The 55,190-nt window shown below is 71.3% G+C and carries 53 protein-coding genes and 2 pseudogenes (1 of these 55 running past the window's edge); 33 read left to right on the top strand and 22 right to left on the bottom strand.

The genetic code is table 11. The annotated features are described in order from the left end of the window. Both ACFU6I_RS18260 and ACFU6I_RS18255 read right to left on the bottom strand, forming a co-directional pair. Window positions 1-207 carry the 5' portion of a response regulator gene (locus ACFU6I_RS18260; protein WP_384367433.1) on the bottom strand. The gene continues 465 nt to the left of window position 1, outside the view, so only the first 207 of its 672 coding nucleotides appear in the window; it begins with the start codon at window positions 205-207; its stop codon lies beyond the left edge, outside the window. Then, the gene (locus tag ACFU6I_RS18255) at window positions 204-1,397 is read right to left on the bottom strand and encodes a sensor histidine kinase (RefSeq protein WP_384367430.1); all 1,194 of its coding nucleotides are present in this window, start codon (window positions 1,395-1,397) and stop codon (window positions 204-206) included. Before ACFU6I_RS18255 ends, ACFU6I_RS18260 begins: the two co-directional genes overlap by 4 nt. Before the next feature lie 133 nt (window positions 1,398-1,530). On the opposite strand from ACFU6I_RS18255, the gene ACFU6I_RS18250 reads away from it, so the two are divergent. Both ACFU6I_RS18250 and ACFU6I_RS18245 read left to right on the top strand, forming a co-directional pair. After that, the gene (locus ACFU6I_RS18250) at window positions 1,531-2,442 is read left to right on the top strand and encodes an ATP-binding cassette domain-containing protein (protein ID WP_384367427.1); all 912 of its coding nucleotides are present in this window, start codon (window positions 1,531-1,533) and stop codon (window positions 2,440-2,442) included. Next, a complete protein-coding gene (locus ACFU6I_RS18245) occupies window positions 2,439-3,320 on the top strand; it encodes an ABC transporter permease (protein WP_384367424.1) in 882 nt (293 codons plus the stop codon). The genes ACFU6I_RS18250 and ACFU6I_RS18245 overlap by 4 nt, the downstream gene beginning before the upstream one ends. Window positions 3,321-3,645: 325 nt before the next feature. Here the strand turns inward: ACFU6I_RS18245 and ACFU6I_RS18240 are convergent, their stop codons facing one another. Together ACFU6I_RS18240 and ACFU6I_RS18235 are read right to left on the bottom strand one after the other, a co-directional pair. Continuing rightward, window positions 3,646-4,083 carry an SPW repeat protein gene (locus tag ACFU6I_RS18240; protein WP_384367421.1) on the bottom strand — a complete coding sequence of 146 codons (438 nt, stop codon included), beginning with the start codon at window positions 4,081-4,083 and terminating at the stop codon, window positions 3,646-3,648. A 241-nt stretch (window positions 4,084-4,324) separates the two neighbouring features. Then, entirely contained in the window at window positions 4,325-5,860 is a 1,536-nt protein-coding gene (locus ACFU6I_RS18235) for a molybdopterin-dependent oxidoreductase (RefSeq protein WP_384367470.1), read from the bottom strand. A 324-nt stretch (window positions 5,861-6,184) separates the two neighbouring features. On the opposite strand from ACFU6I_RS18235, the pseudogene ACFU6I_RS18230 reads away from it, so the two are divergent. Continuing rightward, window positions 6,185-6,559: pseudogene (locus ACFU6I_RS18230) on the top strand (FAD-dependent oxidoreductase); the annotation flags it as partial. Between the two features lie 33 nt (window positions 6,560-6,592). Here ACFU6I_RS18230 and ACFU6I_RS18225 read toward each other — a convergent pair. From ACFU6I_RS18225 to ACFU6I_RS18215, 3 genes are read right to left on the bottom strand one after another with little or no spacing between them, the layout of a single operon-like run. Further along, window positions 6,593-7,957, bottom strand: a complete 1,365-nt coding sequence (locus ACFU6I_RS18225) for a cryptochrome/photolyase family protein (protein WP_384367417.1) — start codon at window positions 7,955-7,957, stop codon at window positions 6,593-6,595. A 13-nt stretch (window positions 7,958-7,970) separates the two neighbouring features. Beyond that, window positions 7,971-8,597: an anti-sigma factor domain-containing protein gene (locus ACFU6I_RS18220; protein ID WP_384367414.1), complete on the bottom strand. Its 627-nt coding sequence runs from the start codon at window positions 8,595-8,597 to the stop codon at window positions 7,971-7,973. Window positions 8,598-8,608: 11 nt separating this feature from the next. Further along, complete coding sequence (locus ACFU6I_RS18215) at window positions 8,609-9,193, bottom strand: sigma-70 family RNA polymerase sigma factor (protein ID WP_384367409.1); 585 nt, start codon at window positions 9,191-9,193, stop codon at window positions 8,609-8,611. A 206-nt stretch (window positions 9,194-9,399) separates the two neighbouring features. On the opposite strand from ACFU6I_RS18215, the gene ACFU6I_RS18210 reads away from it, so the two are divergent. The 3 genes from ACFU6I_RS18210 (at window position 9,400) to ACFU6I_RS18200 (ending at window position 12,054) form a co-directional block, all read left to right on the top strand. Then, window positions 9,400-10,062: a PadR family transcriptional regulator gene (locus tag ACFU6I_RS18210; RefSeq protein WP_384367406.1), complete on the top strand. Its 663-nt coding sequence runs from the start codon at window positions 9,400-9,402 to the stop codon at window positions 10,060-10,062. A 202-nt stretch (window positions 10,063-10,264) separates the two neighbouring features. Then, window positions 10,265-11,278, top strand: coding sequence for an ATP-binding cassette domain-containing protein (locus ACFU6I_RS18205; protein ID WP_384367403.1), 1,014 nt, complete (start codon window positions 10,265-10,267; stop codon window positions 11,276-11,278). Next, entirely contained in the window at window positions 11,275-12,054 is a 780-nt protein-coding gene (locus ACFU6I_RS18200) for an ABC transporter permease (protein ID WP_384367400.1), read from the top strand. Before ACFU6I_RS18205 ends, ACFU6I_RS18200 begins: the two co-directional genes overlap by 4 nt. A 20-nt stretch (window positions 12,055-12,074) precedes the next feature. Here ACFU6I_RS18200 and ACFU6I_RS18195 read toward each other — a convergent pair whose 3' ends face one another. After that, entirely contained in the window at window positions 12,075-12,545 is a 471-nt protein-coding gene (locus tag ACFU6I_RS18195) for an ABA4-like family protein (protein ID WP_376344622.1), read from the bottom strand. Next, window positions 12,542-13,453, bottom strand: coding sequence for a hypothetical protein (locus tag ACFU6I_RS18190; RefSeq protein WP_384367397.1), 912 nt, complete (start codon window positions 13,451-13,453; stop codon window positions 12,542-12,544). Before ACFU6I_RS18190 ends, ACFU6I_RS18195 begins: the two co-directional genes overlap by 4 nt. A 166-nt stretch (window positions 13,454-13,619) precedes the next feature. On the opposite strand from ACFU6I_RS18190, the gene ACFU6I_RS18185 reads away from it, so the two are divergent. Next, window positions 13,620-14,273: a MerR family transcriptional regulator gene (locus ACFU6I_RS18185; protein ID WP_384367394.1), complete on the top strand. Its 654-nt coding sequence runs from the start codon at window positions 13,620-13,622 to the stop codon at window positions 14,271-14,273. Window positions 14,274-14,449: 176 nt separating this feature from the next. Here ACFU6I_RS18185 and ACFU6I_RS18180 read toward each other — a convergent pair whose 3' ends face one another. Next, on the bottom strand, window positions 14,450-15,292 hold the full coding sequence (locus ACFU6I_RS18180) for a siderophore-interacting protein (RefSeq protein ID WP_384367391.1): 843 nt from the start codon (window positions 15,290-15,292) through the stop codon (window positions 14,450-14,452). A 109-nt stretch (window positions 15,293-15,401) separates the two neighbouring features. Further along, on the bottom strand, window positions 15,402-16,310 hold the full coding sequence (locus ACFU6I_RS18175; protein ID WP_384367467.1) for a 5'-3' exonuclease H3TH domain-containing protein: 909 nt from the start codon (window positions 16,308-16,310) through the stop codon (window positions 15,402-15,404). Between the two features lie 287 nt (window positions 16,311-16,597). On the opposite strand from ACFU6I_RS18175, the gene ACFU6I_RS18170 reads away from it, so the two are divergent. From ACFU6I_RS18170 to ACFU6I_RS18155, 4 genes are all read left to right on the top strand, one after another. Beyond that, window positions 16,598-17,665, top strand: a complete 1,068-nt coding sequence (locus tag ACFU6I_RS18170; protein ID WP_384367388.1) for a glycine betaine/L-proline ABC transporter ATP-binding protein — start codon at window positions 16,598-16,600, stop codon at window positions 17,663-17,665. Continuing rightward, window positions 17,658-20,285, top strand: a complete 2,628-nt coding sequence (locus ACFU6I_RS18165) for an ABC transporter permease/substrate binding protein (RefSeq protein ID WP_384367385.1) — start codon at window positions 17,658-17,660, stop codon at window positions 20,283-20,285. The genes ACFU6I_RS18170 and ACFU6I_RS18165 overlap by 8 nt, the downstream gene beginning before the upstream one ends. Before the next feature lie 149 nt (window positions 20,286-20,434). Further along, the gene (locus tag ACFU6I_RS18160; protein ID WP_384367382.1) at window positions 20,435-20,980 is read left to right on the top strand and encodes a helix-turn-helix domain-containing protein; all 546 of its coding nucleotides are present in this window, start codon (window positions 20,435-20,437) and stop codon (window positions 20,978-20,980) included. 7 nt (window positions 20,981-20,987) lie between these two features. Next, window positions 20,988-21,707 carry a helical backbone metal receptor gene (locus tag ACFU6I_RS18155; RefSeq protein WP_384367379.1) on the top strand — a complete coding sequence of 240 codons (720 nt, stop codon included), beginning with the start codon at window positions 20,988-20,990 and terminating at the stop codon, window positions 21,705-21,707. Here the strand turns inward: ACFU6I_RS18155 and ACFU6I_RS18150 are convergent. Next, window positions 21,646-22,800 (bottom strand): TDT family transporter, encoded by a 1,155-nt coding sequence (locus ACFU6I_RS18150; RefSeq protein ID WP_384367376.1) that lies wholly within the window; start codon window positions 22,798-22,800, stop codon window positions 21,646-21,648. The genes ACFU6I_RS18155 and ACFU6I_RS18150 overlap by 62 nt on opposite strands. Window positions 22,801-22,870: 70 nt before the next feature. Here ACFU6I_RS18150 and ACFU6I_RS18145 point away from each other — a divergent pair, with 70 nt between their 5' ends. Then, window positions 22,871-23,800: a LysR family transcriptional regulator gene (locus ACFU6I_RS18145; RefSeq protein WP_384367373.1), complete on the top strand. Its 930-nt coding sequence runs from the start codon at window positions 22,871-22,873 to the stop codon at window positions 23,798-23,800. Between the two features lie 290 nt (window positions 23,801-24,090). Here ACFU6I_RS18145 and ACFU6I_RS18140 read toward each other — a convergent pair whose 3' ends face one another. Then, window positions 24,091-24,786 carry a gamma-glutamyl-gamma-aminobutyrate hydrolase family protein gene (locus tag ACFU6I_RS18140; protein ID WP_384367370.1) on the bottom strand — a complete coding sequence of 232 codons (696 nt, stop codon included), beginning with the start codon at window positions 24,784-24,786 and terminating at the stop codon, window positions 24,091-24,093. A 92-nt stretch (window positions 24,787-24,878) separates the two neighbouring features. Continuing rightward, a complete protein-coding gene (locus ACFU6I_RS18135; protein ID WP_384367367.1) occupies window positions 24,879-25,619 on the bottom strand; it encodes a FadR/GntR family transcriptional regulator in 741 nt (246 codons plus the stop codon). A gap of 75 nt (window positions 25,620-25,694) precedes the next feature. Between ACFU6I_RS18135 and ACFU6I_RS18130 the strand changes: the two genes are divergently transcribed. From ACFU6I_RS18130 to ACFU6I_RS18115, 4 genes are all read left to right on the top strand, one after another. Then, window positions 25,695-27,056, top strand: coding sequence for a glutamine synthetase family protein (locus ACFU6I_RS18130; protein WP_384367364.1), 1,362 nt, complete (start codon window positions 25,695-25,697; stop codon window positions 27,054-27,056). Between the two features lie 8 nt (window positions 27,057-27,064). Then, window positions 27,065-28,456, top strand: coding sequence for an aldehyde dehydrogenase family protein (locus tag ACFU6I_RS18125; RefSeq protein WP_384367361.1), 1,392 nt, complete (start codon window positions 27,065-27,067; stop codon window positions 28,454-28,456). 6 nt (window positions 28,457-28,462) lie between these two features. Further along, window positions 28,463-29,251: a 3-oxoacyl-ACP reductase gene (locus ACFU6I_RS18120; protein ID WP_384367358.1), complete on the top strand. Its 789-nt coding sequence runs from the start codon at window positions 28,463-28,465 to the stop codon at window positions 29,249-29,251. Between the two features lie 104 nt (window positions 29,252-29,355). Further along, on the top strand, window positions 29,356-30,273 hold the full coding sequence (locus ACFU6I_RS18115) for a DUF2510 domain-containing protein (protein WP_384367355.1): 918 nt from the start codon (window positions 29,356-29,358) through the stop codon (window positions 30,271-30,273). A 22-nt stretch (window positions 30,274-30,295) separates the two neighbouring features. On the opposite strand, the gene ACFU6I_RS18110 is transcribed toward ACFU6I_RS18115, so the two are convergent. Next, window positions 30,296-31,498 carry an amino acid deaminase/aldolase gene (locus ACFU6I_RS18110; RefSeq protein WP_384367352.1) on the bottom strand — a complete coding sequence of 401 codons (1,203 nt, stop codon included), beginning with the start codon at window positions 31,496-31,498 and terminating at the stop codon, window positions 30,296-30,298. 554 nt (window positions 31,499-32,052) lie between these two features. Here ACFU6I_RS18110 and ACFU6I_RS18105 point away from each other — a divergent pair. Both ACFU6I_RS18105 and mycP read left to right on the top strand, forming a co-directional pair. Then, window positions 32,053-32,949 carry a hypothetical protein gene (locus tag ACFU6I_RS18105; protein WP_384367349.1) on the top strand — a complete coding sequence of 299 codons (897 nt, stop codon included), beginning with the start codon at window positions 32,053-32,055 and terminating at the stop codon, window positions 32,947-32,949. Next, window positions 32,946-34,154, top strand: a complete 1,209-nt coding sequence (gene mycP, locus ACFU6I_RS18100; RefSeq protein ID WP_384367346.1) for a type VII secretion-associated serine protease mycosin — start codon at window positions 32,946-32,948, stop codon at window positions 34,152-34,154. The genes ACFU6I_RS18105 and mycP overlap by 4 nt, the downstream gene beginning before the upstream one ends. 18 nt (window positions 34,155-34,172) lie before the next feature. Here mycP and ACFU6I_RS18095 read toward each other — a convergent pair whose 3' ends face one another. Then, entirely contained in the window at window positions 34,173-35,060 is an 888-nt protein-coding gene (locus ACFU6I_RS18095; RefSeq protein WP_384367343.1) for a serine hydrolase, read from the bottom strand. 86 nt (window positions 35,061-35,146) lie between these two features. Here ACFU6I_RS18095 and ACFU6I_RS18090 point away from each other — a divergent pair, with 86 nt between their 5' ends. Beyond that, entirely contained in the window at window positions 35,147-35,923 is a 777-nt protein-coding gene (locus ACFU6I_RS18090) for an SseB family protein (protein ID WP_384367340.1), read from the top strand. A 186-nt stretch (window positions 35,924-36,109) separates the two neighbouring features. Here ACFU6I_RS18090 and ACFU6I_RS18085 read toward each other — a convergent pair whose 3' ends face one another. Next, window positions 36,110-36,472 carry a DUF1844 domain-containing protein gene (locus tag ACFU6I_RS18085; RefSeq protein WP_384367337.1) on the bottom strand — a complete coding sequence of 121 codons (363 nt, stop codon included), beginning with the start codon at window positions 36,470-36,472 and terminating at the stop codon, window positions 36,110-36,112. 341 nt (window positions 36,473-36,813) lie between these two features. Between ACFU6I_RS18085 and infC the strand changes: the two genes are divergently transcribed. The 9 genes from infC to ACFU6I_RS18040 all read left to right on the top strand — a co-directional run bounded on the left by infC (window position 36,814) and on the right by ACFU6I_RS18040 (window position 46,817). Next, window positions 36,814-37,527 (top strand): translation initiation factor IF-3, encoded by a 714-nt coding sequence (infC, locus tag ACFU6I_RS18080; RefSeq protein ID WP_345513087.1) that lies wholly within the window; start codon window positions 36,814-36,816, stop codon window positions 37,525-37,527. Between the two features lie 120 nt (window positions 37,528-37,647). Then, on the top strand, window positions 37,648-37,842 hold the full coding sequence (rpmI, locus tag ACFU6I_RS18075; RefSeq protein WP_030918579.1) for a 50S ribosomal protein L35: 195 nt from the start codon (window positions 37,648-37,650) through the stop codon (window positions 37,840-37,842). Window positions 37,843-37,948: 106 nt separating this feature from the next. After that, complete coding sequence (gene rplT, locus ACFU6I_RS18070) at window positions 37,949-38,332, top strand: 50S ribosomal protein L20 (protein ID WP_003970214.1); 384 nt, start codon at window positions 37,949-37,951, stop codon at window positions 38,330-38,332. A 116-nt stretch (window positions 38,333-38,448) separates the two neighbouring features. Next, window positions 38,449-39,291, top strand: coding sequence for an RNA methyltransferase (locus ACFU6I_RS18065; RefSeq protein WP_345513090.1), 843 nt, complete (start codon window positions 38,449-38,451; stop codon window positions 39,289-39,291). 132 nt (window positions 39,292-39,423) lie between these two features. Continuing rightward, window positions 39,424-40,599: an ATP-binding protein gene (locus ACFU6I_RS18060; RefSeq protein ID WP_384367334.1), complete on the top strand. Its 1,176-nt coding sequence runs from the start codon at window positions 39,424-39,426 to the stop codon at window positions 40,597-40,599. A gap of 169 nt (window positions 40,600-40,768) precedes the next feature. Next, entirely contained in the window at window positions 40,769-41,908 is a 1,140-nt protein-coding gene (gene pheS / locus ACFU6I_RS18055) for a phenylalanine--tRNA ligase subunit alpha (protein WP_345513093.1), read from the top strand. Beyond that, the gene (gene pheT, locus ACFU6I_RS18050; RefSeq protein ID WP_384367331.1) at window positions 41,908-44,418 is read left to right on the top strand and encodes a phenylalanine--tRNA ligase subunit beta; all 2,511 of its coding nucleotides are present in this window, start codon (window positions 41,908-41,910) and stop codon (window positions 44,416-44,418) included. Before pheS ends, pheT begins: the two co-directional genes overlap by 1 nt. Before the next feature lie 437 nt (window positions 44,419-44,855). Next, on the top strand, window positions 44,856-46,199 hold the full coding sequence (locus ACFU6I_RS18045) for a transcriptional regulator (protein ID WP_384367327.1): 1,344 nt from the start codon (window positions 44,856-44,858) through the stop codon (window positions 46,197-46,199). Between the two features lie 87 nt (window positions 46,200-46,286). Beyond that, entirely contained in the window at window positions 46,287-46,817 is a 531-nt protein-coding gene (locus ACFU6I_RS18040) for an NUDIX domain-containing protein (RefSeq protein ID WP_345513097.1), read from the top strand. 75 nt (window positions 46,818-46,892) lie between these two features. On the opposite strand, the gene ACFU6I_RS18035 is transcribed toward ACFU6I_RS18040, so the two are convergent. Next, complete coding sequence (locus ACFU6I_RS18035; RefSeq protein ID WP_384367324.1) at window positions 46,893-47,753, bottom strand: 3-hydroxybutyryl-CoA dehydrogenase; 861 nt, start codon at window positions 47,751-47,753, stop codon at window positions 46,893-46,895. Between the two features lie 190 nt (window positions 47,754-47,943). On the opposite strand from ACFU6I_RS18035, the gene ACFU6I_RS18030 reads away from it, so the two are divergent. Beyond that, on the top strand, window positions 47,944-49,242 hold the full coding sequence (locus tag ACFU6I_RS18030; RefSeq protein ID WP_384367321.1) for a glycoside hydrolase family 10 protein: 1,299 nt from the start codon (window positions 47,944-47,946) through the stop codon (window positions 49,240-49,242). A gap of 73 nt (window positions 49,243-49,315) precedes the next feature. Here ACFU6I_RS18030 and ACFU6I_RS18025 read toward each other — a convergent pair whose 3' ends face one another. Together ACFU6I_RS18025 and ACFU6I_RS18020 are read right to left on the bottom strand one after the other, a co-directional pair. Further along, a complete protein-coding gene (locus ACFU6I_RS18025) occupies window positions 49,316-49,528 on the bottom strand; it encodes a DUF1918 domain-containing protein (RefSeq protein ID WP_345513099.1) in 213 nt (70 codons plus the stop codon). A 42-nt stretch (window positions 49,529-49,570) separates the two neighbouring features. After that, a complete protein-coding gene (locus ACFU6I_RS18020) occupies window positions 49,571-50,635 on the bottom strand; it encodes a DMT family transporter (protein WP_384367318.1) in 1,065 nt (354 codons plus the stop codon). On the opposite strand from ACFU6I_RS18020, the gene ACFU6I_RS18015 reads away from it, so the two are divergent. The 4 genes and pseudogenes from ACFU6I_RS18015 to ACFU6I_RS18000 all read left to right on the top strand — a co-directional run. Beyond that, complete coding sequence (locus ACFU6I_RS18015) at window positions 50,634-52,115, top strand: PLP-dependent aminotransferase family protein (RefSeq protein ID WP_384367315.1); 1,482 nt, start codon at window positions 50,634-50,636, stop codon at window positions 52,113-52,115. The genes ACFU6I_RS18020 and ACFU6I_RS18015 overlap by 2 nt on opposite strands. Continuing rightward, the gene (locus tag ACFU6I_RS18010) at window positions 52,108-52,554 is read left to right on the top strand and encodes a GNAT family N-acetyltransferase (protein WP_384367312.1); all 447 of its coding nucleotides are present in this window, start codon (window positions 52,108-52,110) and stop codon (window positions 52,552-52,554) included. Before ACFU6I_RS18015 ends, ACFU6I_RS18010 begins: the two co-directional genes overlap by 8 nt. Before the next feature lie 47 nt (window positions 52,555-52,601). Then, complete coding sequence (locus tag ACFU6I_RS18005) at window positions 52,602-53,177, top strand: histidine phosphatase family protein (RefSeq protein WP_384367309.1); 576 nt, start codon at window positions 52,602-52,604, stop codon at window positions 53,175-53,177. Between the two features lie 20 nt (window positions 53,178-53,197). Continuing rightward, window positions 53,198-53,392: pseudogene (locus ACFU6I_RS18000) on the top strand (EstA family serine hydrolase); the annotation flags it as partial. Window positions 53,393-53,516: 124 nt separating this feature from the next. Here ACFU6I_RS18000 and ACFU6I_RS17995 read toward each other — a convergent pair. Continuing rightward, complete coding sequence (locus ACFU6I_RS17995; protein ID WP_384367306.1) at window positions 53,517-53,708, bottom strand: DUF1059 domain-containing protein; 192 nt, start codon at window positions 53,706-53,708, stop codon at window positions 53,517-53,519. A 120-nt stretch (window positions 53,709-53,828) separates the two neighbouring features. Beyond that, entirely contained in the window at window positions 53,829-54,569 is a 741-nt protein-coding gene (locus ACFU6I_RS17990) for a Clp protease N-terminal domain-containing protein (protein ID WP_384367303.1), read from the bottom strand. Between the last annotated feature and the right edge of the window lie 621 nt (window positions 54,570-55,190).

Genomic DNA, 55,190 nt, shown 5'->3' with positions numbered 1-55,190 from the left:
CGCCTCGATGCCGTCCATGCCGGGCATGCGGATGTCCATCACGACCACATCGGGCCGGACGTCCTGGACCAGCTGGACCGCTTCGGCGCCCGTGCCGGCTTCTCCCAGGACCTCGAGATCCATGCTGTCCGCGATGAGCACACGCAGCCCGGCGCGCACCAGCGGCTGGTCATCGACGAGCACGACACGGACGCGGTCAGGAGTCATCGCATCCCCGCCGGCACCGGCAGCCGAGCCGCCACGCGGAAGCCGCCCTCGGGACGGGGTCCGGCGGTGAACTGGCCGCGCAGCAGGAAGGTCCGCTCGCGCATGCCGGTGATGCCGTAGCCGATGCCCGCAGGTGTGGGCCCCTGACCGTCGTCGGTGATCTCGATGGACAGTTCGTCCTCCTGATAGTCGATGACCACCCGGCACTCGTGCGTGTCCGCGTGGCGAACCACGTTGGTAAGGCCCTCCTGGATGATGCGGAAGGCGGACAGTTCGATGTCCATGGGGAGCGGGCGCCGTTCTCCTCGCCACTCCACGTCGACCCTCACACCGCCGTTCCGTGTGGTCGCGACCAGCCAGTCGACGTCCGTCATGCCCGACGCGGGGGCCAACGGCGCCTCTTCCGGCTCGGCCTTGCGCAGGGACCCCAGCATGCGCCGCAGCCCGGCCAGGGTGTCCCTGCTGGTGGTCTCGATGGTGGCCAGCGCGTTGCGGGCCTCGGCCGACTGGGTGTCGATGACCCGGCGGCCCGTGCCGGCCTGGATGGCGATGATGCCGAGGCTGTGCGCGACCATGTCGTGCAACTCGCGGGCAATCCGCAGCCGCTCGGCTGTGACTGCTTGCTCCGCGGCCTGGACCCGCACCGTTTCGGCGTGCTCGCGGCGCTCTTGGACGAGATAGCCGGTCAGCCAGGCAAGGGCGAGCATCAGAACGAGGAACACGATGGTCGGGACGAAGACGTCCCGCCCGGTCCGGTAGTAGCCGACGGCGGCGATCTGCTCGGCGAGCGTCAGCGCTGCAGCGGCGAGCGCGGTCCGGCGGGTCCGGGTGGCAGCGATCCAGGCGACGGCGAGATCGGTCAGCAGAGCCTGCAGACAGCCGATCTGCCATGCCTGCCCCGGCGCCATGAAGGGGAAGGCCGAGGCCAATGTCGACGCCGCTGTCGACGTCGCGGCGAACGAACCGGCGAGTATCGGCATCAGGGCCGGCAACGGTCGACGCCGCAGCAGGGGAATCGTCAGAACCGAGAGTACGGCCGGCAGGAGGAGCCGCACACCGGTGGGTTCGCGTTCGTTGAGCACCGCGACGTACAGCAGGATCGGGTAGGCGAGGGCCCCGCACCAGGCCAGGGCCTGCGCCACGGACGGCCGCAAGCGCCGGGGGAGGGTGGCGCGGGCTGAGACGCTCATGCCGCGATCATAGGTACGGGCCGGTGCCGGGGCATCGGCCTCGGGGCGTACGCCCCGGGGCTACAAGCGGATCCTGAGAGTGTGGCCCGCGGGCCGATGCCGTGCGGGCGCGGCCCACGGCACCGTGGGCCGGGTGATCGAAGCCAACGAACTGACGAAGCGATACGGCGCCACCACCGCCGTCGACCGCCTGACCTTCATCGCCCGCCCCGGCCACGTCACCGGGTTCCTCGGCCCCAACGGCGCCGGCAAGTCCACCACGCTGGGGATGATTCTCGGCCTGAACGACCCCAGCAGCGGCACCGTCACCGTCGACGGGCAGCCGTTCCGGGGACGCCCACGAGGGCTGCGGCACGTCGGGGCCCTGCTTGACGCCCATGACGTGCACGGCGGACGCAGCGCACGGTCGCATCTGTCGGCACTGGCGCACAGCAACGGGCTGCCGCGGCGCCGGGTGGACGAAGTCCTGGAGGAGGTGGGACTGACCGCCGCTGCCCGGCGCCGAATCGGAGGGTTCTCGCTGGGGATGAAGCAACGACTGGGCATCGCCGCCGCGTTGCTCGGTGACCCGCCCGTCCTGCTGTTCGACGAGCCGCTCAATGGACTGGACACGGAGGGCGTGCTGTGGGTGCGCGGCCTGTTCCGTCGGCTGGCCGCCGAGGGCCGTACGGTGCTGGTCTCCAGCCATCTGATGCGCGAGATGGAGCACACCGCCCAGCAGCTGATCGTCATCGGCCGGGGCGAGCTGATCGCCGCGCAGAGCCTGGCGGAGTTCGCTGCCCGTGGCACCCGGCTGTCCGTGACCGTCCGGACGCCCGAGGTCGCCAGGCTGACGTCCGTCCTCGCCAAGGAGGGAGCGGCCGTCCGCGCCGAGGCCGACGGCTCGTGCACGGTGACCGGCATGGGTGCGGATCGCATCGGCGAGCTCGCCTTCCACAGCCGCGTCCTGCTGCACGAACTCGCCCCCCGCTCCGCCTCCCTGGAGGAGGCGTTCATGGGACTCACCGCCGACCGTGTCGAATACAGCGCAGGAGATGCACGATGACCGCACAGACAATCGCCGGGCCCGAAGCGTGCGCGACCGCCCTCGACCCACCCACCCGGTTCCACCACCTCCTCATCGCCGAGTGGATCAAACTGTGGTCGCTGCGTTCCACCTACTGGGTCCTCGGAATCGGCCCCCTGGCCGTCATCGGGATCAACGTGAACTCCGCTCTGTCGAATGCCGACCGGCTGGCGCATCAGCCCGAACTGCCGCCTGCCCCACCGCCGGGGCGTCCCGAGCTGCCGCAGATGCTGTTCGATCCCCTGGCGTCCGCCTTCGTCGACCCGGCCTGGCAACTCCTCATGGTCATCGCCGGCAGTGTCGGCGCCATCGCTGTCTTCGGCGAGTACACCAGCGGACTGATCCGCACCACCTTCGCGGCCGTTCCCGCACGCCGCGCGGTGATGACAGCCAAGGTGGCCGTCATGGCGGCTGTCATGCTCGTCCTCGGCACGGTCACCGCCGGCGCCTCGTTCGGCGTCACCCAGGCGATCCTGCAAGATCACCACGGCATGTCCATCGGCGACCCCGGCGCACTGCGGGCCGTCGCCGCATCCGCGCTGCTCGCGCCCCTGTGCGCCCTCGTCGGCATGGCGCTCGGGGCGCTCATCCGCCACGCCGCGGGCACCGTCGTCGCTGTCGTCGGCGTGCTCCTGCTGCTGCCCGCGCTGTTCATGGGCGAGACCTATCGGTGGGTCAAGGAGATCGGCAACGCGATGCCGCTCACCGCATGGCGAGCTCTGGTCCAGAACCCCGGACGGGACTACAGCGTGGACAAGTACCCGGTATCGGTCACCGAGGGGTGGATCGTGTTCGGGGCATGGTCGCTCGTCGCGGTGGCCGTCGCGGTGGCCGTCGTGCACCACCGCGATGTGTGAGCGGACCAGGCGGGTCCGCGCACGGTTGCCGGTGGACCTGGCACTCGCGGACCTTCCCCGGACGTGCCTCGGCCGGTCCGCCGCGTGCGGACCGGCCGAAAGCTCACGCTCCTTCGTCGCTCAGTGACCGCTGGTGCCGGGAGGGGCACCGGTGCCCGTCCCGGCAATGTTTGCCCCGTCGCACCGCCCAGCACGCCCTCAAGGGCCAGGGGCCTTCCGCGTTGGCCGGAAGCCCTGGCAGCTCTGCTACGAGGACGTCCGGCCGCCTTGCGATCGCACGCACCGGACGGCGCTCCTCACGGGGCGAACATTGCCGGTCACGGCACTAGGTCCGATTGCTCTTCGCCGCCGCTCCGGCACAGACCAGCCCCAGCAGGAGGGTCAGACCGCCGATGATGACGTTGTTGAGGATGACGCCCATGTCGGGGCTGCTGCCGACGACCCACGGCGAGACGATCATCCAGATGCCCATGGCGCAGATGGCCCAGCTCAGGCCATACATCCGTTCCGGCATCGCCGTGAACCCGAGTCCCAGCACCGCGATCGCGATTCCCATGATCAGGTTGTGCTGCACGAGGGTGGGCTGGCTTGCGGTGAAGTGAAGTACCCAGGGCGAGACGGCGCAGTAGAGGCCGACGAGGAACACCGGTCCGTCGACGAGCGCCACATCGCGACCACCGAGCATGCGGGCATAGCGCTCCCGCATTTCGGACACATCCGGGTGGCTGGTGATGTCGGCGCGGGTGTGTGAGACGTTGGACATGAGAGTCGTCTCCTTCGATCCTGCAGGCCCGACCGTGGTGTGAGGGGGTTTGCTGTAGGCGCCTGCCCCACCATTCTGCGCTTATCTCAGCCTTATGTGTACATTTCGGGCCACGTGAATCCTATGATTTCCGGGCGTCCAGGCGCCGGGCCAGGGCCGCTAGCTCGGGTGTGCGCAGGACCCGGTCCCCGTACCCCGGCGAAGGAGCGCGGCATGGCGGCGCGTGCGGGGAGAGGACGGGTCAGGGGACGTCGACCACCACCGAGTGCCAGCCCGTCGCACCGTCCGGGACGGTGCCGACGCGTTCGCCGGTCTGGGTGGCGCCCGTCCCGTCGGTCGCACGGACCTCCAGCGTGTGATTGCCGGAGGTGGCCGCCCACTCCCACACCCACTGGCGCCAGGTGTCCCGGCTGTCCGCCGCCGCGAGCCGGGCCCGATGCCACGGGCCGCCGTCCACCCGGACCTCCACCCGTGAGATCCCCCGGTGCTGGGCCCAGGCCACCCCGGCGACGGGCACGATGCCGGGCTTCGGTGAGGCGAACGGACGCGGTGTGTCGATCCGGGACTCCGTCTTGACCGGTGCCTGCTGGGACCAGCTGCGCCTGACCCAGTACGCGTCGTACGAGGCGAACGTCGTCAGCTCGATGTCCTTGAGCCACTTGCAGGCCGAGACGTACCCGTAGAGTCCCGGCACCACCATGCGGACCGGGAAGCCGTGCGCGAACGGCAACGGTTCGCCGTTCATACCGAGGGCGAGGATCGCGTCGCGCCCGTCCATGACCGTCTCGACCGGCGTGCCGATCGTCATGCCGTCGACGGAACGCGCCACGATCTGGTCGGCGGGCCCGCCCTGGGACGGCGGCTCCACCCCGGCCTCGCGCAAGAGATCGGCCAGCCGCACACCGATCCACCGGGCGTTGCCGACGTACGGGCCGCCGACCTCGTTGGAGACACAGGCCAGGGTGATGTCCCGCTCGATGAGCTTCCGCCCCAGGAGATCCTGGAAGCTGACCGTGAGCGGGCGGGCGACGCCCTTGCCGTGGATGCGCAGCCGCCACGAATCGGCGTCGATGCGGGGCACGACCAGGGCGGTGTCCACCCGGTAGAAGCTCTTGTTCGGGGTGATGAACGAGCTCAGGCCCCGGATCCGCAGATCCGCCCCGGGCGGTACGGCGGGCGCCGGCGACTCGGGGACCGGGAGGACCAGGTCGTGCCGTGAGGCGGTGGCCCCGGCCTGCACGTAGGACGTCAGCCGCCGTCCCAGGAACCCCGCACCGGCCGAGGCCGCCGCCGCAGCGGTCGCCGCGATCACGAAACCGCGCCGGTCGAAGGCGCCGTCCCCCTGCCCGTCCCTCTCGCCGGTCGCGGGAGAGGGACGGAGCACCGGGCCGAGCCGTCCGACCAGGAGATACAGCACCTCTGCGGCCAGTGCGGCACCCACCACCGAGGGCAGGGCATCGGCGGGGCTGCCCCCCGGCCGTCCCACCGCCGCAACTGCCCCGACCACGCCGAAGACCAGAACGGCCGCCGAGCCGAGCAGCCGGTGCCGCAGCGCCAGCAGCCCGACCGCCACGGCGAAGACCGTCAGCAGCGCCAGGATGCCCAGTTCGAGCAGCAGCTTGTCGGCCGTGCCGAAGTGCCGTACGGCGAAGTCCTTCATGACCGGGGGAGTGCGGTCGATCACCGCCCCACCCACGGCCGCGACCGGACCCGCCTCCGGACGTACGACAGCCGAGACCAGTTCGGCCACGGCCAGGGCGCAGAACCCGGCGATCAGGCCGCTGAGCCCGGCAAGGCCGGCACGTGCCCAGCGGGACCGCCGGGACCCGGCGGCCCCGTGCTCCTGCGCGTTGTTCTGTTCCTCGTTCACATCCGGTGTTCGTCGCCGGACGCCCGGCGGATTGGTCCGTCACCCGATCGGATGAGAGGCGGTCATCGACCGATCCGTCTCGGCCCGGCCGCGAATCACCTTCGAGGGGCCCTGTGAGAGGGCCCGTTCGGCGCACACCGGGCCTGCACGGCGCGGGCCGGAACCGAGGGACCGGAGGAACCTGCATGGCGCGGATTCGGCGGCGGACGGCCGCGGTTGGTGGGCAGCGGCATGGCGGGGCCGACCGCCGTGCATGTGCTCGGCCAGCCGCACGAAGCGACGCTGTACGAGTCGGACGAACGGACCGGAGGTCATGCGCACACCCATGGCCTCGCCGCCTCCGACGGAAGGATGCACCACGTCGACCCGGGATTCATCGGGCACGACCGGCGTACGTACCCGTACCTTCTGCGGCTCTTCGTCGCACTCGGGGTGGCCATCCTGGAGTCCGCGACGAGCATGTCCATACGGTGCGAGGGGTGCGCAATCGAGTACGCGGGCGGCCGCGGGCCCGCCGGACTCCTCGCCCGGCCGCGCACCGCGCTGCGCGCCTCCCGCCTCCGGATGCCGGTCGAAGAGCCGCGCTTCCACCGGGCGACGGCAGCCGGTAGCCGAGGGGCGGCAGCCGGTGGTCGGCTGTCAGCCGAGGCCGCGCGCCCGTTCGAAGCGGGCGCGGGCCTCGGCCAGATCCACCACCGGCTCCGGATAGGCGAGCCGGGCCCGGTCCGGGCCGGTGAGCTTCCACGGCTCGTGCACCGCAGCGCCGTCCAGGCCCGCCAGTTCCGGCACCCACCGTCGTACGTACGCGCCCCGTGGATCGAACCGCTTGCCCTGGATCAGCGGATTGAGTACACGGTTGGGGCGGGTGTCCGTGCCGGTGCCCGCCACCCACTGCCAGTTGAGCTGATTGTTCGCCAGGTCCCCGTCGACCAGGAGATCCAGGAAGTGCCGCGCGCCGACGCGCCAGTCCACGTACAGCGTCTTGGTGAGGAAACTCGCGACGAGCATCCGGCCCCGGTTGTGCATCCAGCCCTCGTGCGCCAGCTGTCGCATCGCCGCGTCGACCAGCGGATAGCCGGTGAGCCCGGCACGCCACGCCTCGATCTCGTCGGGGTCGGACCGCCATCGGTCGCCGCGCGGACGGTAGTCGGCCCATGCGGCGTCCGGCCGGGCGGCGAGAACCTGGTGGTGGAAGTCCCGCCAGGCCAGCTGCCGTACGAACGCGTCGGCGCCCGGTCCGCCCTTCTCCCGTGCGCGGTGCACCAGTTCGGCCGCGGAGAGGCAGCCGAAGTGCAGGAACGGCGACAGCCTGGATGTCGCGTCCCCGGCGAGGTCGTCGTGGCCGGTCCCGTAGTCGGCCATCGGGCCGTGCAGCCAGGAGGTCAGCAGCCTGCGCCCTGCCGTCTCGCCGCCCTCGGCAAGCCCCGGGGAGACGCCCGTCACCTCCGCTCGGGTCGGCAGCGGTGCGGACGTCGCGGTGTCCGGCACCCGTACCGTCCGCGGCCCGGTCAGTGTGCCCCGTACGCCCGCCGTCTCCCAACGGCGGAAGTAGGGGGTGAACACCGCGAAATGGTCACGGCCCGCCGGGACGACCAGACCCGGGGCGAGCGCGGTGACCACCGCGTCATGGACGTGCAGGGAGCAGCCGACAGCCCCGAGAGCCGTACGCAGGCGCTCCTCGCGTTCCCTCGCGTACCCGCTCACCCCGGCCGCGATGTGCAGACTGTCCGCGCCCGTCTCCGCGACCACGGCGCAGGCCCCGGCCACCACGTCGGCGCTGCGGATGACCAGCCTGCCGCCGCGTCGGCGCAGCCCCGCGTCGAGATCGACGAGGCAGTCGGCGAGGAACGCCCGCCGGTTCGGTGCGTCGAATCCGGTCCGGCGGATGCCGTCGTCCTGGACGAAGAGGGGGACGACGGCATCCGCGTCGCGCACCGCGGCGTGCAGAACGGGGTTGTCGTGCAGCCGTAGATCTGAGGTGAACAGCGCCACCGAGACGGTCATGGCAGGGAGCCCCTCATACGGTCGGGAAGGTCAGCAGAGCCAGTGGAGCGGACGTCGGCTGCACGGAGCCGCCGGCCGGCTCGACGGTGATTCCTATGCCCGACGCGCCGTCGACCGGCCCGTCCAGCAGCACCGTGTTGCTCGTCGCCGCGCGGTTGATCAGTCCCGCGGACCGCATGGTCCCGTGGTCGTCGAACCACAGTTGGTACAGCTTGCCGCGGGACGGCGGCTCCATCCCCGAGGCCACGAATACGGCCCGGTTCTCGCTCCGGGAGACCACGACCGTGCCCTTGGCCCCGCCCTTCAGCGCGCCGGACGTCGCCTTCGCGTCCGGCGCCGCGAGAACCTGCGCCACCTGCTCGCTCCCCTGCCGGGACAGGTGCGCTTCCTCCTGTGCGTCCCGGGCGACCTGGTTCTGCCACACGGTCGTGATCTCCCGCAGCACCCGGTCGCGCAGCTCGCGAGGCGGGGCCGCGGACGCCGCGAGCCCGAGCCGGGGGGCGGTCTCGGACAGTTCCCGCACCTCCACGGCGCAGGCCTCGCAGTCGCCGAGATGGCGTTCGAACTCCCCGCGCTCCGCGTCCGGCAGCGCGTACAGGGCGTGGGCGCCGGTCAGCGTGTGCAGTTCGGCCCCCCTCATGCGTTCCACCTTCATGCGCTCACCCCGAGGCAGTCGCGCAGCCGGACCAGTCCGTCGCGCAGTCGTGTCTTGATCGTCGCGGGGGGTACGGAGAGGAGTTCCGCCACTTCGCGGTAGGTCAGGCCGCAGTAGTAGGCGAGCGTGACGGACTGCCGTTGCAGCTCGGACAGGGTCCGCATGCAGCGGCGCACCTGCTCCCGCTCCAGCCGGCTCTCGACCTGTTCGGCGACCTCGTCGAACTCCGGCGTACGGTCCAGCAGCGCCGCCCGGTGCTCCCGGGCCGTCGTCGCTTCGACGGAGCGCACCCGGTCCACCGCCCGGTGATGGGCCAGCGTCAGCACCCAGTTCATGGCGCTGCCGCGGGCAGCCTGGAAGCGGGGGGCGGTCCGCCACACTTCCACCAGCACGTCCTGCGCCACCTCCTCCGACTGTGCGGGGTCGCGTAGCACACTCCGTACGAGACCGAGGACCGGACCGCAGACCACGCCGTACACCTCGGCGAACGCAGCCTGGTCGCCGCGGGCGACCAGTCCCAGGAGTTCCTGGAGATCGGGCCCCGCCGAGGGTGCCTCGCTGATGTGCACGGCTTGTTTCACGCGGGCTTCCTCCCAGGATGCGCATCGGTTTCATGAGGTGATCCGGAGCCGACGGCAGCGCGGATCGGTCAGTGCGTGAAATCTTTCCACGCCGCCGCGCATTCGCGATACATCGTGGTTGACGCGTAAGGGTGCTCGCGATATGTTCGTACACGAGTATTCGATGACGAACTAATGATCCGACGAAGTGAAGGGCGGTGGGGGCGGTGGCCGAGCGGCGCAAGCTCAGCAATCCACTGGCGCTCACGGTGATGGTGCTGCTCGCCGAGCGGTCCATGCATCCGTACGAGATCGCCCAGACGCTTCGCCGACGCGGCAAGGAACACAGCGTCAAGATCAATTTTGGCTCGTTGTACACCGTGGTCCAGAACCTGGAGAAGCACGGGTATGTCGAGGTGGCCGGCGTGCAGCGCCAGGGCAACCGCCCCGAGCGCACGCTCTACGGCATCACCGAGGCGGGGCGCGCCGAGATGGTCGACTGGCTCTCCGATCTGCTCGCGGTTCCGGCCGCCGAGTACCCGGTCTTCGAGACCGCGCTCTCGCTGCTGCCGGTGCTGCCTCCGGACGATGTCGCGGAGCTGCTGGAAACCCGGGAGGCGGCGCTGGCGGTCCGGTCCGCGGCGATGCGGGGCATCCTCGGCCAGCTGACAGGGAAGCTGCCCCGGGTCTTCGTGGTGGAGACCGAATACCAGCTCCACATGATCGATGCCCAGCTGGAGTGGATCAAGAAATTCCGGAGCGAGCTTCTCGACGCCACGATCAGTGGCATCGAGGAGTGGAAGTCCTTCCACGAGACCGGCGAGGTTCCGCAGGACTGGCAGGACCTCGACGAACAGGAGATCGTCCTCGATCCCGAGCGGAAGGCGTAGCGCCAAGCGGTACCGAAGAAAGAGAAAGACCCCGGCAGGAGCTGTTGGAGCAGCGCCCGCCAGGGTCTCGAACCCCGGACCGGCCATGCCGTGAGGGCGAGCCAGGCGATCGAGGTGCGGCACACCCAGGATAGCCCGGCTCTCTTCACGCGATTCGGTTCGGCCTGCCCGAACACCCCGCTGACCACAGGAGAGCTCCGTCATGAGCACCCGTGCGCCCGCAGTAGAGGCGCGACAACTGATCAAGACCTATCCCGGCGAGGTCACCGCACTGAACGGCATGGACCTCACCGTCGGTGCCGGCACGGTTTTCGGACTCCTCGGCCCCAACGGCGCCGGGAAGTCCACGACCGTCAAGATCCTCACCACCCTCGCCCGCCCCGACTCCGGCGCCGCGAGCGTCGCCGGACACGATGTGCTGCGCCACCCCGACCGGGTCCGCCGCGCGATCGGCGTCGTCGCCCAGAAGTCCGGCGCCGACCCGATCGCCACCGGCCGGGAGAACCTGCTGCTGCAGGGCAGGCTGTACGGGATGCGGGGCGCGGCGGTCCAGCGCCGCGCCGATGAACTGCTGGACCGCTTCGACCTCGCCGACGCGGGGACGCGGCAGGTCAAGGGATACTCCGGCGGAATGCAGCGGCGCCTGGACGTGGCGCTCGGCCTGGTCCACCGACCCGAGGTGCTGTTCCTCGACGAGCCCACCACCGGACTCGACCCCGAGGCCCGTACGGCCATGTGGGACGAGATCGCCCGGCTGGCGGGCGACGAGGGCCTGACCATCGTGCTCACCACGCACTACCTGGAGGAGGCCGACCGGCTCGCCGAACGCATCGCGATCGTCGACCGCGGCCGCATCGTCGTCGAGGGCACCCCCGACGAACTCAAGGGCGAACTCCGCGGCGACGCCGTCCACATGGAGCTGCGCACCGACGCGGACCGTGCGGCGGTCACCGCCGCGCTCACCGGACTGCCCGGGGTGTACGAGGTGCTGGCCGAGGGCCGCCGGGTCAGCGTCCGCGCCGAGGACGGCGCCGCCGCCGTCCCCGTACTGCTCGGCGCCCTGGACCGGGCCGGCGCGACGGTCGCCGCCGCCACCGTCGCCCGCCCCTCTCTCGACGACGTCTATCTGCGCTACGCCGGACGCCGCTTCTCCGAGGCCGAGGCCGCGGACGCCCGGCGGATCCCCGCCCCCGTCGCCGCAGGAGGTGCCCGATGAGCGGTCACGTCATCGCCCAGACCTGGTACATGACCCAGCGTCAGCTCATGGCGATCATCAGGCAGCCGGTCTTCCTGGCCATTTCCCTGGTCCAGCCGGTGATCTGGCTGTTCCTGTTCGGCAACCTCTTCAAGAAGGTCGTCGAGCTCGGCGGTTTCGGCACGACGTCCTATCTGGACTATCTGATCCCCGGCATTGTCGTGATGAGCGCCCTCGGGTCGAGCATGTGGGCCGGAATGGGCACCCTGGAGGAGATCGAGCGGGGCACGCTCAACCGCTTCCTGACCACCCCGGTCAGCCGGAACGCGCTGATGAACGCCAACGTCGTGCAGAACGGCATCAGTACCGCCGTCCAGTCGGTGGTCATCGTGCTGCTCGGCTGGGCCGCCGGTGCGGCGTACCCGGGTGGCGCGGGCGGGCTGCTGATCCTGCTCGTCGCCTCGATCCTGCTCGGTACGGTCTTCGGTGCGCTCTCCAACGCGCTGGGGACGCTGGTCCGCCAGCGTGAGTCGATCATCGGTATCAACACGTTCCTGCTGCTGCCGCTGACCTTTCTCTCGTCCTCGTTCATGGCGCCGAGCCAGATGCCGTCCTGGATGCGGCAGATCGCCGACTTCAACCCGGTCAACTGGGCGATGGTGGCGGGACGTTCGGCCCTGACCGCAGAGCCCGACTGGGGGCTGGTGCTCAGCCGCGGGGGAGCGCTGCTCGCCCTCGCGGTGGTGGCGGTCCGGCTGTCGACCCGCACCTTCCGCTCGTACCAGAAGTCCGTCTGACGACGCCTGCGGCCGCTGGGTCAGGAGAGCGCCGCGTCGTGGAACCGGTCCGGGAGAGTCTCCCCGGGCCGGCTCTTCGGCTTCCGGACCGCGCGCAGCACCAGAAAGACCAGCAGGCCGAACGGCGACAGCAGAATGGTCAGTACCAAAAGAGGGCTCATCACCAGCGCGGGGACACCCAGCCGACGGCCCTCCAGGAACATCCACTGGCCGAGCAGCAGATCCCACGCGATGACCTGTGCCCAGATCGCCCCCGCCCCGTTCGCCAGCACGGTCAGGTCGCGGAACGTGTCGATGTCGGGGCTGCGCACGGCAGTCCACAGTTCGGGGAAGACGGGCACGGCCATCATCAGATACACGGCCAGCACCGGCAGGACGGTCAGAGGGGACGCCGCGAGGCGCGCGGTGGGCCGCCAGTGCGGCGCGAGGATCATGAGCAGCCAGAAGGGCGCTGCCAGCCAGAACGAGACCTCGAAGAGTGCACCGGTCATGCCATGAGCTCCTTCTCGACGGAATCCGTGGTGCGGAATACGGGAGTCGGCCGCAGCGCCGCATACGTTCCGGCGGCGGTGGCGGCCAGGACGAGTGACGCGGCGGTGAGCGTCGCACCGTCCGGATGAATCAGTGACTGCCCGCGCAGCGCCTGCCATGCGACGAGGGCGACGACCGCCGCGTACGCCCCTGATGCGACGAGCATCAGGCGCAGCCGTACCCGCGGATCGCCCAGCCGGGGAAAGCGCGGGGCCAGCGCCAGCAGGGCGAGCAGGAGCAGCGGGAGCAACTGGAGCGCGTGCATGCCGACGAAGTGCGGGATGCGCAGATCGCCGCCGGTCGTCGACCAGCCGGTGAGCGGCATCGACGGCCCGCCGTCGGGTACGCCGACGGAGTGTGCGCCGATCACATCCGCGGTGTCGAGGTTCCCGGCGGCCCGCTGTTCGGGAGTCGGCTGCGTCATCAGGAAGCCGATTCCCGCGCCCACCAGCGCAATGAATACCCCCGAGCGGATCGCGAGGGCGGCGGCGCGGTCCTGGATGCGGGCGCGCAGCAACAGGACCGCGATGACCAGGGTTCCGGTCCAGAGGACGGCGACGGTGACGCCCATCGCGGTGAACAGCCGCTCGTCGAAGGGGGTGGCGTGGTTGAAGTGGCTGCGCTTCCCCCGGACGACCTGCGCGGTGATGATCGCCATTTCGGCGAGGCTGGAGACCGCGACCACGGTTCCGGCCCACCAGCCGGTGCGCCGGCCGCGGGTGAGGAGCGTCAGCATCCAGGCGAGCGCCAGGGCGTACGCCACGAACGAGACCGCGAACTTGAAGGGCTTGAACCAGATCGCCGAGCCCGCGAGGACCCGGTCGTCCACCAGGAGTCCCACTCCGGAGACGACGGCCATGACAGCCATCGCCGCGGCGAAGAGGACTAACGGACGGTGCCAGGAACGCCATGACGGCATGGGTGTACTCCCTGTGAAGACCATTATTATGGATAGTGAGACTCTCCGCTATCCGATAGTGGAACTATCTATGATGGGATGCGGGGTTGGCAAGAGCAGAAAGGGAGAACGCAGCGTGCGCATCGGCGAGTTGAGCCGCAGGTCCGGGGTTTCGGTGGCGACGATCAAGTTCTACGTGCGGGAAGGGCTCCTGCCCCCGGGGGAGTTGACCAGCCCGAACCAGGCGTCGTACGACTCCGGGCACGAGCGCCGGCTGAAGCTGATCCGCGCTCTCCTGGATGTCGGCGGACTCTCGCTCTCCGCGATCGGTGACGTACTCCGGGCGATCGACGACCCCGCGCAGCCGGTGCACAATGTGCTGGGCGTGGCGGCGAAGCGGATCACGGCACTCGAGGGCGGCGAGCCCGGGCCCGAACTGGACGACGCCCGCGAAGAGGTGGCCGCGCTGCTGGAGCGGCGCGGCTGGCGGGTGGAGGCGCGTAGTCCGGCCGGTGAGGCCCTGGCCGGGGTGCTGGCCGCACTGCGACGGGCCGGGCACGGAGGCTTCTGCGAGCTGCTCGACGACTACGCGAGCGCCGCGGAACCGGTCGCCCGGGCCGATCTCGACTACGTGGGACGGCGGGTGGCGCGCGAGGACCTGGTGGAGAGCGTGGTCGTCGGCACGGTGCTGGGCGAGGCAATGTTCAGCGCGCTGCGCAGGCTCGCGCACGTGGACGCCTCGGCCAGGGCGTACGGCGGCGAGCAGGGGGAGCGGGTCGGGGGCGGATGACGGGGACACGTCCGACGCGTGGGCGCCCGGGTCGCATGTCGGCCCGCGCCACCGTTTCGTACGCGGACGACCCGGTCGCGTGCACATCGCCGCCGCATGCCGACGCCCCGGTCACCGTCCGGGGCGGACGGTGACCGGGGCGTGAATGTCCACCACGGGTGCGGCGGACGGGCGGCCTACGCGGCGCTCTCCTGCTCCCGCTCCACCTGCTGGTTCCACTCGCGCTTCACCGAGCGCCACGCGTCGTCGTTCTGGCCGAGGCGCCAGTAGCCGGAGATCGACAGCTGCGGCAGCGGGATCTGCCGGTCGAGCCGCAGATGGCGGCGGATCTCCTTCACGAACCCCGCCTCGCCGTGGACGAACGCCTGCACCCGGCCCGCCGGGAATTCCAGGGACTTCACGGCCGCGGTCAGCGCCTCGCCGACCGGGCGGTCACCACGGTGCAGCCAGGTCAGCTCGACCCCGTCGGCCGTCACGATCTTCTGCTCCTCGGACGCGTCCACCACCTCGATGTAGGCGTGCGCCACCGCACCCGCGGGCATCTGTTCCAGGGCCGCCGCGATCGCCGGCAGGGCGCTCTCGTCACCGGCCAGCAGGTGCCAGTCCGCCGACGCGTCGGGTCCGTAACCGCCGCCGGGCCCCAGGAAGGTCACCTGGTCACCCGGAGCCGCGCGGAGCGCCCACGGCCCCGCCAGGCCCTCGTCGCCGTGGACCACGAAGTCGATCGCCAGCTCCCGGGCGACCGGGTCCCAGGAACGCACCGTGTAGGTACGGGTGGTCGGCCACAGCTCGCGCGGATACTCCTCGCGGATCCGGGCCACGTCGAACGGGTGCGCGTAGTCGGCGCCCTCGGGCGCGAAGCACAGCTTGACGTAGTGGTCGGTGAACCCGGACAACGCGAAGCCGGCCAGGCCTTCACCGCCGAGCACCACCCGCACCATGTGCGGGGTGATCCGCTCCGTGCGCAGGACCTGGGCCCCCTGCGCCGTGGGTGCCTGCCGCGCCGGTTGTTCTGCCACGAGGTTCTCCCTGCTCCACATACTGAGAGGAGCTCACACCACGGGCGCCCGCCTCGCTGACAGGACTCCCGTGGCGCGAGCTCCTCTTAGGCTTGCCTAAGTTAGCACCTCAGGCCCGGAGAGTGGAGAGCAGCCGCTGCAGCGCACCGCCCAGTCCCCACTGGCCGGCCAGCGCTTCGAGGGCGGCGGGGTCCCGCGGCTCGGTGGGCAGCGCCGGATCGAACGCCGGCAGCGGTACGTCACCCGCGACCCGGACGACGGTCGGCGCGACGGCCACGTAGTCCCGTGCCTCGTCGAGCCGCTTGCGCTGCGAGGGAGTCAGCTTCGCCGCCGGATCGTCCACCGCGGCCATGATCCCGGCCAGATCGCCGAAGGTGTCCAGCAGCTTCGCCGCCGTCTTCTCGCCGATGCCGGGGACCCCCGGCAGCCCGTCGCTTGGGTCGCCGCGGAGCAGCGCCAGATCGGCATAGCCGGAGCCGTCCACCCCGTACTTCTCGCGCAGCCACGCCTCGTCCGTCAGCTGCAGCGACCCGACCCCCTTCAACGGGTAGAGGACCCGCACCTCACGGGCGTCGTCGACCAGCTGGTAGAGGTCCCGGTCGCCGGTCACGATGTCCACCGGGCCGGTGGCGAGGCCGGTCAGCGTGCCGATCACGTCGTCCGCCTCGTACTCCGCGACACCGACCCGGGCGATCCCGAGCGCGTCGAGCACGTCCTCGATGATCGGGACCTGCGGCGCCAGTGTGTCGGGTGTCTCCTCCTCGTCGGGCAGCCCGTCGGCGGTCTCCACCGCGACCCGGTGCGCCTTGTACGAGGGAATCAGCTCGACCCGCCAGTGCGGCCGCCAGTCCGCGTCCATGCAGGCCACCAGGGAGTCCGGCCGGTGGTCCTGGACGAGCCGCCCGATGAAGTCGAGCAGACCGCGCACGGCGTTCACCGGCGTGCCGTCCGGCGCGCGCACCGAATCGGGGACCCCGAAGTAGGCGCGGTAGTAGAGGGAAGCGGTGTCGAGGAGCATCAGGCGTCGCGTCACACCCCGATGATGCCGCACCTCACTGACACCGACCCAAAAGTGAACTGGATCACTCTTCTGTTTGGCTCGTGTAAGTGCGGGCAGGCGCGCCATCGGAGCGGACCACGTCGCCATTTCCACTGCAGCGCGTGCCAAGCGGACCGAATCCGCGCCGCTCCACGGTCTGCCGGAGGGGGTGGCAGACCGTTTTCGGTTCAACGCGTGAGGTGTATGTGTCAAGGCTGCAAGCCGACCACCTGTACAAGGTGTTCGGCAGACGACCCGATCAAGCCGTGCAGAAGCTCGAAAGCGGCGCGGATCGCGACGAGCTGCGCGCCGACGGAACGACCGCAGCGGTGATCGACGCCTCGTTCACCGTGGAACCGGGCCAGATCTTCGTCGTGATGGGTCTGTCCGGATCCGGCAAGTCCACGTTGCTGCGGATGCTCAACGGGCTGCTGGACCCCACAGCCGGACGTGTGCTGTTCGACGGCCAGGACCTGACCGCCCTGAGCCCCCGCGAACTCCGTGCCGTTCGCTCCTCGAAGATCAGCATGGTCTTCCAGCATTTCGCCCTTTTCCCGCACCGGAGCGTCCTGGAGAACGCCGCGTACGGTCTCGAAGTGCAGGGTGTGCCGCGCGCCGAGCGTGAGAAGCGCGCCGCCGAGGCGCTGGAGCTGACCGGCCTCGCCGGCTGGGAGAAGTCCTGGCCCGACGAGCTGTCCGGCGGTATGCAGCAGCGCGTCGGCCTGGCCCGCGCCCTCGCCACCGACGCCGACCTGCTCCTGATGGACGAGTCGTTCAGCGCGCTGGACCCGCTGATCCGCCGCGACATGCAGGACCAGCTGCTGGAACTGCAGAAGCGGCTGAAGAAGACCATCGTCTTCATCACCCACGACCTCAACGAGGCCATGCGCCTCGGCGACCGGATCGCCGTGATGCGGGACGGGAGGATCGTCCAGCTGGGCACCGCCGAGGACATCCTCGTCACCCCCGCCAACGACTACGTCGCCTCCTTCACCCAGGACGTCGACCGCTCCCGGGTGCTCACCGCGGGCGCCGTCATGGCCGAGCCGCACACCGTCATGGGCACCACGGGCGACGACGGCGAGGAACTCCGTACGCCCGACGACGTCCTCAGGGCGGCGCCGGCCACGGTCTCCGAGTCCACGCCGATCATCGAGCTGTTCACGCCGTGCTCGCGCAGTGGTGTCGCGGTCGCCGTGACCGACGGCAAGGGCAAGCTCGTCGGGGTTGTGCCCCGGTCCCGGCTGCTCGCCGTCCTCGGCGAGCCGATGACCCCCATCGAGCTCCCGCAGGACGCCACGACCACTGCGAAGAAGGTGGCCGCCGATGTTTAGGCTCCCGCTCGGTGAATGGGTGGACAGTGCGGTCGACTGGCTGCAGACCCACCTGGCCTGGCTGTTCGACGCGATCAGCTCCGTCGTCGGCGGCATGTTCGACGGCATAGCCGCCGTCCTCTCCGCCCCTGCTCCGCTGCTGTTCGCGGGCATCGTCGCGATCATCGCCTGGTGGCTGCGCGGTCTGCTCGCGGGTGGTCTCGCCTTCGTGGGCTTCGCGCTCATCGACTCGGTCGAGCTGTGGGACGAAGCGATGGACACCCTCACACTGGTGCTCGTCGCGACGATCGTCACACTGGTCCTCGCCGTCCCGCTCGGCATCTGGGCGGCCCGCTCCAAGACGGTGTCCGCGGTGACCCGGCCGGTCCTCGACTTCATGCAGACCATGCCCGCCATGGTCTATCTGATTCCCGGCGTCATCTTCTTCGGCGTCGGCGTCGTGCCCGGCATCATCGCCACCATCATCTTCGCGCTGCCCCCGGGCGTCCGGATGACCGAGCTCGGCATCCGCCAGGTCGACGGCGAGCTCGTCGAAGCGGCCGAGGCCTTCGGTACCACCTCGCGCAACACTCTGCTGCGGGTGCAGCTGCCGCTCGCCCTGCCCACGATCATGGCGGGCATCAACCAGGTCATCATGCTCGGCCTGTCCATGGTGGTCATCGCCGGCATGGTCGGCGGCGGCGGCCTCGGCGGCTCCGTCTACCGCGCCATCGGTAACGTCGACGTCGGCCTCGGCTTCGAGGCGGGCATCTCCATCGTCATCCTGGCGATGTACCTGGACCGGATGACCAGCGCGCTGGGCCGCGAGGTCTCCCCGCTGGCCCGCCGCGCCCTCGCCAAGGCCCAGTCGGTGGCCGGCGGACTGAAGATCTGGAACTACCGTCCGCAGCCCGCCGTCGCGGTCGTCGGCGTTGTCGTCCTCGCGCTCGTCGCCGGTGGCATGGGCATCTTCGGCTCGTCGAAGCAGGGCACCGGTGCCGCCACCGACGCCTCGAACGTCGGCAAGGGCCAGAAGATCAGCATGGGATACATCCCGTGGGACGAGGGCATCGCCTCCACCTTCCTCTGGAAGGAGCTGCTGGAGCAGCGCGGCTTCGAGGTCGACGTGAAACAGTACGAGGCCGGCGCGCTCTACACCGGCATGGCGAACGGCCAGATCGACTTCGAGACCGACTCCTGGCTCCCGGTCACCCACGCCACGTACTGGAAGAAGTACCAGGACCGCCTGGAGGACATGGGCTCCTGGTACGGCCCCACCTCCCTGGAGCTGGCCGTCCCCTCGTACGTGAAGGGCGTCGACTCGCTCGACGACCTCAAGGGCAAGGCGTCCGAGTTCAAGGGCCGTGTCGTCGGCATCGAGCCGAGCGCCGGTGAGACCGGGCTGCTCAAGGACAAGATCCTGCCGGGGTACGGCCTCGACAAGGAGTACAAGGTCGTCGACGGCTCGACGCCCTCGATGCTCGCCGAGCTGAAGCGCGCGTACGCCAAGAAGGAACCGATCGTCGTCCCGCTCTGGTCGCCGCACTGGGCGTACAACCAGTACGACCTGACCAAGCTCAAGGACCCCAAGAACCTCTGGGGCAAGGGCGACGGCATCCACACCCTGGCCCGCAAGGGCTTCTCCGACGACAACCCGTACGTCGGCAACTGGCTGAAGAACTTCAAGATGACCGAGGACCAGCTCACCAGTCTTGAGGCGAAGATCCAGACGACCGGCAAGGGCAAGGAGCAGGACGCGGTCCGCGCCTGGCTGAAGGAGAACCCGGGCGTCGCCGACAAGTGGACCCCGGTCACCAAGGCGGCGAAGGGCGCGAGCGGCAAGGACGAGCGCGACCGCACCGTCGAGATGGCCTGGTTCCCGTGGGAGGAGGACATCGCCGCCACCTACCTGTGGAAGGCCGTCCTGGAGGAGCGCGGCTACAAGATCAACCTGAAGCAGTTCGAGGTCGGTCCGATGTACGCCGCGATGTCCCGAGGCCAGCTCGACGTGCAGTTCGACGGCTGGCTGCCTTACACCCAGAAGAACTACTGGAACAAGTACGGTTCCCGGCTCACCGACCTCGGATCGTGGTACGGGCCGACCTCGCTGGAGGTCGCCGTCCCCTCGTACGTCAAGGGCATCAAGTCCTACAAGGACCTCAAGGGCCGTGGGAACGAGTTCAAGAACCGCATCGTCGGCATCGAGCCCGGCACCGCCACCATGGCCAACCTGAAGAACAACGTGCTGCCCGCCTACGGCCTCGACAAGGAGTACAAGGTCGTCGACAGTTCGACGCCCTCGATGCTCGCCGAGCTGAAGCGCGCGTACGCCAAGAAGGAGCCGATCGCGGTTCTGCTCTGGACGCCGCACTGGGCGTACAACCAGTACGACCTCACCAAGCTGACGGACCCCAAGAAGGCCTTCGGCAACGGCGACACCATCCGCACGATCGCCAGCAAGGACTTCCCGAAGAACTACCCGCAGCTCACCAAGTGGTTCAAGGACTTCAAGCTCGACGAGCAGCAGCTGGCCGGCCTGGAGAACGAGATCCAGAAGCGTGGCACGGGGCACGAGGAAGAAGCCGTGAAGGCCTGGATGGACAAGAATCCGGGCATCGCGGACAAGATGGCTCCCCAGTAGGGTCTGAAGCACCGTGAAGGGGTGGCGCTGCCGGTCGGCGGTGCCACCCCTTCCGGCTGTTCCGGCAGCCGTTTACCGGCCGTCATTGCCCAACCTTGTGCGTAAGGTGCTCGCAGCCGGAAGGATGACGAGTCGGGAGGGAGCCGGACATGGACGACAAGGACACACTCCGCGTGGGCGCCGCGGTTCGCCGACGACGAAGAAGCCTGGGGCTGACACTGGCCGCGGTCGCCGGCCGCAGCGGCCTGTCCGTGCCGTTCCTCAGCCAGATCGAGAACGAGCGGGCCCGGCCCAGCGCCCGGTCGCTGGACCGGGTGGCCGTTGCCCTGGAGACCACCACGGCACGGCTGCGCGCCGCCGCGGACTCCGCTCGCGCCGTCGACGTGGTCCGCGCGGGCGAGGGTGACGGGGTACGCAGAGTGGTGCGGGGGCGGCACCAGCTCAGCGCGCTGGAGTTCACCGGCGAGATAGACCTCGGGCGGGAGTTCCAGCACCGCAACGACGAGGTGATGTACGTCGCGGAGGGCGCCGCCGAGGTGGAGGCGGAGGGGCAGGCGTACCGGCTGGAGCGCGGCGACACGCTGTTCCTGTCGGGCGGGGTACGGCACCGCTGGCGGGCCACGATGCCGGGCACCCGGCTGCTGGTCGTCGCGGTTGCCGAGCACATCGACGCAACGAACGACCCGAGGCGCTGAGACACCGGTGCCCGTGGAACGTGTCGTCTCCCTCGTCCCGTCGCTCACCGAGGCCGTCGCCGCCACCGCCCCCGGTCTCCTCGTCGGCGTCACCGACTGGTGCACCCATCCGGCCGGTCTGACCGCCGCACGCATCGGCGGCACCAAGAACCCCGATGTGGCCGCGGTCCTCGCGCTGCGCCCCGATCTCGTCCTCGCCAACGAGGAGGAGAACCGCGCACCCGACCTCGCCGCGCTCCGGGCGGCCGGGATCACGGTCCTCGTCACCGAGATCCGCACCCTCGACCAGGCCTTCGCCGAACTGCACCGGGCCCTGGTGACCGGCTGCGGGCTGAGCCGGCCCGACTGGCTCGACGCGGCCGAGGCCGCCTGGGCGGCGCTCCCGCCGCCCGCCTCCGTACCGCGCCGCGCCATCGTGCCGATCTGGCGTCGGCCCTGGATGGTGCTCGGACGCGACACCTTCGCCGGTGATCTGCTGGCCCGGCTCGGCGTGCGGAACGTGTACGCGGACCACGCCGAGCGCTACCCGCGCATCCCGCTCGACGAGCTCAACGCGAGCGGCGCCGACCTGGTCGTGCTGCCCGACGAGCCCTACCGCTTCACCGCGGCCGACGGACCCGAGGCGTTTCCCGCGCTGCCCGCCGCACTCGTCGACGGGCGGTATCTCACGTGGTACGGACCGTCACTGGCTGCGGCGCCTGCGGCGCTGCGAGCAGCGCTCCGCTGAACAGCCCGCGCAGCGTCCGCAGCCCGGTCACCGCCCAGGCCGTCACCAGCAGCACGTACAGTGCGACGGCCAGCCAGGTGAGCGCCGTCAGGCCGGTGTGCCGGGCCAGGCCCGCGGCGCCCGTGACACACGTACCGACCGGGAAGGTGAACCCCCACCAGGTCATGGCGAACGTCATGCCGCCCCGTACCGCGCGCACCACCATCGACGCGGCCAGCGCCAGCCACAGGAGCGCGAACCCCATCACCGGTACCCCGTAGAGCACGGCGAACGCCCCGAGCGCGGAGGCGTACGGCGCCCCGATCGCCCCCGGCGCCACATCGGCGAGCTGACCGACCGCGGTCGTCGACTGGCCCAGCGGACCGAGGACCAGGAACAACGTGGGGGTCAGAACGAGGGGCAGCGGACCCTGGTGGACCAGCCGCGCGAAGATCAGCGGCAGCATCACCAGCGTCGCCAGAAGGCTCAGCCCGAACATCGCGTAACAGGCGAGCAGCATCCCCTCCCGCAACTGGCCCGAGGGAAGCTCCGGCACCAGCAGCGGGCCGAGCGCCGCCGACACCATCGGCGCCACCACCGGCAGCAACCAGACCGGCGAAGCGGTCCCGGGCGCCGGGCGGTGGCGTACGACCATCAGATACGGGATCGCGACCGCTGCGGCGAGGCCGATCGCCGTGCCCGCGGTGTACAGCACCACGTCCGCGGCGAGGGCGGCCCGATGCCCGATGACGTCCTGGCCGACCGTCATGGTGGAGCCGCCGACGGCCAGCAGCGCCATCGAGAGGCAGCCGTAGAACGGGGCGACGGCCGGGTCGAGGAGATGGGCACGGGCCTGGTCGCGGTGGGCGAACCAGTGTCCGGCGCGGGCGACGAGCACCGCCGCGAGCAGCACCGCCGCGAGCGCCCACACCACCGTGCAGGCCGCCCGCAGCCCGGGCACGTGCACGGGAAGCGCCGCGCCGGCGCCGGCCACGATGGCCGTGCCCATGACCGACGCGTACCAGTTGGGGCCGATGTGGCGCAGCTGGGGAAGCCGCACAGCGGCGGAGTACGGGGCGCTCGTCTGCGCGCGGGTCTGCGGAAAGATGGCCATGCCACGATCTTTGTTCCGAGGGCCGTCCCCCACCAGGGAGGTTGTCTCTATGAGGTCATAAGCTGGCTTTATGCCCAAGGACGCACCCACAACCGCCCTCCTGTCCCACCGGGTCCCCGACCTCGGAGCGCTCGAGCTGCTGCTCGCCGTCGCCCGGCACGGCAGCCTGGGACGCGCGGCACGGGACGTCGGCATCACCCAGCCCGCCGCCAGCAGCCGCATCCGGTCGATGGAGCGACAGCTCGGTGTGGCCCTCCTCGACCGTTCGCCGCGCGGCTCCCGGCTCACCGACGCGGGCGCGCTCGTCACCGACTGGGCGCGCCGGATCGTCGAGGCCGCCGAGGCGTTCGACGTGGGCGCGCAGGCGCTGCGCGACCGCCGCGACTCCCGGCTGCGGGTCGCCGCCTCCATGACCATCGCCGAATATCTGCTGCCCGGCTGGCTGATCGCACTGCGCACCGAACGCCCGGACACCGCTGTCTCGCTGCTCGCGGGCAATTCGGCGGCGGTCGCGGGGCGGCTGCTCGCCGGCGAGGCCGACCTCGGATTCGTGGAGGGGCTGTCCATACCGGAGGGCCTCGATGGCACGGTCATCGCGCACGACCGCCTCGTCGTCGTGGTCGCCCCGTCCCACGCGTGGGCCCGCCGCCGCACACCGCTGACGCCGCAGGAACTGGCCGCGACCCCACTGATCCTGCGCGAGCGCGGCTCCGGCACCCGACAGGTCCTGGACGCGGCACTGGCCGTCCACGGCGGGCTGGCGCAACCACTGCTCGAACTCTCCTCGACGACAGCGGTGAAGGGCGCCGCGGAGAGCGGTGCGGGACCGTGTGTCCTCAGCGAACTGGCGCTGGGGGAGGAGCTTTCCTCGCGGCGGCTGGTGAAGACCCCGGTGGCGGGGGTACGGCTCCGACGCCAGCTGAGGGCGGTCTGGCCCTCGGGGCACCGGCCCACGGGCCCGGCCCGCGACCTGCTCGCGCTGACGGCGCGCGAGGCGTAGTGCGGCAGCGGACCGGGGCGTCCGGCTGCCGTCCCGCCCCCGGACACCGGACGGGCTTCCTGTTCGTCCGGCGCGGGACCGGCTGATGTGCGGACGGCCTGATATTCGGTCGGCCCGGCCCCGGGCCGGGATGCGCAGATGAACGTGACCGCGCCTCCCGCAACCGGCGTCCGCCACCACCGGGCCGTTCCTCCGGGTGTCGTTCGCAGCGCCGTCGAGGACGGCGGCGCGGGGGTGGCTGCGCGGCCGGCTCGGACGGCGCACGCCGCAACCCGCCGACCGGCGCGCGGTCAGCCCCGCTTCGACGCCGCCACCAGTGCCCGCATCACCCGCAGGTCGTCCCCCATCTCCGGATGCCACTGCACCCCCAGCGCCCACCGGGCCGCCGGCAGTTCGACCGCCTCGACCGTGCCGTCCGCAGCATGGGCGGACGCGACCAGGTCCGGGGAGAGCACGTCCACGGCCTGGTGGTGGTAGGTCGGAACGGAGGACTCCTCGGGCACGATCGACGCGTACAGCGTTCCCGGAACCGGCGTCACCGGGTGCTCGCCGAGGACGCCGGGCGTGCCGAGCGGGTTGGTGTGCCCGTCCAGGTGCTGGGTGAGGGTGCCGCCGAGCGCCACGTTCAGCAGCTGCATGCCGCGGCAGATGCCGAGCACCGGTGTGCCCGCTTCCAGGGCGGCACCGAGCAGCGCCAGCTCCCACATGTCGCGTTCCCGGGCCGGCGGTCCGGTCCTGGCATCGCGCTCCGCGCCGTAGCGCACGGGCTCGACATCGGCGCCGCCCGCGACGACGAGACCGTCCAGCCGGGCCACGGCGGCCGCCGCCCGCGCCGGGTCGTCCGGCGACAGCAGGGCGGCGAGGCCGCCGGAGCGCTGGACCAGCCGCGGATAGGCGGACGGCAGCAGGGCGGCGGGGAGCTCCCAGACACCCCAGCGGGCTACCGGCTCCAAGTAGGTGGTGACGCCGATGAGCGGTACGGACATGGCGGGGCCCTCCCGTCGGCCGCCTTCGGGCGGACCCGGTTCAATGGTGCTGGGAAATACCTTTGCGTTTCGGTGGGCTGCCGCGCAAGCGGTCAGGCCAGGAATCCGCGCAGCAGCGCCGCCGTGCCCGCGCAGTGTTCGCGCATCAGGGCGCGCGCCGCTTCGGCGTCCCCGTCGAGCACCGCTTCGACGAGTGCGGTGTGCTGATGCTGCGAGTGCTCCAGGTTCCGCACGAGCAGCGGTATGCAGTCCAGCAGGTCGTTCACCGTGGCCCGGACGGCCGCGTACTGCGCGGCCAGCGTGGCGGATCCGGACAGTTCCGCGAGTGTCAGGTGCAGGAGCGTGTCGCGCCTGCGGTAGTCGGGCAGAGGTGCATCGTGTGTCGCAGCCAGAGCCGTACGCAGCCGTTCCGCGCCCTCGTCCGTCAGCCCGTCCGTGGCGCACAGCTCGGCCGCTCCGGTCTCCAGCACCTCGCGGAAGCGCAGGACGTCCTCGAGGTCGACGGCCGCCACCCGGCGGCGCAGCTCGTCCTCGCCGGGGCTGCCGGTGCGCGGGAGCACGAACGTACCGCCGTACCTCCCCCGTCTGCTCTCCACCAGCCCCTGATCCTGCAGCACCTTCAGGACCTCCCGCAGAGTGACACGGCTGATCCCGAGCCGCTCGGCGAGCTCGCGCTCCGCGGGCAGCCGCTCGCCGCCCGGCACCAGACCGAGCTTGACCACCTGCAGGATCTGCTCGAGTGCTTCCTCGAAGCCGTTGCCCGCCCGCACGGGCCGCAGGACGGGCCGCAGCGCCGGCTGCAGTCCCTCGATGGGCTCGCTTCCCTCCGCCACGTCCCGGCTTCCCTTCCCAACAATGGTTCTCAGCCCTACCTTATGACTTCCGGCTGACCGAAGGAGGATCTTCCCGTGGCAGACCGCACACCCCCGCTCGCGGTCGAGGAGCTACGGCTTCTCGTCGAGAGCGGTGAGATCGACACCGTCGTCCTTGCCTTCCCCGACATGCAGGGGCGGCTGCAGGGCAAGCGGTTCGCCGCCGCGTTCTTCCTCGAAGAGGTCATGGAGCACGGCACCGAGGGCTGCAACTACCTGCTGGCCGTCGACACCGACATGAACACCGTCGACGGCTTCGCGATGTCCTCCTGGGAGCGCGGATACGGCGACTTCGCCATGCACGCCGACCTCACGACCCTGCGCCGGGTCCCCTGGAACGACGGCACGGCCATGGTCATCGCCGACCTCGCGTGGGAGGACGGCTCACCCGTCGTCGCCGCGCCCCGCCAGATCCTCCGCCGCCAGCTGCAGCGCCTCGCCGAGCACGGTCTCACCGCCCATGCGGGCACCGAGCTCGAATTCATCGTCTTCAAGGACACCTACGAACAGGCCTGGAACCGCAACTACCGCGATCTGACCCCCGCCAACCAGTACAACGTCGACTACTCGGTCCTCGGCACCGGTCGCATCGAGCCCCTGCTGCGCCGCATCCGCAACGAGATGGCGGCCGCGGGCCTGACCGTCGAGTCCGCCAAGGGCGAGTGCAACCCCGGCCAGCACGAGATCGTCTTCCGGTACGACGAGGCCCTGGCCACCTGCGACCAGCACGCCGTCTACAAGACCGGCGCCAAGGAGATCGCCGCCCAGGAGGGCGTCGCGCTCACCTTCATGGCCAAGTTCAACGAGCGTGAGGGCAACTCCTGCCATATCCATCTCTCGCTCCAGGACACCGACGGGCGCAACGTCATGGCGGGCGAGAACGGCGGCATGTCCCCGATGATGCGCCACTTCCTCGCCGGACAGCTCGCCGCTCTGCGCGAGTTCTCCCTCCTCTACGCGCCGAACATCAACTCGTACAAACGCTTCCAGCCCGGTTCCTTCGCACCCACCGCCGTCGCCTGGGGCCACGACAACCGCACCTGCTCGCTCCGCGTCGTCGGCCACGGCCGTGCGATGCGGTTCGAGAACCGGCTGCCCGGCGGTGACGTCAACCCGCACCTCGCCGTCGCCGGACTGATCGCCGCCGGTCTCCATGGCATCGATCAGAAGCTCGAACTCCCCGAACCCTGTGAGGGCAACGCCTACACCGCCGCGTACGACCACGTCCCCACCACGCTCCGCGAAGCCGCCGAACTCTGGGAGCGGAGCGAGGTGGCGAAAGCGGCCTTCGGGGAGGAGGTCGTCGCGCACTACCGCAACATGGCGCGCGTCGAACTCGACGCCTTCGACGCCGCGGTGACCGACTGGGAGCTCCGCCGCTCCTTCGAACGTCTGTGAGGCACGACGTGACCACCGAGATCACCAAGACCGCCGAGATCACCGAGCACCTGGTTCTCGACCCCGCGACCGAGGAAGTCGTGGCGACCGTCCCGGCCACCACCGCCGCCGAGGTCGACGCGGCCGTCGTACGGGGAGCCACCGCGCAGCACATCTGGGCGGCGGCGGCCCCCGCCGACCGCGCCCGGCTGCTGCGCCGCTTCGCCGTCGTCGTCGACGAGCACCGCGAGGAACTGGCCCGGCTCGAGGTCCGCGAGGCCGGTCACACCCTCGCCAACGCCCGCTGGGAGGCGGGCAACGTCCGCGATCTGCTCGACTTCGCGGCCGGGGGAGTGGAGCGGCTGAGCGGCCGACAGATCCCGGTACCCGGCGGCATCGACCTCACTCTGCTCGAACCCCTCGGTGTCGTCGGCGTGATCGCCCCGTGGAACTTCCCCATGCCGATCGCCGCCTGGGGCGCCGCCCCCGCGCTCGCCGCGGGCAACGCCGTCATCCTCAAACCCGCCGAGACCACCCCGCTCACCGCACTGCGGCTCGCCCGGCTGGCCGTGGAAGCGGGCCTTCCCGAACACCTCTTCCAGGTGCTGCCCGGCGCGGGCGACGTGGCGGGCAACGCCCTTGTCGAGCACCCCGGCGTCGCCAAGATCGTCTTCACCGGCTCCACCCGCGTCGGCAAACAGATCATGGCCAGGTGCGCCGCGCGCGTGAAGCGGCTGACCCTCGAACTCGGCGGCAAGAGCCCCAACATCGTCTTCGCCGACGCCGACATCGAGGCCGCCGCGGCCGCCGCTCCCATGGCCTTCCTCGACAACGCGGGCCAGGACTGCTGCGCCCGTACCCGCATCCTCGTCGAACGCTCCGTCCACGACCGCTTCCTCGGACTCCTCGCCCCCGCCGTCGCCTCGGTCGTCGTCGGCGACCCGTCCGACGAGAAGACCCGGATGGGCCCGCTGATCTCCCGGACCCAGCTGGAACGCGTACGGTCGTACGTCCCCGAGGGCGCGAGCGCGATCCGCGGCAGCGCCCCCGAGGGCCCCGGCTTCTGGTTCCCGCCCACCGTGCTGACCGACGCCGACCCGGACTCCCCGGTGGCCACCGAAGAGGTGTTCGGCCCGGTCGCGGTCGTCCTGCCCTTCGAGGACGAAGCGGACGCGGTGCGACTCGCCAACGCCACCGAGTACGGCCTCGCCGGCTCCCTCTGGACCCGTGACGTCGGCCGTGCGCTTCGGGTCTCCCAGGCGGTGCGGGCCGGGAACCTGTCCGTCAACTCCCACTCCAGCGTCCGTTACTGGACCCCGTTCGGCGGCTACAAGCAGTCCGGTCTCGGCCGGGAACTGGGTCCCGACGCCCTCACCGCCTTCACCGAAACCAAGAACGTCTTCATCAGCACGGAGGCCTGAACCCGCATGACCACAGACACCGAGAACATCTGCCGCCGCCTGGTCGGCCGCACCGCCGTCATCACCGGCGCCGGCAGCGGCATCGGCCTCGCCACCGCCCGCCGCCTGGCGTCCGAGGGCGCCCACGTCGTCTGCGCGGACATCGACGAGGTCGCGGGCAAGGCCGCGGCCGACGAGGTGGGCGGCCTCTTCGTACGCACCGATGTCACCGACCCCGAACAGGTCGAGGCGCTGTTCAAGGCCGCGTACGACACCTACGGCTCCGTGGACGTCGCCTTCAACAACGCGGGCATCTCGCCGCCCGACGACGACTCCATCCTCACCACCGGGCTCGAGGCGTGGAAGCGCGTCCAGGACGTCAACCTCACCTCGGTCTACCTGTGTTGCAAGGCAGCCCTTCCCTACATGCGACGGCAGGGCCGCGGCTCGATCATCAACACCGCGTCCTTCGTGGCGATCATGGGCGCGGCCACCAGCCAGATCTCGTACACCGCGTCCAAGGGCGGCGTCCTCGCCATGTCCCGCGAGCTCGGCGTGCAGTTCGCCCGCGAAGGCATCCGGGTCAACGCACTCTGCCCCGGGCCGGTCAACACCCCGCTGCTCCAGGAGCTGTTCGCCAAGGATCCGGAGCGCGCGGCCCGCCGGCTGGTGCACATCCCGGTCGGCCGGTTCGCCGAGGCGACCGAGATCGCCGCCGCGGTCGCGTTCCTCGCCAGCGACGACTCCTCGTTCGTCAACGCCACCGACTTCCTCGTCGACGGCGGAATCTCCGGCGCGTACGTCACGCCGGTCTGATCCCGTCCGCTTCCGTGCGGGACGAGCGGCCGGGCAGACGCCGGTGCCTGCCTCAACCAGCCTGCCCGGAGCCCCCGTTGACAGCGGAACTCTAGAGTGGAGACATGAGCGACGCGACTCCGCCCGGCTGGTATCCGGACGCCGCCGCACCGGGCACCGACCGGTGGTGGGACGGCACGGCATGGACCGCCCACACCCGCCCGGACGCCGCCGCACCGCAGCAGCCGGTCCCGCCCCCGTACACGAGCCACGGCGGCAGTGGCGGCGGCGGGGGCGGCACCCGGGCTGTCGCCGTCGCACTGGCCGGACTGGTGGTCGTCGGCGCTGCCGTCACCGGAGCCGTGCTGCTGGGCAGGGACGACGGCGGTAGGGAGCCGAAGTCCGCGCCGAGCAGTCCGGCACCGTCCCCGGCCGCCACCACCCCGACCGCCGCGGTGGACAGCCCCTCGCCCGACCCGAAGCTGCTCGTCGACCAGCTGGGCGGCATCACACTGCCGATCCCCGAGGGCTGGGAGAAGCCGGAGCGCACCGTCGAGAAGGTGCTCACCATGCGCACCGCCCTGTCCTACACCTGCCCCGGCGACTCCTCCGACTTCTGCTACCACGGCACGGTCACATCCCGTACCGCGAGCGAAACGGACATCACCTCACCCGAAGTCCTGGCCAAGCGGGACATCAGCACCGCGGCCGACGCGGCGTACGAGGAGAACGTCGTCGGCGACCGGATCCACGGCGGCATCACCTCCCACAAGCTGCTTCGATCCGCGTCCGTGAGCGTGGGGGGACGCACGGGCTACGAGGTGCGCTGGCAGGTCACCACGGGCAAGGGGCCGGGCGGCTACGTGCAGTCCCTCGTCTTCCCGTCGACCGTCGGCAGCGAATCGCCGGTCATCGTGCGCTACGCCTTCGACGCCGGCCCCGACGGGCCGCCGCTCTCCCTCATGGACACCCTCACCCAGGGCATCCGGCCGATCGGCGACAGCGAGACGAGCGGCGGCGTCGGCAGCTCCGTGGCCCCCTGATCCCCGCGCCTCGGCCCACAGGTCAGAGGAACGTCTTCCCCTCGCCCCGGTACGTCGGCACGGCCGCCGTCACCCGGTCGCCCTCGATCAGCTGCAACTCGTCGAAGCGCTCGCACAGCTCGCCGGCCTTCGCATGCCGGAACCACACCTTGTCGCCGATCAGCAGATCGTCGGCCGGGGCGCCGAGCAGCGGCGTCTGCACCTCGCCCGGACCCTCCTGCGGGTCGTAGCGCAACCCCTCCGGCAGATACGGGACGGGCAGCCGGTCCGCACCCGCGGCCCCCGAGGCCGGGTAGCCGCCGCCGAGCACCGTCACCACACCCACGCCGGGCCGCCGCACCACGGGTTGCGCGAACAGCGCCGCCGGGCGGGCGGTGAACGATGTGTAGTTGTCGAACAGTCGTGGTACGTAGAGCCCCGACCCGGCCGCGATCTCGGTCACCGCGGACTCCGCCGCCGTGTGCTGCACGCTGCCCGTGCCACCGCCGTTCACGAACTCCAGGTCCGGCGCCACCGCGCGCACCGCCCGGACCACCTCCGCGCGCCGGGCCACCAGCTCCTTGCGGGCCGTCGCCTGCATCAGCCGGATCGCCCGGGACCGCAACGGCCGGCCCGCGACCGCGTCCCCGACCCCGGCGATGTGCCCCTCGTACGCCATCAGACCGACCAGCCGGAAACCGGGCCTGCGCGCCACCGAGCGCGCCAGCTCCGCCAGCTGGGCGGGGGAGCGCAACGGCGAACGCCGCGCCCCGATCCTGACCCGGCCGCCGAGCAGCTGCAGCGAGGTGTCCAGCTCCAGACAGACCCGGATCTCCTCCTGGCCACCGGCCCGCGCCGCGTCGATCAGTTCCAGCTGCGCGTGGTCGTCCACCATCACCGTCACCGCGGCGGCGAGCTTCGGGTCGGCGGCCAGCTCGGCGAAGGCGGACCGGTCGGCCGACGGGTAGGCCAGCAGGACGTCGTCGAACCCGGCCCGGGCCAGCCACAACGACTCGGCCAGCGTGAACGACATGATCCCGGCGAAGCCCGGCCGTGCGAGCACCCGCTCCAGCAGGGTCCGGCAGCGCACCGACTTGCTCGCGACCCGGATCGGCTTTCCCGCTGCCCGGCGGACGAGATCATCGGCGTTCGCGTCGAAGGCGTCCAGATCGACGACGGCGATCGGGGCGTCGAGGTGGGCGGTGGCCCGGTCGTAACGGGTCCGGTCAGCGGCACGGGCAGTCATGGCCGCAGCTTGCCAGACGCCACTACCGCTGGGTAGGGGGACGATCTGGGCAGATCTCCCGGGGCCGCGACGCCCCGCTCCCGCCCGACCCCTTTCAACCCGTAGAGTGACGAGCACGCGGTGGCCAACGGGCCTGCCTGTGACGGTGATCCGCGAGCGGTACGGAACGTGGACCAGGGGGGCGGATGAGTACCGAGGCGCAGCGCGCTCCCGTGCCGCCCCGCCCGACGACGCCACCCCACCCGGCCGGCCCCCCGGACGAGTCGGGGCACATGACGGAGCCGTCGGCCCCGGCCTCGCCCACCGCGTCCCCGACCCGGGCGACCCCGGGCCCGAATCCGGCGCAGGATCCCGTTCAGCTGCAGAGCCAGAGCCGGAGCCGGAGCGGTACCGAGAGCCGCCCCCAGAGCACGGTCCCGGAGCAGAGGCCCGTGGAGACGACCACGCGGCTCCGTCCCGTGAGCCCGGTCGCAGCCCCCGGCCCTGCCCCCGCACCCGTTCCACCCCGCCCCGAGGTGCCACCCGCCGCGACCCGCCGCCGGCCGGTCGGCGCCGTGGATCTCACACCGCGGCCCGGCGCGATACCGCCCCCACCCCACCCGGGCGGACATCTCCCGTATCCCCATGGCCACCGGCCGTACCCCGGTCCCGAGACGCCCGCCGAGACCACCACCCGGCTGCGCCGCGTCCCCGCCCGTCATCCGGCCAGGACCGCGGCGGCCGCGGCCTGTGTCGTGCTCGGGCTCGGGCTGATCGGCGGCGCGGTCACCGGGACCTACCTCACCAGTGAGTCCTCGGCCGATCCCGGCGCCCGTGACCCGTATGTCACCGGCCGCACCGCCTGGCGTGACATCCCCGTGGACACCCTTTTCCCGCCCACCCTCAAGGGCGAAGGCGCGGGTCCCGGCGGCGCGGACCGGGTCTGGACCCGGATCGGCGTCGCCCCGGACAGCGGCTGCACGAGCGGGCTCGACCCCCTGCTCCTCAGGACGCTCCGACCGGTCGGATGCGAACGGCTGCTGCGGGCCACGTACGCCGACGCCACCTCCAGCAGCGTCACCACGGTCGGCATGGTCTTCACCGAGGGCGGATCCGACGCGATGAGGGCGCTGAGCATCCGCTTCACCGATCAGCACCTCGACGCCCGCACCGACCTCATGCCCCGTACGTACGCCGTCAAGGGCACCGCTGCCGCCGGATTCGGCAACGAGCAGCGCGCCACCTGGACCGTCCATGTGCTGACCGAGGTACCGGTCGTCGTGTTCGCCGTCTCCGGCTTCGCCGACGGGCGTACGGTCACCGCCCCGCAACCCGTCGCCGACGCGCTGGCCGCGGACTCCACGACGGCCGTGGCGCAGGCAGGTCTCGGTCATGAGGCCAAGGGCATCGCCGACCGGATCGAGCGCGGGATGCGCCGGACCGTCACCGACCTCACGGAGAGGCCGCAATGAGCAGCCGACGCCGCCACCGCCGCCGCGCACTCGGCGCGGTCTGCGCCGCCACCGCTTTCGCGCTGCTGCCCGCCGTCCCCGCCCGCGCGGACACGATCCGGCCCCAGCAGTGGGGCCTCCAGGCGCTCCACACCGACCGGGCCTGGCAGACCACCAGGGGCAAGGGGATCACCGTCGCCGTCGTGGACACCGGGGTCGACGACAGCCTCCCCGACCTGGCGGGCCAGGTGCTGCCCGGCAAGGACATGATCGGTTTCGGCGCCCGGCGCGGCGACCGTTCCTGGGCCCGGCACGGCACCGCGATGGCCGGCATCATCGCGGGCCGCGGTCACGGCGTCGGCCGCGGTGACGGGGTGCTCGGCATCGCCCCCGAAGCGAAGATCCTTCCGGTCCGGGTGATCCTCGAAGCCTCCGACCCGTCCCGCGCCAAGGCCCGCCGGTCCCGCGGTACGGCCCTGGCCGACGGCATCCGCTGGGCCGCCGACCACGGCGCCGACGTCATCAACCTCTCCCTCGGCGACGACAGCGAGTCCGCACACCCCGAGGGAGGTGAGGACGCCGCCATCCAGTACGCGCTGAAGAAGGGCGCCGTCGTCGTCGCCTCGGCGGGCAACGGGGGCGAGAAGGGCGACCACATCTCGTATCCCGCCGCCTACCCCGGTGTGATCGCGGTTGCCGCCGTCGACCGGTACGGGACGCACGCGACGTTCTCCACCCGCCGCTGGTACGCCACCGTCAGCGCCCCCGGCGTCGACATCGTCGTCCCGTCCCCCGACCGTCACTACTACATCGAGTGGGGAACATCGGCCGCCTCCGCATTCGTCTCCGGCGCGGTCGCGCTGGTCCGGGCCGCCCACCCGGGGCTGTCGCCGGCCCAGGTCAAGAAGCTCCTCATGGACACCGCGCGCAACTCACCCAAGGGCGGCCGCGACGACTCCCGGGGCTACGGCATCGTCGACCCGGCCGCCGCGATCGAGGCGGGCGGCACGCTCCGCCGGGCCGGTCTCAAAGCCGAGTCGGCCGCGTCCGACGACTCCGCCGAAGCCGGCTACAGCAAGCGGTACTTCGGCCCCGGGCCCACCCCGCAGCACAAGGACGAAGCTCCCGCCGGCTGGCTCGCCCCGATCGCGGGCGGTCTCGGAGCCGTGCTGCTGGCGCTGGCCGTACTGCTGTGGCGCGGCAGGAAACCCTCCGTGCGCCGCTGAAGCAGGGCCGGGGCCCGCTCACCGCGCCTTGTCGAGCACCCTCACCGCGGCCTTCGCGACCGACTCCACCCGCTCGATGCCCGTCTCCTTCGTCTGCTGCCCGGCGGAGAGCACCGCCACCAGATATGTGTGCTCGTGGACCCTCACCTGCCCGATGCTGTTGATGTCCCACAGCCCGGTGGCGCTCCGCGGCATCCAGCCGTTCTTCAGCGCCCAGTCGCTGCCCGCCGCCGACACTCCCCAGTGCTGGTCGGCCGCCACGCGACGCATCAGCCCCTGCAGATACGCACGGGAGGCCCCGGTCAGTTTCGAATGCGTACCGAACACCGTCTGCAGCAGCTTCAGCTGATCCGCCGACGTCGTCTGCGTCAGCCCCCAGGCCCGGGCGGCGGTCGTGCTCGTCAGGCCGAAGCGCTGGTTGGCCGCGTCGAGTCCGGCCGCCCCGCCGATCGCCTGCATCAGCGAGGTCGCGGCGTCGTTGTCGCTGTTCTCGATCATGGTGACGGCCCGGCTGCGCTCGTAGCCGGTGAGCTCCCGCTCGTCGTCCTGGGCCTGCAGCAGAAGCGCCGCGAGGATGTCGACCTTGACGATGCTCGCGGTGGCGTACATCCGCGTCCCGTACATCGCGCCGTCGCCGCTGTCGGTGTCCAGCACCGCGACCGACATCGTGGAGTCACCGGTCAGCGGCGCCACCGCCGCTGCCAGCTCCGCGTCGAGATCCACCTGCGGCTCCTTGCTCGTCACCACCGGGGTCGTCGACGATACGGAAGCCACGGGGCGGGGCGCCGCATCGGAGGGCCGGCCCATCAGATACATGCCTCCGGCGGCCGAACCTGCCAGCAGCACCATGGCCGTCATTCCGGCGGACAACGCGGATGTACGTCTTCTCGGTATCGACAGGGGCATGGAGCGGACGCTAGGAAGGCCATCTGGCAGGGGGCTGTGGCGCACCTGAGGACGGGGTGAGAAACCGCACCGACTACGCTCGCCCTGTGGCGCTGAAGAACATTCCGGACCCCGGTTACTCCGACGACGACGGCACGGCCGACCCTGCACTGACCGCGGCGCTCGCCGCCTGGGCCGAGGACCGGACGGCCGTCGGCCCGGTCCTCGAGGCGCTCAAGGGAGCCAGGCTCCTGGTCCCCGTCGTCGCCGTCCTCGGAGAGGTGGAGGAGGGCGAGGAGGACAGTCACGAAGCGCCCGGCAAGGGTGGTCGTGCGCGACGCGGGGGCGGGCTGCGCCGGGAGAAGACCAGCGACATGGCCGTCCCCACCCTCCAGGCCGGTGACCGTCGCGCGCTTCCCGCTTTCACCTCGACCGCCTCGCTGGCCCGTTGGGACCCGCAGGCCCGCCCCGTCGCCGTGCCCCTGCACCAGGCGCTGCAGGCGGCCGCGCACGAGAAGGCGGACACGGTGGTGCTCGACCTCGCCGGTCCTGTGGCGTACGAACTGACCGGCTCCGCGCTGCTCGCCCTTGCCGAGGGCCGGACCAGTGCCGACCCGCTGGACGACCCGGCGGTCACCTCCGCGGTACGGGACGCGGTCGCCGCCGAGCCCGCCGTGCTCCGCGCCCACCTCGTCCCGGGACGGTCAGGAGGCACCCTCGCCCTGGTCCTGGCGCCCGAAGCGGCCCCCGCCGAGACGGCCCGCCGGGTTGCGGAATCGCTCGCCGACGACGAGGTCCTGCGGGCACGCCTGGTGCGGGGCCTGGACCTCGCGCTGCTTCCGGCGGACACGATCGCGCCCGGAGAGCCCCTCTTCACCCGCTGATCACCCGACCGGCCCGACGCGCGCGAACAGCCGCTCCGCCGGTGTGGCGCCTGCGCCGGTGCACCGGCCGACCCCACCCCGCCCCGGGATGCGCGGAGCTCGGCAGGGCGTGCGGGGAATGCCGTGAGCCCCTGCCCGTCCGGGCAGGGGCTCACAGTGGTACGGAGGGGAGGAGGGGGTGGAGGCTCAGCCGAAAATGGGGCCGGTGTACTTCTCACCGGGGCCCTGGCCGGGCTCGTCCGGTACCAGCGAGGCCTCGCGGAACGCCAGCTGCAGAGACTTCAGCCCGTCCCGCAGCGGCGCCGCATGGAAGGAGCTGATCTCCGTGGCGCTCGCGTCCAGCAGGCCGGCCAGGGCGTGGACCAGCTTGCGGGCCTCGTCGAGGTCCTTGTGCTCGTCGCCGTCCTCGGTGAGGCCGAGCTTCACGGCGGCCGCGCTCATCAGGTTGACGGCGACCGTCACGATCACCTCGACCGCGGGGACCTCGGCGATGTCGCGGGTCATGTCGTCGAAGCCGGGGGTTTCACTGCTGGGGGTCGCGTCACTCATGCGCCATACGATAGGCCCACGCCGGCACGGCTCCGTCTGCGGGAGCGGCTGCGGCAGCTGGTTAGCGCCCGTCCCGGTGAGCTGCTAACCTGGTGTAACGACCGGCTGGGCAGCTATGTGCCCGGCCCACAAGTGGAGGCTCCGATCTCCCACCTGACCATCCTCCGGGACGGCAGGTCACCGGTCAGGTGGCGCCCATCGTTCCGTACGGACGATGGAGCCGCCCGATGCGCCCCGCGGTTGACCGCGGCGGTGTTCCGGTTTTCCAGGAGCCCCGCCTGTGTCCCGTCCGGGGCATTTTTGATGCACTGGTGCGGTTGGTCTCACGAAACAGACGTTACGTGGCTGTCCGCCAGGCGGCCGCGTGGTGCTACCGAGGAGGATCCATCAGCGCCGAGCCCCGCATCAACGACCGGATTCGCGTTCCCGAGGTGCGACTTGTCGGTCCCAGCGGCGAGCAGGTCGGGATTGTTCCGCTTGCCAAGGCCCTGGAACTCGCACAGGAGTACGACCTCGACCTGGTCGAGGTGGCGGCGACCGCCCGTCCGCCCGTGTGCAAGCTCATGGACTACGGGAAGTTCAAGTACGAGTCGGCCATGAAGGCCCGTGAGGCGCGCAAGAACCAGGCGCACACGGTCATCAAGGAAATGAAGCTCCGGCCGAAGATCGACCCGCACGACTACGACACCAAGAAGGGTCACGTCGTCCGGTTCCTCAAGCAGGGCGACAAGGTCAAGATCACGATCATGTTCCGTGGTCGTGAGCAGTCCCGCCCTGAGCTGGGCTTCCGTCTGCTCCAGCGTCTCGCTTCGGACGTCGAGGAACTCGGCTTCATCGAGTCGAACCCGAAGCAGGACGGCCGGAACATGATCATGGTTCTGGGCCCGCACAAGAAGAAGACCGAAGCCATGGCCGAGGCCCGTGAGGCCCAGGCCGCCCGCAAGGCGGGGCGTCAGGGTTACACCCCCGACGCCGAGGCTGCTGCGGAAGAGGCTGCCGAGGCTCCGGCCGAAGCGCAGCCCGAGGCTTCGGCCGAGACACCTTCCGAGGCGTGACCTCAGGGGGCGCCATCCAGGCGGCCCCGGGTCCCCTCGGAATCCCCACCAAGATCTGACGCCCCTGCTGTCCGGTGCCTGCACCGCGAGGGGCGCCACTTACGAGGAGAGAACGGCGCGATGCCGAAGAACAAGACGCACAGCGGTGCCAGCAAGCGATTCAAGATCACCGGCTCCGGCAAGGTGCTCCGTGAGAAGGCCGGCAAGCGCCACCTGCTCGAGCACAAGTCGTCCAAGAAGACCCGCTCGCTGACCGGCACGGTCGTCGTGGCTCCGGCCGACGCCAAGAAGATCAAGAAGCTTCTCGGCAAGTGAGGTTCGGCCCCCGGTGAATCCGGGGGCGCGACCTCGATCACACCGGGACCAATTCGTTTCCGGGCCGTGTGAGTCCAACCACGGCCCCGCTACAAGGAGTTAACAAGTGGCACGCGTCAAGCGGGCAGTCAACGCCCACAAGAAGCGCCGGGCAATCCTCGAGGCCGCCAGCGGTTACCGCGGTCAGCGCTCGCGCCTGTACCGCAAGGCCAAGGAGCAGGTCACCCACTCCCTGGTCTACAACTACAACGACCGCAAGAAGCGCAAGGGCGACTTCCGTCAGCTGTGGATCCAGCGCATCAACGCCGCTGCCCGCCAGAACGGCATGACGTACAACCGCCTCATCCAGGGTCTGAAGGCCGCCAACATCGAGGTGGACCGCAAGATTCTGGCCGAGCTCGCGGTCAACGACGCCAACGCGTTCGCCGCTCTCGTCGAGGTTGCCCAGAAGGCCCTCCCGAGTGACGTCAACGCCCCGAAGGCCGCCTGACCCAGGGCGCACTTCTTGGCTTTTGAGCCGGACCCGCAGGCGCTCGTCGTCTGCGGGTCCGGTGCGTTGCACCCCTTGTTCCGTACCTCCGCACGCAGAGAGGCCCGCCGCCGACCATGGCCACCCCCGAACTGATCTCCCCGCGATCGCCGCGCGTCGCCGCCGCCCGGCGCCTCGCCCGGCGCAATTTCCGGGGCAAGGAGCGACGGTTCATCGCCGAGGGGCCGCAGGCCGTGCGCGAGGCCGCGGAACACCGCGGCAGTGACGGCGAGCCGACCCTGCTGGAGCTCTTCGCCACCGTCGAGGCGGCCGAGCGGTACGCCGACATCATCGACGCCGCCCACGCGGCCGGCGCCCGGGTGCACCTCGCCGACGGCGACACCCTCGCCGATGTGTCGCAGACCGTCACCCCGCAGGGTCTCATCGGTGTCTGCCGGTTCCTCGACTCGCCGTTCGAGTCCGTCCTCGCCGCGAAGCCCACCCTGGTCGCCGTCCTCGCACACGTACGTGACCCCGGGAACGCCGGTACGGTGCTGCGCTGTGCCGACGCCGCGGGCGCCGACGCCGTCGTCCTCACCGACGCCTCCGTCGACCTCTACAACCCCAAGTCCGTGCGTGCCTCGGTCGGCTCGCTCTTCCATCTGCCGGTCGTCGTGGGCGTACCGGTCGAGCAGGCCGTCCAGGGGCTGCGGGACGCGGGCGTACGGATCCTCGCCGCCGACGGCGCGGGCGACGACGACCTCGACGACGAGCTCGACGCAGGCACCATGGGCGGTCCCACCGCCTGGGTCTTCGGCAACGAGGCGTGGGGGCTGCCCGAGGAGACCCGGGCGCTGGCCGACGCCGTCGTCCGGGTGCCGATCCACGGCAAGGCGGAAAGCCTCAACCTCGCCACCGCGGCGGCCGTCTGCCTGTACGCCTCCGCCCGCGCCCAGCGCCCCCGACGTACCGCCGGCTGACCGGCCCCGTACCCCGCCGACCGGCACACCGCAGCAGTGCGCCCCCACAGGGTGTCGCTCCGTCACCGACGACTAGTAGGGTGACGAACTCGGGGGCCCACTGCACCGGTTCGAGAGGTGGGGTACGGGAATATGTCTGTCGGCATGAGCAGGCCGCGCGACACACACCCGGCCGACGTGCGCGCCGACCGGGGTCCGGACGGCGAGAATTCCCCGGCCGACGTCGAGGGCAACGGCCCCGCGGACGACACCGTCGCATCCGGCATCGACCCGGACGACCTCCCCGACGGGCTCGTCATCGCCGACCGGACGGGCCGGGTCATCTGCTTCAACTCGGCGGCAGCCCGGATCACCGCCGTACCCAGGACCGCCGCGCTCGGCCGCCCGCTGGAGCACGTACTGCCGCTGGAGGACCTCAAGGGCCGACGCTGGTGGGCCCTGACCGATCCGTACGGCGGCCTCGCCACCCGGGTCGGCCAGCCCGAGCGGAACCTGCTGCTGCCCGGCGGCCGCGAGGTCCTGGTCGCCGCCCGGTACGTACGTGACTACCCGACCGGTCCGGTACGCCGGCTGGTGATCAGTCTGCGCGGCACCGAGGCCCGTCGCCGCACCGAGCGCAGCCACGCCGAACTGATCGCGATCGTCGCCCACGAGCTGCGCTCCCCGCTGACCTCCGTCAAGGGCTTCACCGCGACGCTGCTGGCCAAGTGGGAACGGTTCACCGACGACCAGAAGCGCCTGATGCTGGAGACCGTCGACGCCGACGCCAACCGCGTCACCCGGCTCATCGCCGAGCTGCTCGACATCTCCCGGATCGACTCCGGCCGCCTGGAGCTGCGCCGCCAGCCGGTCGACCTCTCCGCCGCCGTGGAACGCCACGTCCAGGCCCTCACCGCCAACGGTCAGACGCCCGACCGCTTCCTCGTCCGCACCCGGCAGCCGCTGCCCGCAGTGTGGGCCGACCCGGACAAGGTCGACCAGGTCCTCGGCAACCTGCTGGAAAACGCGGTGCGCCACGGCGAGGGAACCGTCACCATTGAACTCGCACCCGCACCCGCGAAGAGCGACGAGAAGGGAACGGCCGTCACCGTGAGCGACGAAGGCCCCGGCATCCCCGAGGAGTCGATGGGCCGTGTCTTCACCCGCTTCTGGCGGGGGAGCAAGCGCGGCGGTACGGGGCTGGGCCTCTACATCGTCAAGGGCATCGTCGAGGCGCACGGCGGCACGATCACAGTCGGCCGCGGCCCCGGCGGCGGCGCCGAATTCCGATTTATTCTGCCCGTGGGGGCTCCGGCTTTTCTGAAATAAGAGAGTTTGCGAAGCAATCGGGCAGGGCGGCGGCGGGCGACGGGAGGGCCTGAGCAGCCCGCGGGCTTCCTCCACCCCTCGTGGCCTTTAGACTCGACCTTTGGCACCTTTGCGTCCTCCAGTCGTCGAGCGGGGCCGCGCCACCAGCCAATCGGAAGCACGGGAAGAGATGTCGGCACCGAACAAGTCGTACGACCCAGTCGAGGTCGAGGCACTGAAACCGGAAGAGATCGAGCGCATGCGGGACGAGGCGTTCACCGCCTTCGCCGCCGCGGGCGACCTCGACGCGCTCGCCCAGGCGAAGACCGCGCACACCGGTGGTACCTCGCCCCTGTCCCTCGCCAACCGGGAGATCGGCGCGCTGCCGCCGCAGGCCAAGGCCGAGGCGGGCAAGCGTGTGGGCCAGGCCCGCGGCGCCGTGAGCAAGGCCCTCGCCGCCCGTCAGGCGGAGCTGGAGGCCGAGCGGGACGCCCGTGTGCTGGTCGAGGAGGCAGTGGACGTCACGCTGCCGTACGACCGCACCCCGGCCGGCGCCCGCCACCCTCTGACGACCATCATGGAGCGCGTCGCGGACGTCTTCGTGGCCATGGGCTACGAGATCGCGGAGGGCCCCGAGGTCGAGGCGGAGTGGTTCAACTTCGACGCCCTGAACTTCGTGCCCGACCACCCGGCCCGGCAGATGCAGGACACCTTCTTCGTCCAGGGCACCACGCCCGACGGGAAGCCGACCACGGGTGACGAGTCCGGCATCGTGCTGCGTACGCACACCTCGCCGGTCCAGGCCCGCACCCTGCTCGACCGCGAGCCGCCCGTCTACGTCGTCTGCCCCGGGCGGGTCTACCGCACCGACGAGCTCGACGCGACGCACACCCCGGTCTTCCACCAGATCGAGCTGCTCGCCGTCGACGAGGGCCTCACCATGGCGGACCTCAAGGGCACCCTCGACCACATGGTCCAGGCGCTCTTCGGCCCCGAGATGAAGACCCGGCTGCGGCCGAACTTCTTCCCCTTCACCGAGCCGTCCGCCGAGATGGACATGGTCTGCTACGTCTGCCGCGGCACGTCCGTCGGCAACCCGGACCGCCCCTGCCGCACCTGCGGCAGCGAGGGCTGGATCGAGCTCGGCGGCTGCGGCATGGTCAACCCCAAGGTGCTCATCGCCTGCGGCGTCGACCCCCAGAAGTACAGCGGATTCGCCTTCGGGTTCGGCATCGAACGAATGCTGATGTTCCGCCACAACGTCGAAGACATGCGAGACATGGTCGAGGGTGACGTCCGGTTCACCCGGCCGTTCGGGATGGAGATCTGATGCGCGTCCCGCTTTCCTGGCTGCGGGAGTACGTCGACCTGCCGGCGACGGAGACCGGCCGTGACGTACAGGCCAAGCTCGTCGACGTCGGTCTGGAGGTCGAGACCGTCGAGCACATCGGCGCCGGCCTCAAGGGCCCCCTGGTCGTCGGACAGGTACTGACCATCGAGGAGCTGGAGGGCTTCAAGAAGCCCATCCGCTTCTGCACCGTCGACGTCGGCTCCGCCAACGGCACCGGTGAGCCGCAGGAGATCGTCTGCGGAGCCCGTAACTTCGCCGTCGGCGACAAGGTCGTCGTGGTCCTCCCCGGCGCCGTACTGCCCGGCGACTTCGCGATCGCCGCACGCAAGACGTACGGCCGGACCTCGCACGGCATGATCTGCTCCACCGACGAGCTCGGCATGGGCGACGACGGCACGCACGGCATCATCGTGCTGTCGCCGGAGCACGAGGTCGGCACGGACGCGATCGAGCTGCTCCAGCTCGTCGACGAGGTCCTCGACATCGCCGTCACCCCCGACCGCGGCTACTGCCTCTCGATGCGCGGCGTCGCCCGTGAGACCGCCATCGCGTACGGGCTGCCGCTGCGCGACCCGGCTCTCCTCGACGTGCCCGCGCCGAACGCGTTCGGCTACCCGGTGAAGGTGGCCGACCCGATCGGCTGCGACCGGTTCACCGCGCGCACCGTCGTCGGTCTGGATCCCGAGGCGCGCTCCCCGATCTGGATGCAGCGCCGGCTGCAGAAGGCCGGGATGCGCCCGATCTCGCTCACCGTCGACATCACCAACTACGTGATGCTGGAGCTCGGTCAGCCGCTGCACGCCTACGACCGCACCCGTATCGACGGGCCGATCGGGGTGCGCCGCGCCCAGCAGGGCGAGAAGCTCACCACGCTCGACGGCACGGCCCGCGTCCTGGACGCAGAGGACCTGGTCATCACCGACAACCGCGGGCCGATCGGTCTCGCGGGGGTCATGGGCGGCGCCAACACCGAGATCGCCGACACCCAGAACGGTGGGAGCACCACCGAGGTCGTCATCGAGGCCGCGCACTTCGACGCGATCTCGATCGCCCGGACCGCACGCCGTCACAAGCTGTCCTCCGAGGCGTCCAAGCGCTTCGAGCGCGGCGCCGACCCGCAGGCCGCGGCCGCTGCCGCACAGCGCACCGTCGACCTGCTGGTGCTGCTCGCGGGCGGCACCGCCGAGGCCGGCGTCACCGAGGTCGCGGCTCCGTCCGCGCCCCGCACCATCCCGATGCCCGCGGACCACCCCGACCGGGTGGCCGGTGTCGCGTACGGCCGCGAGACCGTCGTACGCCGCCTCCAGCAGGTCGGCTGCGACGTCTACGGGCAGGACGAGCTCCTGGTCACCGTGCCGTCCTGGCGGCCCGACCTGAGCGAGCCGAACGACCTCGCCGAAGAGGTCATCCGGCTGGAGGGGTACGAGAACCTCCCGTCCACGCTGCCGACGCCGCCGTCCGGGCGCGGGCTCACCGACCGCCAGCGGCTGCACCGCAGGGTCGGCCGGGCGCTCGCCGGAGCCGGCTATGTCGAGGCGCTGAACTACCCGTTCATCGGCGACGCGGTGCTGGACCAGCTCGGGTTCGACGCCGACGACGCCCGCCGCCGTACGGTCAAGCTCGTCAACCCGCTCTCCGACGAGGAGCCGGCGCTGCGCACCACGCTGCTGCCGGGCCTCCTCGGCGCACTGCGGCGCAACGACGGCCGCGGCAGCCATGACCTGGCTCTCTTCGAGACGGGACTGGTCTTCCGGCCGACCGGCGAGGAGACCGCGGCCGTGCGGCTGCCCGTCGACCACCGTCCCGGCGACGAGCAGATCGCCGGGCTGAACGCCGCGCTGCCGCATCAGCCGCGCCGCGCGGCGGTCGTCCTCGCGGGCGCCCGCGAGCAGGCCGGCTGGTGGGGCAAGGGCCGCCCGGTCGGCTGGGCGGACTCCATCGAGGCCGCTCGTGCCATCGCCCGCGAGGCCGGTGTCGAGCTCATCGTCCGGAACGACCAGCACGCGCCGTGGCACCCCGGCCGCTGCGCCGCGCTGTTCGTCACGGCGAACGACGCGGAGGTCCTCGTCGGGCACGCCGGCGAGCTGCACCCGGGCGTCATCAAGGAGCTCCACCTGCCGGAGCGGACCTGCGCCATGGAGATCGACCTCGATCTCCTGGAGCAGGCCGTCGACGGCGCACTCCAGGCGCCGCGGATCTCCACCTTCCCGGTGGCGACCCAGGACGTCGCGCTGATCGTCGCGCAGGACGTGCCCGCCGCCGACGTGGAGCAGGCGTTGCGGGAGGGTGCGGGTGAACTCCTCGAATCTCTGAGGCTGTTCGACGTGTTCGCCGGTGAGCAGATCGGCGAGGGCAGGAAGTCCCTGGCGTACGCGCTGCGGTTCCGCGCGCCGGACCGCACTCTGACTGTCGACGAGGCCACGGCCGCCCGAGACGCGGCGGTCGCCCTGGCCGCGGAGCGGACGGGCGCGGTGCTGCGCGGAGCGTAGCGCGCCGACGGCGACCGGCCATCGAGGCCGAACCGGCCGCAGAAGGTGAGGAGGGGGCGTATCCGGCTACCGGATACGCCCCCTCCTTCTGCGCTCGCCGAACGGCGGGGGACCGCACGCGGGCACCGGCCCGGCCCAGGGGAACCCGGGTCCGGTCCGACCCCGCAGCCACCCTCCGATCAGTGGGCAGTGGGTCGTGCGATCCGGCGTCGTCCGCGCTGCCACGGAGTGTCGGGCAGGTCGGCAGAGCGAACGACGCGGGTGCGGGTCGTCGACTGTACGAGGGGGAGCAGACGACCCGGCCGCCTCTTGCGAGGCGACTGATTCAACCGATTCGTACCCCGGTGCACCAGAGTGCGCGGCGGGACGGTTCGGGCATTCCGTTCACACCCCGTGTGAAACGTGCTCCACTGGGGCGACAGGCCTTAGGAGGGGCAATGGAGCCCAACATCCTGCTCGAATCCCTCATCGACGAGGCGGGCGTCTCCCGGGCAGGTCTTGCCGCGCACATCAACCAGGCCGGGCGTGCCCGCGGACTGTCCCTGCGGTACGAACACACTGCCGTGGCCCGCTGGTTGAAGGGCCAGCGGCCCCGCGGGCAGGCGCCCGACCTGATCTGCGAGGTGCTCGGCGACCGGCTGCGCCGACCGGTCTCCCTCGACGACATCGGCATGGCGACCTGCGGCCGCGGAGGCACGGTCGTGCCGGGTTCGACGCTCACCGGCTTCGTCGAACGGGCCACCGCGTTGTGGCGCTCGGACGAACAGCAGCGCCCCCACCTCCTCGCCGCGGCCGCCGTCACCGGCACGACGGCGGTCATGCCCGTCTGGGAGTGGGAGAACCCGCCCGAGGACGCCGATGTCTCCCGTGTCGGTCCGACACGCGTCGGCGTGGCCGACATAGCGATGCTGCGTGCCGCCCGCGCCCACTACGAACTGATGTACCGCAGGGCCGGCGGCATCGCGACGCGTTCCCGCATCGTCGGCTTCCTCAACGCCGAGACCGCCCCGCTGCTGCGTGGCGGCTACAGCGACGCGACCGGCCGTCAGTTGCACCGGGCGACCGGCGGGCTGGTGGCCGTCGCGGGCATCTGCGCCTACGACTCCGACGCGCACGGTCTCGCCCAGCGCTACTTCCACCAGGCGCTGCGGCTGGCCAAGGCGAGCGGGGACCGGGGTCTCGGCGGGTATGTGATCGCCCTGCTGGTCAACCAGTCGCTGTTCCTCGCCGACTACCGGCAGTCCGTCGCCTTCGCGGAGGCGGCGCTGCGGGCCGCGGGACGGCACATCACGCCCGCGCTGGCGGCCGATCTGTACGCGATGCAGGCGAAGGCGTACGCGCACCTCGGCGACGGTCACAGCGCCCTGGAGTGCATCCGGCGAGCCGAGTCCGAGGCCGAGCGCATCCGCCCCGGCCATGAACCCGACGAGACGGGGTACGTCGAACCGGGCCTGGTCAATGTGCAGGTGGCGGAGGCCCTGCTCAGCCTCGGCGATCTGCCGGGGGCTCGGGAGCACGCCGCTGCGGCGGTCAGTACCCCGGCGCACGACCGGGGCCGGGTGCACCGGCTGGCCATCCTGACCCATATCGAGCTGCGGCAGGGGGAGGCGGACCGGGCGGCGGGCACGGCCACGGAGATGGCGGAACGGGCCCGGGGGATGGAGTCGCAGCGGCTGCGGGACCGGCTGCGGGCGGTGCGCGAGGATCTGGTCGGGAGTGGCTGCGCAGACGCGGAACAGGCCGCCGAGATGATCGACGGGGCGTTGCGCGTACCGCTGTGAACGTACTGAACGTACGCCGGGAACGTTCCCCTCCGACGCTGCTCCTGCTGCCATGTTGCCACCAACGTGTCGGAAGGTGGCAGAACTGTGCAGTGGACGAATCTGAACGAACAAACTGTCTATGAGAACCGCTGGTTCCGGGTCAATCTGGCGGATGTCGTTCTTCCCGACGGCCGTCACCTCGACCACTACCTCGTCCGGCTCCGGGCCGTCGCCGCGGCGACCGTCGTCAACGAGGCCAACGAGGTCCTGCTGCTGTGGCGGCACCGGTTCATCACCGACAGCTGGGGCTGGGAGCTCGCCGCCGGTGTGGTCGAGGACGGCGAGGGCATCGAGGCCGCGGCCGCCCGGGAGATGGAGGAGGAGACCGGCTGGCGCCCGGGCCCGCTGCGGCCGCTGTTGACCGTGGAGCCGTCGAACGGCCTCACCGACGCTCGGCACCACCTCTACTGGGCCGAGGAGGCGACCTGGACCGGCCCTCCGCAGGACGATTTCGAGTCGTCGCGCCGCGAGTGGATACCGCTCAAGCTGGTGCCCGACATGATCGCCCGGGGCGAGGTGCCGGCGGCCAACACGGTGGCCGGGTTGCTGATGCTCCATCACTTACGGATCGGGTGAGGCACGTCGCGCACGCGATCGGGGCCGGCCGGGACATCCCCGGCCGGCCCCGCAGGCGGTACGACGACCGGCAGGTCAGGAGTACGGGTAGAAGCCCGAGCCCGTCTTGCGGCCGAGCCGGCCCGCGTCGACCATGCGCTGGAGCAGCGGGGGAGCGGCGTACAGCGGTTCCTTGAACTCGGCGTACATCGAGTCGGCGACCGAGGCCACGGTGTCCAGGCCGATGAGGTCGGACAGCTTCAGCGGGCCCATCGGGTGGGCGCAGCCGAGCTCCATGCCGTTGTCGATGTCCTCGCGGCTGGCGATACCCGACTCGAACATCCGGATCGCGGAAAGGAGATACGGGATCAGCAGAGCGTTGACGACGAAGCCGGAGCGGTCCTGGGCGCGGATCGGATGCTTGCCCAGCACGTCCTGCACCAGTGCCTCGGAGCGCCGGATCGTCTCGTCGGACGTGGTCAGAGCGGGGATCAGCTCGACGAGCTTCTGCACCGGGGCCGGGTTGAAGAAGTGGATGCCCATGACCTGGTCCGGGCGGGACGTCGCCACAGCCAGCTTCACCAGCGGGATGGAGGACGTGTTGGAGGCGAGAATCGCGTCCTTTCGGGTCACCACTTGGTCGAGCACCTGGAAGATCTCGGTCTTGACCTGCTCGTTCTCCACGACGGCCTCGATCACGAGATCGCGGTCGGCGAACTCGCCGAGGTCGGTGGTGAAGCCGAGGCGGCCGAGTGTCTCGTCGCGCTCCTCCTCGGTGATCTTGCCGCGTTCGGCGGCCTTCGAGAGGGAGTTGTGGAGCCGGGTGCGACCGATCTCCAGCGCCTCGCCGGTGGTCTCGGCCACCATGACGTCGAGTCCGCTGCGGGCGCACACCTCCGCGATGCCTGCGCCCATTTGGCCACAGCCCACCACTCCGACGCGTGCAATGTCGGCCATAGAGTCCGTCACCTCGTGCCTTTCGCTCATCTCCGTTCGGCGGGCTCCCGTCTGATTCCGGTCCCCGCCTCGACCCCCCGACGTTACTCCGCGGCCTACGGGTCATGACGGGCCGGGGCGGGCATGCTCTGCGTTACCCCCGATGCCGGGGGTGACGGACGAGGACACAGAGACGGCAGGTGGCAACGAAATGCGGCAAATGGCCCGAAGGGGCTTTGTGGCGGGTGCGGCCGGGGTGGTCGCGGGGATGACGGCCTCGGTCGCGGGTGCGGCCGAGGCCCTCGCGGTACCGCGGGAAGCGCCGGTTCCGTCCGGGGCGGGTGCGTCGCCCGGGCCGGGTGCGCATCTCCCGCGCGTCGCCCGGCGCGAGATGCGCGGTATGTGGGTCGCCACCGTCGCCAACATCGACTGGCCCTCGGCGCCCGGCCTGACGGCGGCGGCGCAGCAGGCCGAGCTGATCGCGTACCTCGACGAGGCCGTCGACCGGCGGCTGAACGCCGTCGTCCTGCAGGTCCGGCCGACCGCCGATGCCCTGTGGCCGTCCTCCTACGAGCCGTGGGCCCAGTACCTCACCGGCGTCCAGGGGAAGAACCCCGGCTGGGACCCGCTGGGCACCGCTGTCCGTGAGGCGCACCGCCGCGGCCTGGAACTGCATGCCTGGTTCAACCCGTACCGGGTCGCCAACCACACGGATCCGTCCCGGCTGGTCCCCACCCATCCGGCGCGGCTGCACCCCGACTGGGTCCTGCCGTACGGCGGGAAGCTCTACTACAACCCCGGACTGCCCGAGGTGCGCCGCTTCGTCCAGGACGCGATGCTCGACGCGGTCCGCCGCTACGACATCGACGCCGTCCACTGGGACGACTACTTCTACCCGTATCCGGTCGCCGGACAGGTCTTCGCCGACGACGCCACCTACGCGAAGTACGGCGCGGGCTTCCCGGACAAGGCCGCCTGGCGCCGCGACAACACCGACAAGCTGGTCCGCGAGATGTCCGCGGGGATCAAGAAGATCAAGAAGCACGTCCAGTTCGGGATCAGCCCGTTCGGTGTCTGGCGCAATGCGGGGACCGACCCTCTGGGCTCGGACACCAGGGCAGGGGTGCAGACCTACGACGACCTGCACGCCGACACCCGAGGCTGGGTCAAGAAGGGATGGATCGACTACATCTGTCCGCAGGTCTACTGGAACATCGGCTTCGCCGCCGCCGACTACGCCAAGCTGGTCCCCTGGTGGGACGCGGTGGTACGGGGCACAGGTGTCAACCTCTTCGTCGGCGAGGCGCTCTACAAGAGCGGTGACCCCGCCCAGCCCGCCGCCTGGCAGGACCCGGCCGAGCTCTCTCGCCACATCGGCCTCGCCGCCGGCTACGACCAGGTCCGCGGGCATGTCTACTTCTCGGGCAAGGACGTGGTCACCGACCGGGCCGGCATGATGGCGCGCGTCGTGGCGGACCACTACCGCAGCAGAGTGCGCCCTCCCCGCTGACCCGAGGGGTCCGAGGCGGAGAGGGCGCTACGAGGGGTGGCGCGGTCGGGGCGGTGCCGTGTGCCCGGGGAACCTACGGGGTCTCCGGGCCCCGGTGCCGGACCACGGCGTGCTGGACGATGGTGTCGGGACCTGGCGAAACCAGGTGTTCGTGTCCGTCCTCGGAGCGGACGCGATACGGGGGCGCGCCCCCGTCCCCGAGCACTTCGAGGATTTCTGCGACCCGGTCGTGCTGCCCCACGGTCCTGCCGTGCGTCAGCAGCCGGTCGCCCGCGTGTGCCTCCATAGGGAGTGACCTCCTCACGGGTGACGGTCCATGTCGACAAGTCTATGACCGGATCCGCCCGCGCACCGGGCGTACCGGTGACTCTTTTCGGACAGGGCGGGAACAGGGCGCGGTTGAGGCCGCCGTGGCGCGTGTGCCCCGGCCGTCGTGGGCCACGCCGGACGCCCCCTGGCGCCGCGCCCCCGCCCGCTGGGTGGCCGCGATGCAGACGAGGACGGCCACCGCCGCCACGGGTGCGGCCGCCGAGACCTTCTCGCCGAGGAGCAGGAACGACCACACCAGGGTCAGCAGCGGCTGCGCGAGCTGAAGCTGGCTCGCCCGCGGGACCCCGATCTCCGCCATGCCGCGGTACCAGACGTACAGGCCGACGAAGGTGGAACCCGCCGCCACCCAGACCAGGCCGATGACCCCGTGCGTGGTCAGCCGCACCGGCTCGAAGGAAAGCGCGACCGCCGCGCCCGCCACCATCGGCGGCGTCGCGAGGACCAGTGCCCAGCCGATCACCTGCCAGCCCGGCATGACCGCGGCCAGCCTGCCGCCCTCGGTGTACCCCGCCGCGCACACCAGCAGCGCGCCGAACAGGAAGAGATCGCCGGAGGAGAGCGCGCCGCCGCTCTGCTGCACGGTGAACACGATCACCACGGCCGCGCCGGTCAGTGCCGCGATCCAGAAGATCCGCGGCGGACGCGACCCGGTCCGCAGCGACGAGAGGACCGCCGTGGTCAGCGGCAGCAACCCCACCACCACGGCCGCGTGCGACGAGGTGGAGGTCTGCAGGGCCAGCGTGGTCAGCAGCGGGAACCCCACCACCACACCACCGGCGACGACCGCGAGCCCGCCCCAGTGGCGGCGGTCGGGCACCGGGACCCGTCCCGCGAGCAGCACGCTGCCCGCGATCAGTGCGGCGAGCAGGCTGCGCAGGGTCACCAGGGACCAGGGGCCGAAGCTCTCCAGTCCCCAGACCGTGGACGGGAAGGTCAGCGAGAAGGCGACGACGCCGAGCCCGGCGAGCAGGGTGCCGCTCCGGCCCGCCGATGGGGCGACTGCTGTCGAAGGGGAGGTAACCGCTATCGATGTCTGACGGGTAGCGCTATCCTTTGCTGTCATGCAAGAGCGTAGCAGTGTAGCTGAGCTGGCAAATTCTCTTCGAAGTGAACTGAACCGCTACTCACCAGGTGGGAAGCTGCCATCCAGCCGGGCGCTCGTGGAGCGCTATCGGGTCAGTCCGGTGACCGTCTCCCGGGCGATCGCGCAGCTCGCCGCCGAAGGGCTCGTCGTGACCCGTCCCGGCTCCGGCGCCTTCCGGGCGGAGCCCCGTGCCGACGTGCCCCCGCCCGGCGACACCTCCTGGCAGGAGGTCTCTCTCAGCGGCGACGGTGGACCCGAGGTCGTGCCCCGTACCGTCGACGCGTCCGGCGTCCTGGTCACGCTCGCCGCACCGCCGCCCGGCGTCATCGAGCTGAACGGCGGCTACCTCCACCCCTCGCTCCAGCCCGAACGGGCGCTCGCCGCCGCCCTCGCCCGGGCCGGTCGCCGCCCCGGAGCCTGGGGCCGGCCGCCCACCGACGGGCTCACCGAGCTCCGTGCCTGGTTCGCCCGCGAGATCGGACCCTCGCTCACCGCCGCCGACGTACTCATCACCGCGGGCGGCCAGAGCGCCCTGGCCACCGCTCTGCGCGCCCTCGCCCCGCCCGGCGCCCCCGTCCTCGTCGAATCGCCCACCTACCCGGGCATGCTGGCGGCTGCCCGTGCCGCCGGACTGCGTCCCGTCCCGGTCCCGGTCGACGCCGACGGGGTCCGCCCCGATCTGCTGGCCGCCGCCTTCGGCGCCACGGGCGCTCGCGTGTTCGTCTGCCAGCCGCTCTTCCAGAATCCGACCGGCGCGGTCCTGGCCCCGGACCGTCGGCGTGAGGTCGTCCGGATAGCCCGCGAGGCGGGGGCGTTCGTCATCGAGGACGACTTCGCGCGCCGTCTCGTCCACGACGACGCGGGCCCGCTGCCCGCGCCGCTCGCCGCCGACGACCCCGACGGCGTCGTCGTCCACGTCTGCTCCCTCACCAAGATCACCTCGCCCAGCCTGCGGGTGGGTGCGCTGACCGCCCGGGGGCCGGTGCTGGAACGGCTGCGGGCCATCCAGATCGTCGACAGCTTCTTCGTCCCGCGTCCGCTCCAGGAAGCCGCGCTCGAACTGGTCGGTTCCCCGGCCTGGGGTCACCATCTGCGTTCCGTGCCGACGGAGTTGAGGAACCGGCGTACCGCCATGACGACCGCCCTGCGGCTCGAACTGCCCGGCCTGTCGCTCCCGCACATTCCCGCGGGCGGCGGGAGCCTCTGGCTGCGGCTGCCGGTTGCCGAAGCCGGCCCCGACGAAGCCGCGTTGGTGTCGGCCGCCCTGCGCGCAGGCGTCGCGGTCGCGCCGGGCCGCCCGTACTACTGCGCCGAACCTCCGGCCGCCCAGGTGCGGTTGAGCTTCGCCGCGGTCGCCGGAGCGGGCGAGATCGCCGAGGGTGTACGACGGCTGCGTACCGCCTGCGACAAACTCTTCGCCGCCACGGGCCTTTGCGACCTATCCTCCGGGCATGGCTGACATCCCCCAGGAGCGTTACGAGATCTCGTCCGATCCGGCTCGGCTGGACCCGGCCCGCATCCACCACTGGCTTTCCACCGACGCCTACTGGGCGCTCGGCCGTACCCGCGAGAAGCAGGATCTGGCCATCGCCGGTTCGCTCAACTTCGGTGTGTACGAATCCACTTCAGGGGAGCAGGTCGGCTACGCCCGGGTGGTGACCGACCACGTCACCTTCGCCTGGCTCTGCGATGTGTACGTCGACCGGTCGGCCCGCGGCCACGGGCTCGGCACCCGGCTCGCCGCCGCCGTGCGCGACCACCTCGCCCCGACCGGCATCCGCAGGCTCACTCTCGCGACCGATGACGCCCACGGCGTCTACGCGAGGGTCGGGTTCCAGCCGCTCAAGGACCCCGAGAAGTGGATGTACTTCAGGTTCGAACGTCCCGGAGCCGTCTGAAATTCGCCCTCTTGACCTGGGCGGCGTTCGGCTCCACGATCTCGGCCATGAGTGTTCGAGTCTCGCTCGTCGCCGCGGCGCGCAGCTCTTCCCTGCTGGCCGAGCGCTTTGACGACGACCGGCCGCTCGATCAGGCCGGCTGGCAGGAAGTGCAGCTCGCCGCAAGGGCGTTGGTGCCTCTGGGCGCCGCCGAACTGCGTTACTGCTCGCCGACCGCCCGCAGCCGCGCCACCGGTGAGGCGCTCGGCTTCGCCCCCATGGCCCAGCCCGCCCTGCGCGACTGCGACATGGGCCGTTGGCGGGGCTGGACCCTCTCCGATGTCGCGGCCCGCGAACCCGCCGCGGTGAATGCCTGGCTCGCCGACCCGCGCTCCGCACCGCACGGCGGCGAGCCACTGCTCGCCTTCATCGCGCGGATAGGGGGCTGGCTGGACACCCGGCCGGCCTGTGACGGCTCGATCGTCGCCGTCGCCGAGCCGTCCGTCGTCCGGGCCGCCCTCGTCTACGCGCTGGGGGCGCCGCCCTCGACGTACTGGAATGTCGACGTCCGCCCGCTCTCCACGATCACGCTCATCGGTCTGCGGGGCCGCTGGAGCCTGAGCCTCGAAGCGGGCGCCCGCTGAACCGACGAGCCGCCCCGACCATGGGGTGTGGCCCCGTGCCGCAGATCCACGGCCCTTGCGACGACCGGTTCTCCGGCGTCCGTACCGCATTCGGGGCGAACGTCCGGGACCGCGACGAACCGGGCGCCGCCGTCACCGTGCTGGTCGACGGGGAACCCGTGGCCGACCTCTGGGGCGGCTGGGCCGACGAGGCCCGTACCCGCCCTCGGGAGCGGTTCGTTCGGCATGTGCGCACAGGGGGCGGATATCGGACCCCGGGGACCGCGACACACGGCCCAGGGAAGGCATGCGTGTGCGCCGCGGTGCATCCGGGTGATGCGTACCGGGCCGCGTCTCGGCTCACGCGAGCTCGGTGGGCTCGTCCTGAAGCCCGGACCCGATCTGCTCCCGCAGCTCCAGTCCGTCCGCGTGACCGTGCATCCGGGCGGCCAGCTCGGTGGTGGCGCGGACCACTTCCTCCGGCTCACCGGCGAGGGCAAGCGTGCATTTCGTCTCGCTGGGGTATTCCCGGCAGTCGGCGACCTTCCGCATGAGGCACCTCCCTGCTCCCTTCCACTCTAGGGCGGTGTTCACGCCGGGGAGTGGGGAGCAGGGAGGCGCCGGTGCGCTCACAGCCGTAGGGAACTGTCCGGCTCCGGTCGGTGCGGCCGGTCATTCACCCCTGCGCGCTGCGGCGGCGAGCGTCAGGGCCTCGGCGATGCCGGTCTCCGCGGCGACCTTGTCGATACCGAGCCCGGTCAGCACGCCCTCGCCGTCCTCGTGCTCCAGCAGCGCGAGCAGGATGTGCTCCGTGCCGACGTAGTTGTGCCCCATCCGCAGGGCCTCCCGGAACGTGAGCTCCAGCGCCTTGCGTGCCCCGGCGTCGTACGGAATGAGGTCCGGGAGCGCCGCTGCCGCGGGCGGCAGCGCCTCGGTGGCGGCCTGCCTGACGGCGTCGAGCGAGACGCCCTGCGCCTTGATGAACGCCGCGGCGAGCCCGTCCGGCTCACTGAGCAGCCCCAGCGTCAGGTGCTCCGTGCGCACCTGGTCGTTGTTTGCGGCGCGGGCCTCGTTCTGTGCCGCCATCACGACGTTCCGCGCCCGCTCGGTGAACCGGCTGAACCCCTGACTGGGGTCGAGATCCGACGGTTCGCCGGGATCCTTGGCGACGAAGCGCTTCTGGGCCGCCTGTCGGGTGACTCCCATGCTCTTCCCGATCTCCGTCCAGGAGGCTCCCGAGCGGCGTGCCTGATCGACGAAGTGGCCGATCAGATGGTCGGCCACGTCGCCGAGGTGATCGGCGGCGATGACTGCGCCCGAGAGCTGTTCGAGAGCGTCGGAGTGAACTTTCTTGATGGCTTCGATCAGTTCGTCGAGCCGTACCGGATTCGTCATGCTCACTGGTTTCGCCATGTGTCAACCGTAGGTTGACAGTCGTGCACTGTCAACCATCAGTTGACAGTGCACGTAGGGCGTGGCGACGCTCGGCCTTGCGGGCAGGTCGGTCGACCTCGGCGGGAAGTGGTGGATGGCGCCCAGTGCGTCATCCGCGGGCTCATATGGGCCCGGGCGGGCCGCGGCGCGTTCTCCGGGAAGGTGTCCAGGCCTGCGTCGAGTCGAGCCGTCGTCTCCGGGGGCCGCGGACTCCGCGTGGAGCCCGAAGCGGTCCGGGAAGTCTGCGGAGTGGGGTGCGTCGCGCCGGCGAGCGGGGCGGCCCGGAGCTCGGTGAGCCGGGCGTGCGGCCGCCACTTCCGTACGGACCGGTGGCCGTCGCGCCAGGTCGCATGGGCTGCGCCGACCTGCCGACCCGGGCATGGGCCCGCCGCGACCGGAGGGACGTCGGTCCGGGTGTGCGGGGCTGCCGTCATGGACGCGGCATGCAGCCGCTCGGCGCGTACCCGGCTCCGGCCGGAAGGATCCATCGGGCGACCGTCGCCGCAGTGCCGCACGGGTCTCGCAGTGGACCCGAACGGTCCCGCCGGGCCGTCGTGGGGTGGGAACGAGCGCCCGGCCTCTCGCTGATCGATCAGCGAG

The organism is Streptomyces sp. NPDC057486 (genome assembly GCF_042802415.1).
GTDB lineage: Bacteria > Actinomycetota > Actinomycetes > Streptomycetales > Streptomycetaceae > Streptomyces > Streptomyces yanii.
This window is presented reverse-complemented; position numbering and strand designations above follow the sequence as displayed.

What these genes read in the sequence shown, in the direction of transcription:
- ACFU6I_RS18255 (WP_384367430.1), bottom strand. Translation starts at nt 1,397, where the DNA reads ATGAGCGTCTCAGCCCGCGCCACCCTCCCCCGGCGCTTGCGGCCGTCC.
- ACFU6I_RS18245 (WP_384367424.1), top strand. Translation starts at nt 2,439, where the DNA reads ATGACCGCACAGACAATCGCCGGGCCCGAAGCGTGCGCGACCGCCCTC.
- ACFU6I_RS18240 (WP_384367421.1), bottom strand. Translation starts at nt 4,083, where the DNA reads ATGTCCAACGTCTCACACACCCGCGCCGACATCACCAGCCACCCGGAT.
- ACFU6I_RS18225 (WP_384367417.1), bottom strand. Translation starts at nt 7,957, where the DNA reads ATGACCGTCTCGGTGGCGCTGTTCACCTCAGATCTACGGCTGCACGAC.
- ACFU6I_RS18220 (WP_384367414.1), bottom strand. Translation starts at nt 8,597, where the DNA reads ATGAGGGGGGCCGAACTGCACACGCTGACCGGCGCCCACGCCCTGTAC.
- ACFU6I_RS18205 (WP_384367403.1), top strand. Translation starts at nt 10,265, where the DNA reads ATGAGCACCCGTGCGCCCGCAGTAGAGGCGCGACAACTGATCAAGACC.
- ACFU6I_RS18200 (WP_384367400.1), top strand. Translation starts at nt 11,275, where the DNA reads ATGAGCGGTCACGTCATCGCCCAGACCTGGTACATGACCCAGCGTCAG.
- ACFU6I_RS18195 (WP_376344622.1), bottom strand. Translation starts at nt 12,545, where the DNA reads ATGACCGGTGCACTCTTCGAGGTCTCGTTCTGGCTGGCAGCGCCCTTC.
- ACFU6I_RS18190 (WP_384367397.1), bottom strand. Translation starts at nt 13,453, where the DNA reads ATGGCTGTCATGGCCGTCGTCTCCGGAGTGGGACTCCTGGTGGACGAC.
- ACFU6I_RS18175 (WP_384367467.1), bottom strand. Translation starts at nt 16,310, where the DNA reads ATGCTCCTCGACACCGCTTCCCTCTACTACCGCGCCTACTTCGGGGTC.
- ACFU6I_RS18165 (WP_384367385.1), top strand. Translation starts at nt 17,658, where the DNA reads ATGTTTAGGCTCCCGCTCGGTGAATGGGTGGACAGTGCGGTCGACTGG.
- ACFU6I_RS18160 (WP_384367382.1), top strand. Translation starts at nt 20,435, where the DNA reads ATGGACGACAAGGACACACTCCGCGTGGGCGCCGCGGTTCGCCGACGA.
- ACFU6I_RS18150 (WP_384367376.1), bottom strand. Translation starts at nt 22,800, where the DNA reads ATGGCCATCTTTCCGCAGACCCGCGCGCAGACGAGCGCCCCGTACTCC.
- ACFU6I_RS18145 (WP_384367373.1), top strand. Translation starts at nt 22,871, where the DNA reads ATGCCCAAGGACGCACCCACAACCGCCCTCCTGTCCCACCGGGTCCCC.
- ACFU6I_RS18140 (WP_384367370.1), bottom strand. Translation starts at nt 24,786, where the DNA reads ATGTCCGTACCGCTCATCGGCGTCACCACCTACTTGGAGCCGGTAGCC.
- ACFU6I_RS18120 (WP_384367358.1), top strand. Translation starts at nt 28,463, where the DNA reads ATGACCACAGACACCGAGAACATCTGCCGCCGCCTGGTCGGCCGCACC.
- ACFU6I_RS18115 (WP_384367355.1), top strand. Translation starts at nt 29,356, where the DNA reads ATGAGCGACGCGACTCCGCCCGGCTGGTATCCGGACGCCGCCGCACCG.
- ACFU6I_RS18110 (WP_384367352.1), bottom strand. Translation starts at nt 31,498, where the DNA reads ATGACTGCCCGTGCCGCTGACCGGACCCGTTACGACCGGGCCACCGCC.
- mycP (WP_384367346.1), top strand. Translation starts at nt 32,946, where the DNA reads ATGAGCAGCCGACGCCGCCACCGCCGCCGCGCACTCGGCGCGGTCTGC.
- ACFU6I_RS18095 (WP_384367343.1), bottom strand. Translation starts at nt 35,060, where the DNA reads ATGCCCCTGTCGATACCGAGAAGACGTACATCCGCGTTGTCCGCCGGA.
- ACFU6I_RS18085 (WP_384367337.1), bottom strand. Translation starts at nt 36,472, where the DNA reads ATGAGTGACGCGACCCCCAGCAGTGAAACCCCCGGCTTCGACGACATG.
- rpmI (WP_030918579.1), top strand. Translation starts at nt 37,648, where the DNA reads ATGCCGAAGAACAAGACGCACAGCGGTGCCAGCAAGCGATTCAAGATC.
- ACFU6I_RS18065 (WP_345513090.1), top strand. Translation starts at nt 38,449, where the DNA reads ATGGCCACCCCCGAACTGATCTCCCCGCGATCGCCGCGCGTCGCCGCC.
- ACFU6I_RS18060 (WP_384367334.1), top strand. Translation starts at nt 39,424, where the DNA reads ATGTCTGTCGGCATGAGCAGGCCGCGCGACACACACCCGGCCGACGTG.
- pheS (WP_345513093.1), top strand. Translation starts at nt 40,769, where the DNA reads ATGTCGGCACCGAACAAGTCGTACGACCCAGTCGAGGTCGAGGCACTG.
- pheT (WP_384367331.1), top strand. Translation starts at nt 41,908, where the DNA reads ATGCGCGTCCCGCTTTCCTGGCTGCGGGAGTACGTCGACCTGCCGGCG.
- ACFU6I_RS18045 (WP_384367327.1), top strand. Translation starts at nt 44,856, where the DNA reads ATGGAGCCCAACATCCTGCTCGAATCCCTCATCGACGAGGCGGGCGTC.
- ACFU6I_RS18035 (WP_384367324.1), bottom strand. Translation starts at nt 47,753, where the DNA reads ATGGCCGACATTGCACGCGTCGGAGTGGTGGGCTGTGGCCAAATGGGC.
- ACFU6I_RS18030 (WP_384367321.1), top strand. Translation starts at nt 47,944, where the DNA reads ATGCGGCAAATGGCCCGAAGGGGCTTTGTGGCGGGTGCGGCCGGGGTG.
- ACFU6I_RS18025 (WP_345513099.1), bottom strand. Translation starts at nt 49,528, where the DNA reads ATGGAGGCACACGCGGGCGACCGGCTGCTGACGCACGGCAGGACCGTG.
- ACFU6I_RS18015 (WP_384367315.1), top strand. Translation starts at nt 50,634, where the DNA reads ATGCAAGAGCGTAGCAGTGTAGCTGAGCTGGCAAATTCTCTTCGAAGT.
- ACFU6I_RS18020 (WP_384367318.1), bottom strand. Translation starts at nt 50,635, where the DNA reads ATGACAGCAAAGGATAGCGCTACCCGTCAGACATCGATAGCGGTTACC.
- ACFU6I_RS18010 (WP_384367312.1), top strand. Translation starts at nt 52,108, where the DNA reads ATGGCTGACATCCCCCAGGAGCGTTACGAGATCTCGTCCGATCCGGCT.
- ACFU6I_RS18005 (WP_384367309.1), top strand. Translation starts at nt 52,602, where the DNA reads ATGAGTGTTCGAGTCTCGCTCGTCGCCGCGGCGCGCAGCTCTTCCCTG.
- ACFU6I_RS17995 (WP_384367306.1), bottom strand. Translation starts at nt 53,708, where the DNA reads ATGCGGAAGGTCGCCGACTGCCGGGAATACCCCAGCGAGACGAAATGC.
- ACFU6I_RS17990 (WP_384367303.1), bottom strand. Translation starts at nt 54,569, where the DNA reads ATGGCGAAACCAGTGAGCATGACGAATCCGGTACGGCTCGACGAACTG.